This is a genomic window from Flavobacterium panici (genome assembly GCF_903819335.1).
GTDB classification, from domain to species: Bacteria; Bacteroidota; Bacteroidia; order Flavobacteriales; family Flavobacteriaceae; genus Flavobacterium; species Flavobacterium panici.
In genome coordinates this window covers 114,280-171,950 of the sequence record NZ_CAIJDE010000063.1, presented here as the reverse complement: position 1 = coordinate 171,950, position 57,671 = coordinate 114,280, and the positions used below count along the sequence as shown (strand labels likewise).

Annotated in this window: 53 protein-coding genes (2 of these 53 only partly in view); 35 read left to right on the top strand and 18 right to left on the bottom strand. The window is 32.6% G+C overall.

Annotation, left to right across the window (positions count from 1 at the left end):
- The 7 genes from FLAPXU55_RS22190 to FLAPXU55_RS22160 all read left to right on the top strand — a co-directional run.
- A protein-coding gene (locus FLAPXU55_RS22190; RefSeq protein WP_235992139.1) for a peptidase domain-containing ABC transporter crosses the window boundary here: on the top strand, positions 1-1,324 show its 3' portion. 953 nt of this gene lie to the left of the window's left edge; the window shows 1,324 of its 2,277 coding nt (coding positions 954-2,277); its start codon lies beyond the left edge, outside the window; its stop codon occupies positions 1,322-1,324.
- Complete coding sequence (locus tag FLAPXU55_RS22185) at positions 1,317-2,642, top strand: HlyD family efflux transporter periplasmic adaptor subunit (protein WP_180861436.1); 1,326 nt, start codon at positions 1,317-1,319, stop codon at positions 2,640-2,642. The genes FLAPXU55_RS22190 and FLAPXU55_RS22185 overlap by 8 nt, the downstream gene beginning before the upstream one ends.
- A 135-nt stretch (positions 2,643-2,777) precedes the next feature.
- On the top strand, positions 2,778-3,194 hold the full coding sequence (locus FLAPXU55_RS22180) for a hypothetical protein (RefSeq protein WP_180861434.1): 417 nt from the start codon (positions 2,778-2,780) through the stop codon (positions 3,192-3,194).
- 216 nt (positions 3,195-3,410) lie between these two features.
- Positions 3,411-5,024, top strand: coding sequence for a CTP synthase (locus tag FLAPXU55_RS22175; RefSeq protein WP_053473753.1), 1,614 nt, complete (start codon positions 3,411-3,413; stop codon positions 5,022-5,024).
- A gap of 82 nt (positions 5,025-5,106) precedes the next feature.
- Complete coding sequence (gene yidC / locus FLAPXU55_RS22170; protein ID WP_180861432.1) at positions 5,107-7,014, top strand: membrane protein insertase YidC; 1,908 nt, start codon at positions 5,107-5,109, stop codon at positions 7,012-7,014.
- Between the two features lie 144 nt (positions 7,015-7,158).
- Positions 7,159-7,875, top strand: a complete 717-nt coding sequence (locus FLAPXU55_RS22165; protein ID WP_180861430.1) for a toxin-antitoxin system YwqK family antitoxin — start codon at positions 7,159-7,161, stop codon at positions 7,873-7,875.
- A 207-nt stretch (positions 7,876-8,082) separates the two neighbouring features.
- Positions 8,083-8,640, top strand: coding sequence for a DUF4956 domain-containing protein (locus FLAPXU55_RS22160; protein ID WP_180861428.1), 558 nt, complete (start codon positions 8,083-8,085; stop codon positions 8,638-8,640).
- A 250-nt stretch (positions 8,641-8,890) separates the two neighbouring features.
- Here the strand turns inward: FLAPXU55_RS22160 and FLAPXU55_RS22155 are convergent, their stop codons facing one another.
- Positions 8,891-10,768, bottom strand: coding sequence for a PEP/pyruvate-binding domain-containing protein (locus FLAPXU55_RS22155; protein WP_180861426.1), 1,878 nt, complete (start codon positions 10,766-10,768; stop codon positions 8,891-8,893).
- 140 nt (positions 10,769-10,908) lie between these two features.
- On the opposite strand from FLAPXU55_RS22155, the gene mnmA reads away from it, so the two are divergent.
- The 4 genes from mnmA to FLAPXU55_RS22135 are packed head-to-tail and all read left to right on the top strand — an operon-like array spanning position 10,909 to position 15,125.
- Complete coding sequence (gene mnmA / locus FLAPXU55_RS22150) at positions 10,909-12,096, top strand: tRNA 2-thiouridine(34) synthase MnmA (RefSeq protein WP_180861424.1); 1,188 nt, start codon at positions 10,909-10,911, stop codon at positions 12,094-12,096.
- Positions 12,097-12,139: 43 nt separating this feature from the next.
- Complete coding sequence (locus FLAPXU55_RS22145; protein WP_180861422.1) at positions 12,140-13,741, top strand: S8 family serine peptidase; 1,602 nt, start codon at positions 12,140-12,142, stop codon at positions 13,739-13,741.
- A gap of 8 nt (positions 13,742-13,749) precedes the next feature.
- The gene (locus tag FLAPXU55_RS22140) at positions 13,750-14,694 is read left to right on the top strand and encodes an NAD(P)H-dependent flavin oxidoreductase (RefSeq protein WP_180861420.1); all 945 of its coding nucleotides are present in this window, start codon (positions 13,750-13,752) and stop codon (positions 14,692-14,694) included.
- 20 nt (positions 14,695-14,714) lie between these two features.
- A complete protein-coding gene (locus FLAPXU55_RS22135) occupies positions 14,715-15,125 on the top strand; it encodes a hypothetical protein (RefSeq protein WP_053473745.1) in 411 nt (136 codons plus the stop codon).
- 102 nt (positions 15,126-15,227) lie between these two features.
- On the opposite strand, the gene FLAPXU55_RS22130 is transcribed toward FLAPXU55_RS22135, so the two are convergent.
- Entirely contained in the window at positions 15,228-15,665 is a 438-nt protein-coding gene (locus FLAPXU55_RS22130) for a DUF4268 domain-containing protein (protein WP_180861411.1), read from the bottom strand.
- Positions 15,666-15,756: 91 nt separating this feature from the next.
- Between FLAPXU55_RS22130 and FLAPXU55_RS22125 the strand changes: the two genes are divergently transcribed.
- Positions 15,757-16,410, top strand: a complete 654-nt coding sequence (locus tag FLAPXU55_RS22125; protein WP_180861409.1) for an NUDIX hydrolase — start codon at positions 15,757-15,759, stop codon at positions 16,408-16,410.
- 123 nt (positions 16,411-16,533) lie between these two features.
- Positions 16,534-17,343, top strand: a complete 810-nt coding sequence (locus FLAPXU55_RS22120; RefSeq protein WP_180861407.1) for a lysophospholipid acyltransferase family protein — start codon at positions 16,534-16,536, stop codon at positions 17,341-17,343.
- A gap of 110 nt (positions 17,344-17,453) precedes the next feature.
- On the opposite strand, the gene FLAPXU55_RS22115 is transcribed toward FLAPXU55_RS22120, so the two are convergent.
- From FLAPXU55_RS22115 to FLAPXU55_RS22105, 3 genes are all read right to left on the bottom strand, one after another.
- A complete protein-coding gene (locus tag FLAPXU55_RS22115) occupies positions 17,454-18,086 on the bottom strand; it encodes a hypothetical protein (RefSeq protein WP_053473741.1) in 633 nt (210 codons plus the stop codon).
- Between the two features lie 8 nt (positions 18,087-18,094).
- Positions 18,095-18,589, bottom strand: coding sequence for an RNA polymerase sigma factor (locus FLAPXU55_RS22110; RefSeq protein ID WP_007810116.1), 495 nt, complete (start codon positions 18,587-18,589; stop codon positions 18,095-18,097).
- Between the two features lie 147 nt (positions 18,590-18,736).
- The gene (locus FLAPXU55_RS22105) at positions 18,737-19,798 is read right to left on the bottom strand and encodes a DUF3810 domain-containing protein (protein WP_180861405.1); all 1,062 of its coding nucleotides are present in this window, start codon (positions 19,796-19,798) and stop codon (positions 18,737-18,739) included.
- A gap of 83 nt (positions 19,799-19,881) precedes the next feature.
- Between FLAPXU55_RS22105 and FLAPXU55_RS22100 the strand changes: the two genes are divergently transcribed.
- The 3 genes from FLAPXU55_RS22100 (at position 19,882) to FLAPXU55_RS22090 (ending at position 22,009) form a co-directional block, all read left to right on the top strand.
- Positions 19,882-20,094 (top strand): hypothetical protein, encoded by a 213-nt coding sequence (locus tag FLAPXU55_RS22100; protein ID WP_180861403.1) that lies wholly within the window; start codon positions 19,882-19,884, stop codon positions 20,092-20,094.
- The gene (locus FLAPXU55_RS22095; protein WP_180861401.1) at positions 20,091-20,384 is read left to right on the top strand and encodes a type II toxin-antitoxin system RelE/ParE family toxin; all 294 of its coding nucleotides are present in this window, start codon (positions 20,091-20,093) and stop codon (positions 20,382-20,384) included. Before FLAPXU55_RS22100 ends, FLAPXU55_RS22095 begins: the two co-directional genes overlap by 4 nt.
- 164 nt (positions 20,385-20,548) lie before the next feature.
- The gene (locus tag FLAPXU55_RS22090) at positions 20,549-22,009 is read left to right on the top strand and encodes an aminoacyl-histidine dipeptidase (RefSeq protein ID WP_180861399.1); all 1,461 of its coding nucleotides are present in this window, start codon (positions 20,549-20,551) and stop codon (positions 22,007-22,009) included.
- A 310-nt stretch (positions 22,010-22,319) separates the two neighbouring features.
- On the opposite strand, the gene FLAPXU55_RS22085 is transcribed toward FLAPXU55_RS22090, so the two are convergent.
- The 3 genes from FLAPXU55_RS22085 to FLAPXU55_RS22075 form a co-directional block, all read right to left on the bottom strand.
- A complete protein-coding gene (locus tag FLAPXU55_RS22085) occupies positions 22,320-23,093 on the bottom strand; it encodes a carboxypeptidase-like regulatory domain-containing protein (RefSeq protein WP_073482686.1) in 774 nt (257 codons plus the stop codon).
- 445 nt (positions 23,094-23,538) lie between these two features.
- Positions 23,539-25,458 carry a DEAD/DEAH box helicase gene (locus FLAPXU55_RS22080; RefSeq protein ID WP_053473735.1) on the bottom strand — a complete coding sequence of 640 codons (1,920 nt, stop codon included), beginning with the start codon at positions 25,456-25,458 and terminating at the stop codon, positions 23,539-23,541.
- A 193-nt stretch (positions 25,459-25,651) separates the two neighbouring features.
- Positions 25,652-26,230 carry a non-canonical purine NTP diphosphatase gene (locus tag FLAPXU55_RS22075; RefSeq protein ID WP_180861397.1) on the bottom strand — a complete coding sequence of 193 codons (579 nt, stop codon included), beginning with the start codon at positions 26,228-26,230 and terminating at the stop codon, positions 25,652-25,654.
- Positions 26,231-26,312: 82 nt separating this feature from the next.
- On the opposite strand from FLAPXU55_RS22075, the gene FLAPXU55_RS22070 reads away from it, so the two are divergent.
- The gene (locus FLAPXU55_RS22070) at positions 26,313-28,091 is read left to right on the top strand and encodes an ABC transporter ATP-binding protein (RefSeq protein WP_180861395.1); all 1,779 of its coding nucleotides are present in this window, start codon (positions 26,313-26,315) and stop codon (positions 28,089-28,091) included.
- Here FLAPXU55_RS22070 and FLAPXU55_RS22065 read toward each other — a convergent pair.
- A complete protein-coding gene (locus FLAPXU55_RS22065; RefSeq protein WP_180861393.1) occupies positions 28,072-28,455 on the bottom strand; it encodes a ribosomal maturation YjgA family protein in 384 nt (127 codons plus the stop codon). The genes FLAPXU55_RS22070 and FLAPXU55_RS22065 overlap by 20 nt on opposite strands.
- 535 nt (positions 28,456-28,990) lie before the next feature.
- Here FLAPXU55_RS22065 and FLAPXU55_RS22060 point away from each other — a divergent pair.
- The 6 genes from FLAPXU55_RS22060 (at position 28,991) to FLAPXU55_RS22040 (ending at position 32,832) form a co-directional block, all read left to right on the top strand.
- Positions 28,991-30,169, top strand: a complete 1,179-nt coding sequence (locus FLAPXU55_RS22060; RefSeq protein WP_180861390.1) for a glycoside hydrolase family 88 protein — start codon at positions 28,991-28,993, stop codon at positions 30,167-30,169.
- A gap of 11 nt (positions 30,170-30,180) precedes the next feature.
- Positions 30,181-30,384 (top strand): hypothetical protein, encoded by a 204-nt coding sequence (locus tag FLAPXU55_RS24155; protein WP_235992138.1) that lies wholly within the window; start codon positions 30,181-30,183, stop codon positions 30,382-30,384.
- A gap of 59 nt (positions 30,385-30,443) precedes the next feature.
- Positions 30,444-30,581, top strand: a complete 138-nt coding sequence (locus FLAPXU55_RS24150; RefSeq protein ID WP_235992137.1) for a hypothetical protein — start codon at positions 30,444-30,446, stop codon at positions 30,579-30,581.
- Positions 30,582-30,788: 207 nt separating this feature from the next.
- Positions 30,789-31,220: a hypothetical protein gene (locus FLAPXU55_RS22050; protein ID WP_053473729.1), complete on the top strand. Its 432-nt coding sequence runs from the start codon at positions 30,789-30,791 to the stop codon at positions 31,218-31,220.
- 143 nt (positions 31,221-31,363) lie between these two features.
- A complete protein-coding gene (locus tag FLAPXU55_RS22045; protein ID WP_180861388.1) occupies positions 31,364-32,140 on the top strand; it encodes a hypothetical protein in 777 nt (258 codons plus the stop codon).
- Between the two features lie 2 nt (positions 32,141-32,142).
- On the top strand, positions 32,143-32,832 hold the full coding sequence (locus FLAPXU55_RS22040) for a hypothetical protein (protein WP_180861386.1): 690 nt from the start codon (positions 32,143-32,145) through the stop codon (positions 32,830-32,832).
- Positions 32,833-32,883: 51 nt separating this feature from the next.
- Here the strand turns inward: FLAPXU55_RS22040 and FLAPXU55_RS22035 are convergent, their stop codons facing one another.
- Positions 32,884-34,398 carry an FMN-binding glutamate synthase family protein gene (locus FLAPXU55_RS22035; RefSeq protein ID WP_053473727.1) on the bottom strand — a complete coding sequence of 505 codons (1,515 nt, stop codon included), beginning with the start codon at positions 34,396-34,398 and terminating at the stop codon, positions 32,884-32,886.
- A gap of 35 nt (positions 34,399-34,433) precedes the next feature.
- Complete coding sequence (locus tag FLAPXU55_RS22030) at positions 34,434-35,213, bottom strand: NYN domain-containing protein (RefSeq protein ID WP_053473726.1); 780 nt, start codon at positions 35,211-35,213, stop codon at positions 34,434-34,436.
- A gap of 201 nt (positions 35,214-35,414) precedes the next feature.
- Here FLAPXU55_RS22030 and FLAPXU55_RS22025 point away from each other — a divergent pair, with 201 nt between their 5' ends.
- The 4 genes from FLAPXU55_RS22025 (at position 35,415) to FLAPXU55_RS22010 (ending at position 38,701) form a co-directional block, all read left to right on the top strand.
- Positions 35,415-35,864 carry an RrF2 family transcriptional regulator gene (locus FLAPXU55_RS22025; RefSeq protein WP_180861384.1) on the top strand — a complete coding sequence of 150 codons (450 nt, stop codon included), beginning with the start codon at positions 35,415-35,417 and terminating at the stop codon, positions 35,862-35,864.
- Positions 35,865-35,886: 22 nt separating this feature from the next.
- Positions 35,887-36,411 carry an azurin gene (azu, locus tag FLAPXU55_RS22020; RefSeq protein WP_180861382.1) on the top strand — a complete coding sequence of 175 codons (525 nt, stop codon included), beginning with the start codon at positions 35,887-35,889 and terminating at the stop codon, positions 36,409-36,411.
- Positions 36,412-36,521: 110 nt separating this feature from the next.
- The gene (ric, locus tag FLAPXU55_RS22015) at positions 36,522-37,244 is read left to right on the top strand and encodes an iron-sulfur cluster repair di-iron protein (protein ID WP_180861380.1); all 723 of its coding nucleotides are present in this window, start codon (positions 36,522-36,524) and stop codon (positions 37,242-37,244) included.
- A gap of 314 nt (positions 37,245-37,558) precedes the next feature.
- Positions 37,559-38,701, top strand: a complete 1,143-nt coding sequence (locus FLAPXU55_RS22010) for a hypothetical protein (RefSeq protein ID WP_317169661.1) — start codon at positions 37,559-37,561, stop codon at positions 38,699-38,701.
- A gap of 41 nt (positions 38,702-38,742) precedes the next feature.
- On the opposite strand, the gene FLAPXU55_RS22005 is transcribed toward FLAPXU55_RS22010, so the two are convergent.
- The 3 genes from FLAPXU55_RS22005 to nirK are packed head-to-tail and all read right to left on the bottom strand — an operon-like array spanning position 38,743 to position 41,588.
- Positions 38,743-39,336, bottom strand: coding sequence for an SCO family protein (locus tag FLAPXU55_RS22005; RefSeq protein WP_180861376.1), 594 nt, complete (start codon positions 39,334-39,336; stop codon positions 38,743-38,745).
- 10 nt (positions 39,337-39,346) lie between these two features.
- Positions 39,347-40,129 carry a formylglycine-generating enzyme family protein gene (locus FLAPXU55_RS22000; RefSeq protein WP_180861374.1) on the bottom strand — a complete coding sequence of 261 codons (783 nt, stop codon included), beginning with the start codon at positions 40,127-40,129 and terminating at the stop codon, positions 39,347-39,349.
- A 16-nt stretch (positions 40,130-40,145) separates the two neighbouring features.
- Complete coding sequence (gene nirK / locus FLAPXU55_RS21995; protein WP_180861372.1) at positions 40,146-41,588, bottom strand: copper-containing nitrite reductase; 1,443 nt, start codon at positions 41,586-41,588, stop codon at positions 40,146-40,148.
- Positions 41,589-41,881: 293 nt separating this feature from the next.
- Between nirK and FLAPXU55_RS21990 the strand changes: the two genes are divergently transcribed.
- Both FLAPXU55_RS21990 and FLAPXU55_RS21985 read left to right on the top strand, forming a co-directional pair.
- On the top strand, positions 41,882-43,141 hold the full coding sequence (locus FLAPXU55_RS21990; protein WP_053473718.1) for an aminotransferase class I/II-fold pyridoxal phosphate-dependent enzyme: 1,260 nt from the start codon (positions 41,882-41,884) through the stop codon (positions 43,139-43,141).
- A 124-nt stretch (positions 43,142-43,265) separates the two neighbouring features.
- The gene (locus tag FLAPXU55_RS21985; protein WP_180861370.1) at positions 43,266-43,751 is read left to right on the top strand and encodes a hypothetical protein; all 486 of its coding nucleotides are present in this window, start codon (positions 43,266-43,268) and stop codon (positions 43,749-43,751) included.
- A gap of 74 nt (positions 43,752-43,825) precedes the next feature.
- Here FLAPXU55_RS21985 and FLAPXU55_RS21980 read toward each other — a convergent pair whose 3' ends face one another.
- The 3 genes from FLAPXU55_RS21980 to FLAPXU55_RS21970 are packed head-to-tail and all read right to left on the bottom strand — an operon-like array spanning position 43,826 to position 46,532.
- Positions 43,826-44,368, bottom strand: a complete 543-nt coding sequence (locus FLAPXU55_RS21980; RefSeq protein ID WP_180861368.1) for a hypothetical protein — start codon at positions 44,366-44,368, stop codon at positions 43,826-43,828.
- 30 nt (positions 44,369-44,398) lie between these two features.
- Positions 44,399-45,517 (bottom strand): GTP cyclohydrolase, encoded by a 1,119-nt coding sequence (locus FLAPXU55_RS21975; RefSeq protein WP_180861366.1) that lies wholly within the window; start codon positions 45,515-45,517, stop codon positions 44,399-44,401.
- Positions 45,518-45,560: 43 nt separating this feature from the next.
- The gene (locus FLAPXU55_RS21970; RefSeq protein WP_180861364.1) at positions 45,561-46,532 is read right to left on the bottom strand and encodes a transporter; all 972 of its coding nucleotides are present in this window, start codon (positions 46,530-46,532) and stop codon (positions 45,561-45,563) included.
- 124 nt (positions 46,533-46,656) lie between these two features.
- Between FLAPXU55_RS21970 and FLAPXU55_RS21965 the strand changes: the two genes are divergently transcribed.
- From FLAPXU55_RS21965 to FLAPXU55_RS21945, 5 genes are all read left to right on the top strand, one after another.
- Positions 46,657-46,944: a DUF4834 family protein gene (locus FLAPXU55_RS21965; protein ID WP_044048302.1), complete on the top strand. Its 288-nt coding sequence runs from the start codon at positions 46,657-46,659 to the stop codon at positions 46,942-46,944.
- A gap of 51 nt (positions 46,945-46,995) precedes the next feature.
- Entirely contained in the window at positions 46,996-49,458 is a 2,463-nt protein-coding gene (locus tag FLAPXU55_RS21960; protein ID WP_180861362.1) for a YfhO family protein, read from the top strand.
- A gap of 297 nt (positions 49,459-49,755) precedes the next feature.
- Positions 49,756-51,039, top strand: a complete 1,284-nt coding sequence (locus FLAPXU55_RS21955) for a glycosyltransferase family 4 protein (RefSeq protein WP_180861360.1) — start codon at positions 49,756-49,758, stop codon at positions 51,037-51,039.
- Positions 51,040-51,114: 75 nt separating this feature from the next.
- Positions 51,115-52,584, top strand: coding sequence for an oligosaccharide flippase family protein (locus FLAPXU55_RS21950; RefSeq protein ID WP_053473711.1), 1,470 nt, complete (start codon positions 51,115-51,117; stop codon positions 52,582-52,584).
- A gap of 329 nt (positions 52,585-52,913) precedes the next feature.
- Positions 52,914-53,213 (top strand): hypothetical protein, encoded by a 300-nt coding sequence (locus FLAPXU55_RS21945; protein ID WP_053473773.1) that lies wholly within the window; start codon positions 52,914-52,916, stop codon positions 53,211-53,213.
- Positions 53,214-53,297: 84 nt separating this feature from the next.
- On the opposite strand, the gene uvrA is transcribed toward FLAPXU55_RS21945, so the two are convergent.
- Complete coding sequence (gene uvrA, locus FLAPXU55_RS21940) at positions 53,298-56,093, bottom strand: excinuclease ABC subunit UvrA (protein WP_180861358.1); 2,796 nt, start codon at positions 56,091-56,093, stop codon at positions 53,298-53,300.
- Between the two features lie 805 nt (positions 56,094-56,898).
- Here uvrA and FLAPXU55_RS21935 point away from each other — a divergent pair.
- Positions 56,899-57,671 carry the 5' end (the start) of a triple tyrosine motif-containing protein gene (locus tag FLAPXU55_RS21935; protein WP_180861355.1) on the top strand. The gene runs 2,029 nt beyond the window's last position, so the window shows 773 of its 2,802 coding nt (coding positions 1-773); it begins with the start codon at positions 56,899-56,901; its stop codon lies off the right edge, out of view.

Here is a 57,671-nt window from a genome sequence, read left to right as displayed (position 1 = left end):
CTCTATTCTTACCTTTTTCATATTCGGAATTATCCTCTTTATTTATAGTCCAATTTTATGTTTGATTTATGTAATAGGAAGTATATTATTTATTGGCTGGGTTTTATTTTTCCTACAGTTTAGAAAAAAATTAGATTGGGAATATTTTGATATACATACTAAAAATCAAAGCTATTGGGTCGAAACTATAGGAAGTATTCAGGATATCAAAATCAATAATTATGAAAAGCAAAAAAGGTGGAAATGGGAAGCTTTACAAGTTCAGTTGTTTAAAGTTGATCAAAAAATATTGCGTATTACAAATACACTAAATCTAGGTGCTCACTTTATTAATCAGCTAACTAATTTAATTATTACTTTTTATTGTGCAAAAGCAGTTATAAAAGGAGATATAACATTTGGAGTTATGATCTCTACTCAATTTATAATTGGAATGTTAAATGGTCCAATTATGCAGTTTATTTCTTTCATACAATCAGGTCAATATGCTAAAATCAGTTTTTTAAGACTAAATGAAATACACGAACTTGAAAATGAAGAAGAAAATGATGCTAACAATAGTATTAAACTTCCCGAAGATAGAAGCTTGTTTTTGCGAAATGTTAGTTTTCAATACAGTCGTAATGGGGATTATATTTTAAGTAATATTTCATTAATGATTCCCAAAGGTAAAGTTACAGCAATCGTTGGTGATAGCGGAAGTGGAAAGACTACTTTATTAAAACTTATTTTAAGATTATATACACCTACTCATGGGGAATTAGCTATGGGGAATTTAAATATTCAGAATATTAATTTAAAGCAATGGCGTGAAAGCTGTGGTGCAGTTATGCAGGATGGTAAAATTTTTAGCGATACAATTCAAAATAACATTGTCTTAGATGATGAAAATATTGATTATGAAAGATTAAAAAAAGCGGTAACTGCTGCTAATATTGCCTCTGAAATAGAAGCTATGCCAAAAGGGTATCAAACTATGATGGGAGAAAACGGAAGAGGTTTGAGTGGTGGACAAAAACAGCGTGTTTTAATTGCCAGAGCATTATATAAAGATCCGGATTATTTGTTTTTTGATGAAGCAACCAATTCTTTAGATGTTATAAATGAACAAAAAATTGTAATGGCGCTTGAAGAAATTTTTAAAGATAAAACGGTAATTGTAGTAGCACACAGATTAAGTACAATTCGTAAAGCAGACCAAATTATAGTTTTAAAAAATGGCTTTATTACAGAAATTGGAAATCATGATATGCTGATGACAAGAGAAAACGGACATTATTATCAATTAGTAAAAACACAAATAGGAGATACTGTAAATGGCTAATAAGGGATTTCATAAAACGCTTAATGAAAATAGAACTGAAGAAGTTGCTTCGATAATTGAAAAAATGCCAACCAAATTTGGTACTATAATTACTGCAGTAGCTATTGGGTTAGTTTTGTTGCTGCTTTTATTCGGCTGGCTCATAAAATACCCTTCAATATTATCAGGTCAGATCGTTATAAATACAAAACAAGCACCAGTTAAATTAATAGCTTCAACAGCCGGAAATATTATTTTATTACAAGATAAATCTAATGCCGTTGTAAAAACGGGCGAATATATTGCGTATATAAAAAATGAAGCAAATTTAAAAGACGTTCAATTATTGAACATTATTCTTCATAAAATAAATATACATAAGGTCAATTATAAAGAAAACCGTAATTTATTTCCAGAAAATTTATCACTAGGAGAAATAAATAATAAGTATTTTAACTTCTTAAATTCTTTGTACCAGTATCTTGACTACACAGTTCAACAACCGTATGAATTTCAAAAACAAATAAATGAGAAGTTATTAGAATTACAGACAAGTAAAATTATTCAATTAAAAAGCGATTTTCAAAATCAAAAAATTAAGTATCAAACTTCTCAAAGCCTTTTTAAAAAGGATTCCACATTATATTCTAAAAACGTAACTTCTAAAGCAGATATTGAGCATTCAATAATTGCAAAAGCAAATAGCGAACTTGATTATAATGCTATTGATAAAGAAATTAATAATACAAATTATCAAATAAAGGAAGCTCAGAATAAATCGGAAGTCATTGCTATTGAAAAGGCTATAAAGGAAAGAGAATTAATAATCAATATGTTTAATAACTATTATGATTTACTTGATAATATAAAAAAGTGGGAACGGATGTATGTTTTTGTTACTCCAATAGATGGTAAAATTGATTTCTTAAACTTCATTAAAAATAACGATTACATACAATCAGGACAAGAATTATTTAAAAAAATACCGGATAATAACCAAATTATTGGTCAGGTAAACTTACCTGAGAATGGCTCAGGAAAAGTTAAAGTTGATCAAAACGTTATCATAAAACTCAATAATTATCCTTATAATGAATATGGATCAATAAAAGGAAAGGTAAAAAGAATATCACTTGCAACAAATCAACAGACATTATCTGATAATCAAAATAAAATTAATTCCTATCTCGTAGATATTGATTTGCCGTTTGGCTTAAAAACAAATTATGGTGTAGAATTGAATTTCCATGCCGAAGCAAAAGGAACGGCAGAAATTATTACTGAAGATAGAAGATTAATTGAACGTTTCTTTGATAATTTAAGATATAAATTAAAATAATTTCAAACAGATTAATTGATTATCCAAAAGCAATAGTCAAAAAAAGACTATTTTAATTGTTAGTAACTTTGTCTCAGTATATTAACTTCTTTTTAGTGTTTTTATATTTTTACAGTAAATATTAAAAACCTAGTAATGGAAAACAATTCCCAACAATCAAAACCGGGAGAAAGCCAGGGCAGATATGCGATAATACTGGCTGTATTGGCACTTATTTTTGTTTTTGTACCACATTTAGCTTTTAAAATAGCTTATATAGTATTGGCTGTTCTCGCAATAATTTTTGGAGTGATTGGTTTATCACGAGCAAAAAGAGCAAATGTTTCAGCCAAACTTGCAAAAATAGCATTAGTGTTAGGAACAGGATTGATTTTTATTCCTTTAATACTCTTTTTTTCTATCTTTTTTGCTGTTAAATCTGATTATGTGAAAGATAAAGTATCTAAAAGTCAGGTAGAAGCTATTAGAGCAGATATAAAACGCCATCGTGATTCTGTAATCAAGTCTGAAAAAATAATTAAGGATAGTGCTCAGGTGAAAGACTTAAAATAATTGATTTTTGACATTATTGAGTAACAGTGTCAAAGCCATTTTAAAGATATTTCTTAAAAATACTGCTAATAAAAGCTTAAAATTATCGATTACAAAACCAAGTAATCAATCTGTTTAAAAATTTGCAAATTATCTCATTCTGGAATTGATAAATTATCTAATTAAATTTGTACTTTTGCCAAGTTTTTTACACAACTACTTACAAACAAAAACAGAATGAATCAAACAAAATATATTTTTGTTACAGGCGGTGTGACTTCTTCGTTAGGAAAAGGGATCATTGCAGCATCTTTAGCAAAATTGTTACAAGGAAGAGGATACCGTACAACTATTCAAAAATTTGATCCGTATATTAATGTGGATCCGGGAACATTAAACCCGTATGAGCACGGAGAATGTTATGTAACAGATGATGGTGCCGAAACAGATTTAGATTTAGGTCATTATGAGCGTTTTTTGAACGTTCCTACTTCTCAGGCAAATAACGTTACAACAGGAAGAGTTTATCTTTCGGTTATTGAAAAAGAAAGAAGAGGGGAATTTTTAGGAAAAACAGTTCAGGTTGTTCCTCATATTACAAACGAAATTAAAGACAGAATGCAATTGCTGGGTAAATCTGGCGATTATGATATTGTAATTACTGAAATTGGAGGAACTGTAGGTGATATTGAATCATTACCTTATATTGAGTCTGTTCGTCAGTTGGTTTGGGAATTAGGAGAAAATAACGGAATTGTTATTCATTTAACTTTAGTTCCTTATTTGGCTGCTGCGGGTGAGTTGAAAACAAAACCAACACAGCACTCTGTAAAAACGTTGATGGAAAGCGGAATCAAAGCTGATATTTTAGTTTGTAGAACGGAGCACGAATTATCTCAGGAATTACGTCAAAAACTAGCTTTGTTTTGTAACGTTAAAAAAGAAGCGGTTATTCAGTCAATTGACGCTTCAACAATATACGAAGTTCCAAATTTAATGCTTGAAGAAGGATTAGATGTTGTGGCTTTGAAAAAATTAGATTTACCTAAAAAAGCATCTCCGGATTTAAAAACATGGAATACTTTTTTACGCAGATTAAAAAATCCAAAGCAAACTGTTAATATTGGTTTGATTGGAAAATATGTAGAAATGCAAGATTGTTACAAATCTATTTTAGAGGCATTTATTCACGCAGGTGCTGCAAATGAAACTAAAGTAAATGTAATTTCTATTCACTCAGAGCACATTAATATTGATAATGTTGCGGAGAAATTAAGTGTTCTTGACGGAGTTTTAGTTGCTCCGGGATTTGGTGAAAGAGGTATTGAAGGAAAAATTGAAGCAGTTCGCTATGCACGTGAAAATAACATCCCGTTTTTTGGAATTTGTTTAGGAATGCAAATGTCTGTTATCGAATATTCAAGAAATATTCTAGGTTACACTGAAGCCAATTCTACTGAGATGAACGAGAAAACGCCTCATCCGGTTGTGAGTTTAATGGAAGAGCAAAAAAATGTTACAGACAAAGGTGGAACAATGCGTTTGGGAGCTTGGAAATGTAATATTAAACCAAATACGCTGGCACACAGAATTTATGGTGAAACAACGATTTCAGAGCGTCACCGCCACCGTTATGAGTACAATAATAAATACGCAGACGAATTGCAAAAAGCGGGTTTAAAAGCTTCTGGAGTTAATCCTGATACTGGATTAGTAGAGATTGTAGAACTTGAAAACCACCCGTTCTTTATTGGTGTACAATACCACCCTGAATACAAAAGTACAGTAGCAAATCCACATCCAATTTTTGTGAATTTTGTAGCTGCTGCGGTAAATGCGCATAAAAAATAATAATTAATATTCTAAGAGGTTGTAACTTTTAAGCTATAATCATAACTAATAACTTCTGACGGATAACTTTTTTAAATAAATAATGGAAGAAAAAAAATTTGACCTTAATTCAATCATTGGTTTTGTATTGATATTCGGAATCCTGATTTGGATTATGTACCAAAATCAGCCTTCTGATAAAGAAATTGCTGCTGAAAAAGCCAAGAAAGAATTAGTAGCTAAACAAGAAGCTCAGGCAAAAGCTGATAAAGCTAAAACTATTGCTGCACCAGTTGTGGCGGCTACACCAGGCGATACAGTTCAGTTGGCACAATTGCAAAAAACTTTAGGCGGATTTGCATATTCTGCTACGCTTCCTTCTGCAAAAGACTCTTTTACAACTATTGAAAACGAGAAGATTAAACTTAAAATCGCTAATAAAGGTGGTTATATAGTTGAAGCAACGCTAAAAGAATTCGAAAAATTTAAAAAAGGTTCAGGACAATTAGTTGAATTAATTAAGGATAACAATTCTAACTTAAATATTCAATTACAAACTACAGATAACAGAACTTTAAATTCTAAAGATTTGTTTTTTGAACCAACATTGACAAAAAATGGTGCAGACCAAATTTTAACAATGCGTTTAAAAGCTGGAGCTAATGAATTTTTAGAGTATAAATATGTATTAAAACCAAACGATTATTTAATTGGTTTTGATGTTCGTTCTCAAGGATTGAACAGAGTTTTAAATTCTTCTAAACCATTAAATTTGGCTTGGGATTTAAAAACATACAGAAATGAAAAAAGTGTTTCTTACGAGAATCGTTATGCTGAAATTTACTATAACTATGCAGATGGAAAAGAAAGTTATGTAGGTCAGGGAGATCACAAAGAAGAAACGCCTGAAAAAGTAGATTATATTGCATTTAAACAACACTTTTTTGCTACAATTCTTCAAACGAATACTGCTTTTGAGAAAGCTGATTTAGTTTCTGAGAATTTAGTTAAGGACGAAAAAGTGGATACTCTTTTTACAAAACAGTTTAAAGCAACAGTTCCATTGGCTTTCTCTAACGGAGAAATCGATTATAAGATGAACTTATACTTTGGTCCGGCTGATTATAAAGTATTGAAATCTTATGGTAAAGAATTCCAAAAAATTATTCCGTTAGGATGGGGAATTTTTGGATGGATCAATAAATGGATTTTCGTACCATTATTTGGATTCTTAAGCTCTTATATTGCTTACGGAATTGCAATTATCATATTTACTATTATTATCAAATTGGCTATGTCGCCAATTACATATAAGTCGTTTTTATCACAGGCTAAAATGAAAGTTTTACGTCCGGATATTACTGAGTTGGGAGAAAAATACAAAAAAGACCCAATGAAGAAACAACAGGAAACAATGAAACTGTACAACAAAGCAGGAGTAAACCCAATGGCAGGATGTATTCCGGCATTGATTCAGCTTCCGTTTATGTATGCATCGTTTCAATTCTTCCCATCAGCTTTTGAATTAAGACAAAAAAGTTTCCTTTGGGCAGACGATTTATCATCTTTTGACTCGGTTGTAAAATTACCTTTCCATATTCCATTGTACGGAGATCATATCAGTTTGTTCCCAATTTTGGCTGCAATTGCAATTTTCTTCTACATGAAAATGACTTCTGGAGATCAGCAAATGGCTGCGCCTCAGCAAGAAGGTATGCCGGATATGGCAAAAATGATGAAAATCATGATTTATGTTTCGCCACTAATGATGTTAATTTTCTTTAATAGTTATGGTGCAGGTTTAAGTTTGTACAACTTTATCTCGAACTTAATTACTATCGGAATTATGTTTGTTATTAAAAATTACATCGTAGACAGCGAGAAAATTCACGCTCAAATTCAGGAAAATAAATTAAAAGAGCCTAAAAAGCCAAGTAAGTTTCAACAGCGTCTTCAAGATGTAATGGAACAGCAAGAGGCAGCAAAAAAGACTCAGAATAAAAAGAAATAAATTTTAAAAATCCCGATCTAATCGGGATTTTTTATTTTAAAGAGTGTGTTTCCTTTTCAAATAAAAATGAAAATTTTAACTTTGAGAATAAGTAAACATACTTTATGAAACTAATTTTCGTTTAAGTTAAAAATTGAATACAAGATGATTTCTAAAAAAATAATAATTGGGCTGCTATTGCTAAATGTTTTCTTTGTAAATGCCCAGACTGAGTTTAATAAATTAGATGCTAACGGAAAGAAAGATGGTGTTTGGAAAGGTGTTTACGAATCAAAACGTCCGCGATATGAAGGAACTTTCAGCCACGGAAAAGAAACAGGAATTTTTAAGTTTTTTGATGATACGAAAAAAGGCGATGTAATTGCAACGCGGGATTTTACGGCTAACGATGGAAGCTCGTATACTATTTTTTATGATCAGAATAAAAATATAGTAAGCGAAGGAAAAGAAATTGGTAAGGATAGAGAAGGCGAGTGGAAATATTATCACAAAGCTTCTAAAATTTTGATGACTTCTGAAACTTATAAAAAAGGTAAATTACACGGTTTAAGAACGGTTTATTATCCGAATAACCAAGTTGCTGAGGAAATGACTTATGTGAACGGTTTAAAAGAAGGAAATTATAAAAAAATAGGGCAAAACGGAACGATTCAGGAACAGTCTGTATTTAAAAATAATGAATATGAAGGCGATGCTGTTTTTTATGATTCAGATGGAGTTGTAGCTTCTAAAGGAAAATTTGTAAAAGGGAAAAAAGCCGGAATGTGGCAGTTTTACACGAAAGGTAAATTGACCAAAGAAGTTAATATGAGCGATCCAAAAAGTGCTTACAAAGCCAATTCAAAACCTAAAAACGAATAATAAATACTTGCCCGCTTGCGGGCATTTTTTTTTGCCACGAATTACACGAATTTTCACGAATTAATTTTTTGCTTTCTTAGTTAAATTAAAATTCGTGGAAATTTGTGTAATTCGTGGCAAACCTTTTTTATTCAAAATAAATTCGTGAATTCGTGGCTGATTTTTTGTTCAATTGTTTAAATTTGGTTGAGCTAATATTTTGATTCAATGGATTTAAACGAACTTGCTGGAAGATTCTTTTTATTGTTTTTTTCGATTTTGGTTTTGTATTTTTTCTCCAATAGAAAAGATAACGAAACTATAAATCCGTTGATGGTTATTGTGGGTTTGTGTACTTTTTCGCTTTGTTATTTATTCACAAAAATTGAAATAGGAGTTGGGATTGGATTTGGTTTGTTTGCTATTTTTTCCATTTTAAGATTTAGGACACAATCATTTACTGTAAACGCAATCATCTTTCTTTTTGCTACGATTACGCTTTCTATTTTGGACATTATGTATCCTTTTGAGAAAATAGAAATACTCTTGTTTTTTCAAATTATCATTATTGGTTTTTATGTTGTGGCGTCTATTATCGTAAATAGAAAAGCTTCAAAATATCTGAATACTGTTGATGTTAAAATTGCATTTGCTGGTGATTTTTCTTTAGAAAATGGAACTATCCGCAAAGTAGTTCAGGAAAAAATTAATATTCAGGATTTTGATTTTAAAATCATTTTGGTCAATACCGTTACAAACGAAATAGATCTTTTGGTTTTTTATTAGTCACGCAAACTCAGAAATAAGTCGGCTATAAAAAACAATGCAACAAGTTTTTTTCTCGCAGATTCTGCAGATTTAGCAGATTTTTGATAAAGTTACTCAAAGAATAATCTGTTAAATCTGCAGAATCTGCGAGAGTTTTGTCAACACATTTTATAAATCATTTTAATCTATTAACCTGTGGCAGAATAAAACCAATTTTCTCCTGATAGCTCAATGTAATTAAGTTAATAGGCTTTTGATTGAATTGTGTCTAGTTATTAAATGGCCGAACCTGTTTAATATATAAATCCCGATTTTCGCCAACGATTTTAAATTCGATATCTACAGGATGAAAAAGGTTTTTTCGCCAATAGCGGTACATTTTTTCTTCTATTTTGGTGCTCACAAGAAAAAGTCGGCTCATTTCTTTTCGGCTTAATAAAGGCTCATTATTATTGAGATTTGAGTTTGAAGTATAATCGACATCAAAATCATCATCGTCGTTTCCGGAGTTTAAATGATACGCTACAAACTGCTCACAGATTTCTCCTTTTTCTGGTTTTACAACTGAGTTTTCTCCTTTTTGAACATTTACAGTAATTCCGGGGAAATCTCCTCTGAAAATGTTTTTCGTGATCACAACGCCATTTGCTAATTCATCAGGAAATGAGCGATGAACCAAAATTCCCATTGCAATATTCTGCTGGTCGATTCCAAAAAGTTCTCTTTCATTATAAGAAGCTTCATTCCATACACTTGCCCAAACCTGTTTAATCGCTTTTTCGAAAGTTTTAATGCTGTCTCCAAGAATTCCGGTTTTAGAATCATATAATCCGGCGCCGTTAAAATCGTCTAAATCTTCGGCATTTGTTGAGGAACGGAATCTGAAGTTTTTAAATTTAGCATCCTTAAATGTTACATTTAATTTCGAAATTAACTCAGGGTCAATAGGTTCTTTTTTAATGGCATCACGAATTTTTTTCAACTGCTGATTTACCCAAACCGTTGAATCTTTCTTCGTAGAATTCAAAAGTTCTTGTATTAAGGAAGAAATCGATTCTTTCTGAATATGTTTTGTATAAAAATAAAACGGAATGGCATGAGCATTTTCCGGAACTTTAAATGGAATTTCTTTTGAAATTGCAATTAAATACGACATGTTTTGTGCTTTTGAACCAATGTAATTAACTCCTTTTTTTGAGATCTTAGACAAATCAACTAAATCAGTAACGCTATTGTCAATGATTAGTTTTTTCTTTTTAGAATTCGTTTTGATGACAATTTTTTTATCAGTCTCTTTTATAAAAAAAGTATCAACCTGAATTTTTAATTCTACTTTTTTAGAAAGTAATCTTTTAATGTTTTCATCTTTTAAAGCCAATGTGTAGGCCATAATTGGAATCTTTCTGTTTTTACCCAAAAGGACCAAGTGGCTCAATGGTGTTTGCAGTTCGTTGACAATAATTCCTCTTACATTTGGTAAAATATCAGGTGTTCCGTCTAAAACTATAATTTCGTCAGGATTTGGTTTTACTTTATCCAGCTCTTTGATTTTGTATTGTTTTAAAATGCCAATGTTATTTCCTGAAACGACTTCCTGATATTTTATTTCATTAAAAATATAATCTGATTTTACACACGGAATTTTAAATTTTTCTAAACGAAACCATTCCATTTGTTCGGGATTATTCAAATAGAATTTCAGATTTTCTCCAATAAAAGTTGACTTTTTAACCAAATAGAAAAAACGTTCGATTTGTTCAATTGGCATATGATCTGAAGCAGCGAGTTCAAAAATCCATTTATCAGTTCCTTTGATATGATTGAGATTTCCCAATAAAAAATCCCTGTCTTTTAAAGTGTTGCTGTAATTTTCATTGTTGAAAATTTGGAGATCATAATTGTAATGCAGATGATTCGTTACAAAATCATAATGCAGCGGAATCAATGTACTGTTGAAATAATACATTTTTTGTTTTCGTAAATCATAAACCACTTTTACCGATTCGATATTGGAGAATTTATCCGATAAAGGTTTTCCTTTAAATGCTTTATACGCTTCATAATCAGCTAATGATGAAGAATATCTTTGTGCACTTAAAGACATGAAAATGAATAAGAAAAACAGGCTGTAAATGTATTTTTTCATGACAATTGTATTGAATATTAAAAGTAAGTATTTAAACCATAAGTTTTATCTACCACGAGATTATATAAACTAATTGAAAGGAGTCAGATTATATAAAATATGGCGTATCTTTGCACCCTTGTAAAATTAAAGATTTTAAAATGAAACGTGTAGTTGTTGGTCTTTCTGGTGGAGTAGATTCTAGTGTTGCCGCTTATTTATTGCAGCAGCAAGGATACGAAGTTATTGGGCTTTTTATGAAAAATTGGCATGATGACTCGGTTACTATTTCTAACGAATGTCCTTGGTTAGAAGATAGTAACGATGCTTTATTAGTGGCTGAAAAACTCGGAATACCGTTTCAAACTGTTGATTTAAGCGAGGAATACAAAGAAAAAATCGTTGATTATATGTTCAACGAATACGAAAAAGGACGAACTCCAAATCCTGACGTGCTTTGTAACCGTGAAATCAAATTTGATGTTTTTATGAAAATCGCACTAAGTCTTGGTGCCGATTATGTTGCAACCGGACATTACTGCCAAAAAAGCGAAATTGAGGTTGACGGAAAAACGGTTTATCAATTGATTGCCGGAAATGATGTGAACAAAGATCAATCTTATTTTTTATGTCAGTTGTCACAAGATCAATTGTCTAAAGCATTGTTCCCAATTGGTGCGCTGACAAAACCTGAAGTTCGCGAAATTGCGGCTGAAATGGAATTGGTAACTGCAGAAAAGAAAGATTCGCAAGGACTTTGTTTTATTGGAAAAGTTCGTTTACCAGAGTTTTTACAACAAAAATTACAGCCAAAAGAAGGTACAATTGTTCAGATTGATAAAAATGATCCAATCTATAACTTTGAAAAACCGGCTGAATTATCTTTAGAAGAAAATCTAAAAATTGAAGCTCAAAAACTGGATTATCTTCCAACAATGGGAAAAATTATGGGTAAACACCAAGGTGCACATTATTTTACTGTTGGTCAAAGAAAAGGGTTAAACGTTGGCGGAACTACAGATCCGTTATTTGTAATTGCTACTGATGTTGAAACCAACACGATTTATACAGGTTTAACAAGCAATCACCCTGGATTGTTTAAAAAAGCTTTGTTTGTTGGAGAATCTGAAGTACACTGGGTTCGTGAAGATATGAAGTTAAAAACAGGTGAAAAAATGGAAGTTATGGCGAGAATTCGTTATCGTCAGCCATTGCAAAAAGCGACACTTCATCAATTTGAAGACGGAATGTATGTTTCTTTTGAAGAACCACAATCTGCCATAACAGAAGGTCAGTTTGTTGCCTGGTATTTAGAGAATGAATTAGTTGGTTCGGGAGTAATTTCTTAGCTTTATACTTTTTTACGAAGGATTTCCTTTTAAAAGAGTATATATGAAACAGAACTTTACTTTTCTTTTACTATTGTTTTCGACTTTAATGTTTTCTCAGGAAGAAGATGCTTGGGTATATTTTAACGGAAAACCAAATTCACAGGATTTTTTCAATAATCCATCGCTGACTCTTTCGCAGAGATCATTAGATCGTCGTACAGCACAAAATATTGCCTTAAATATCTCAGACGCGCCTCTGGAAATTACATATATAAATCAGGTAAAAGCGAGTACAGGAATAACAGTTTTGGCACAGTCAAAATGGTTAAATGCACTTCATGTTAGAGGAACTCAAACTAATATTACGGCTTTAAAGCAGCTTTCGTATGTTGATAAAGTAGTTTTTGCCAATAAGACATTAAATGTAACTTCAAAAAAAGTTTCTCAAAATAATATTGCTGCAGTAAAAAATAAACTGGAAACAACAATTGATTATGCATACGGAAATTCTGCAAATCAAATCCAAATGCTTAACGGCCAGGTTTTGCATCAGCAGAATTATACAGGTTCCGGAAAAATAATTGCTGTTTTGGATGCCGGATATCCTGGTGTAAACACAGCTGAACCTTTTAAACGATTACGAGATAATAATTTGATTTTAGGAGGTTATGATTATGTTAACAGAAGCACGAATTTTTATACCGGAGACGATCACGGAACTTTAGTTTTATCTACAATGGGCGGTTACAAAGAAAATTCGTTGGTAGGAACAGCTCCAGATGCCTCTTATTATTTATTTATAACAGAAAATGATGCTTCTGAAAATCCGGTTGAAGAATCGTATTGGGTTGAAGCAGCAGAACAAGCGGATGCTTACGGAGTTGATATTATTACCACTTCATTAGGTTATTTTGGTTTTGATAATGCCAATTACAGCCACACTTACAGCGATATGAATGGCACGACAAACTTTATAACAAAAGGCGCCGAAATAGCTTTTAGTAAAGGAATTATCGTTTTGGCATCTGCCGGAAATGAAGGAAACCAAGTTGAAAACCACGTTGGATCGCCTGGAGACGGTATTTCTGTTCTTACAATTGGTTCTGTAAATGCTGTAAAAGTTAAAGCTCCTTCTAGTTCTATCGGGCCAAGTTTTGACAATCGTATAAAACCAGATGTAATGGCGCAGGGCGTTGCGGCTGTTGTTGCAAACACTACAGGAGGTATTGGTACGGCAAATGGAACTTCTTTTTCATGTCCTATTATGGCAGGAATGGTTGCTTGTCTTTGGCAGGCATTTCCATCAAAAACAAATCAGGAAATTAGACAGATGATTATTGAATCTGCAGATCGCTATACAACTCCGGATAATAATTATGGTTATGGAATCCCTAATTTTGGATCGACTTTAAGTGTAGATGTTTTTCAGTCTTCATCTAATTTTTCAGTTTATCCAAATCCAACAGAATCTAATATTTCTTTTTTGTTTGCTGATGAAACAGCTTCTGTGTCTATTTATTCCATTTTGGGACAAAAGCTGATCGAAAAACAAATAACAAATCAAAATCCGGTTCTTTCTGTAGAAAGCTTAACCAGCGGACTGTATTTTTATACTTTTAAATCTGGGAATTTACAGAAAACAGGAAAAATAATAAAACAATAAGAGTTTTAATGAACAGAATTACACAGCTTTTCAATATAAAATATCCAATTATTCAAGGAGGAATGATTTGGAACAGTGGTTATAAATTAGCATCGGCAGTAAGTAATGCCGGAGGTTTAGGTTTAATTGGAGCAGGTTCAATGTATCCTGAGGTTTTAAGAGAACATATTCAGAAATGCAAAAAAGCAACTGATAAACCGTTTGGAGTTAATATTCCGATGTTATATCCCAATATTGAAGAGATCATGAATATCGTGGTTGAAGAAGGCGTGAAAATCGTTTTTACATCGGCAGGAAACCCTAAAACCTGGACTTCATTTTTAAAAGAAAAAGGAATAACGGTTGTACATGTTGTTAGTAGCAGTGTTTTTGCATTAAAAGCACAAGAAGCTGGTGTTGATGCCATTGTTGCCGAAGGCTTTGAAGCTGGCGGACATAATGGTCGTGACGAAACGACTACTTTAACTTTGATACCAATGGTTAAAGAAAAAATACAAATTCCTCTTATTGCCGCGGGCGGAATTGCAACCGGAAGAGGAATGCTTGCGACAATGATTTTAGGTGCTGATGGTGTACAGGTTGGAAGTCGTTTTGCGGCATCGATAGAATCTTCTGCCCACAATAATTTTAAAGAAACGATAGTTAGTATAAAAGAAGGAGATACTCAATTGACTTTAAAAGAATTAGCTCCGGTTCGATTGGTAAAGAATAAATTTTATAATGATGTTCAGGCTTTGTATGAAAAATGCCCTTCTAAAGAAGAATTAGTAGAACTTTTAGGAAGAGCAAGAGCCAAAAAAGGAATGTTTGAAGGAGATCTTGAAGAAGGTGAACTTGAAATAGGACAAATTGCCGGACTGATTCATGAAATTTTGCCTGTAGAACAAATTGTTCAACAAATGATGGCCGATTTTAAAGCTGCTCGCGAAGAAAAAGCTACATTTGAGTTTTAATTACCTGCAAGAAATATTTTATGAATTCTATTCGCACTTATATAATAGCATTGTTTCTGGCTTTTGGATTACAACAAGTTCAGAGTCAATCGTATCATTTTAAAACGTCGGGATTTAGTGTTTTAGAAAAAAATGAAAAAGGAAAGTGGGGACAGTGGTCAGATCTTGATTTGGTTAATCTCTCTGTAGTTTTGGATACTGATAAACACAGGATTGTAGTTTATTCTCAGGAAATACAGCTTTTTAGTATTCTGGATTACATCGAACGAGAAGAAAACGATACTGATATTGTGTATTCTTTTATGTGTAAAGATAATGACGGACGTGAATGCAAGCTTTCTATTATTACACGTAAAAAACAAGATAATCGTAAACAGCTTTATATCAACTACGACGATCATATTATAGTTTATAATATTTTTACGGTATAAATTTTTAAGTAATGTACTATATAGCAAACCCGGCAGATTTTAAAATCTGCCGGGTTTGCTATATAAAAAAACTTAGTATCTCAGAACCTTAGCAACTTTCACCTAAACTTCAATTTCCTTAATAAACTCATCATATTCCAGATAAAACATTTCCAGAGCATGCATGTTTTCGTTGAAAAAATCAAAAATAACATCCCAGTTATTGCGATTGCTAAAACCTACTCCAGGTTTTTCAACCCAAATTCTGCTAATCGTTTTACCACTTTCTAAAGTGTAGTTTTTTTCGAAAACCAAGTCTTTAATAAATTCCTCTTCCAGAATATTTTTTAAAGCTTCTATTTTTTCATAATACGCATTTCGTTTTTCGTCGCTGCGATGTTCAATGTCAATTAAAACCTGCGCTTTTTTATTATCTACATAAAATTTAAAAGAGAAATCTTTGATTTTGGTATCATAAAGAACCCATTTTCTTGGGTACTTTTCTGCAAAAGCAACCCAAAATTCCCTTTTTATTCTTTGTGATTCTTCTCTGCTGTACATTTTTATGGCTTTGTTTTAGAAAACTTGTAGAACCGCATTTTCTAGAGTATATTTATATTTTAATTTGAAAGTACAAAAATAAACTTTGAATATGGATTTTCAAGATTTTTTGCAATATGTTCCTAATTTAATTCCAGTTGAACTTCCGGCAGAATCATCACACGCAAAAATGGCACCTCTAGAACGCATTCAGGCGTTGAAAAATTTAGATATTGACGCAAAAAATCCAAGAATTGCCGCAGTTATGATGTTGTTTTATCCTAAAAATCAAAAAACACATTTAATTCTAATTGTTCGAAATGCATACAATGGCGTTCATTCATCGCAGATTGCATTTCCAGGCGGAAAATACGAACTCACAGATCGTGATTATAAGGAAACTGCTTTACGCGAAACCAGCGAAGAAATTGGTGTTAATCCTGAAAAAATTGAAATAATAAAGCATTTTACACCTATGTATATTCCGCCAAGTAACTTTTTAGTACATCCATATTTGGGAATTGCCAAAGAAGAACTTGAATTTTATCCTGATGCCCGAGAAGTAGCTGATGTTCTCGAACTGCCGTTATCTGTTTTTTTAGATGATGAAATTATAATCGAAAGCAAATTATCAACTTCTTACGGAAATGATATTTTGGTTCCGGCATTTAATATTCAAAATCATATTGTTTGGGGTGCAACCGCAATGATTTTAAGCGAATTGAGAGATGTTCTAAAATTTACTTTCTCAGAAAAATCACAATAACGTTAATTTAACATTTTGATAATCATTGAGATACAGATTTATTTCGTAAATTGTATATTAGTATTGCTAAAAGAATAATTTTTGTATGTTTGCGACTTAACCTAAAAAACACAAAAAGACGTTATGGGATTGTTTAAACGAAATCCTTTTGGGCATATATTATTCATCAAGAAATGGTTAATCCGTATTTTGGGAGCCATGACTCATAGAAGATATAGAGGTTTTAATGAATTACAGATTGAAGGATCTGAAATTATTAAAACACTTCCAGACAGAAACGTTTTGTTTATATCCAATCACCAAACTTATTTTGCCGATGTTGTAGCAATGTTTCATGTGTTTAACGCAAGTTTAAGCGGACGTCAAGATACTATTAAGAACATAGGTTATTTGTGGCAGCCAAAAATGAATATTTACTACGTGGCTGCAAAAGAAACGATGCAGGCCGGATTACTGCCAAGAATTTTAGCTTATGTTGGCGCAATTACCGTAGAAAGAACTTGGCGTGCAAAAGGCGTTGACGTAACCGAAAAACGTGACGTAAATCCAAACGATACCGAAAATATCCGTATTGCCCTTGAAGACGGCTGGGTTATTACCTTTCCGCAGGGAACAACAAAATCTTTTAAGCCTGTTCGTAAAGGAACAGCACACATTATCAAACAGCATAAACCTATCGTAATTCCTATTGTTATTGATGGTTTCCGTCGTTCTTTTGATAAAAAAGGACTTCGTATGAAAAAGAAAAATATCCTTCAGTCTTTCATTATCAAAGAACCTCTTGAAATTGATTATGAAAACGATACAATCGAAGAAATCGTAGAGAAAGTAGAATACGCTATCGAACAGCATCCATCTTTCTTAAAAGTAATTCCAGCTGAAGAAATCAAAGCACAGGAAGAACTAAATAGATTGAGACAGTGGGAATATTAGGAATTTTAGATTTCTGATTTTAGAGTTTAGATTGTTTTTTTTGTTTCAAGTTTCAGGTTTCAAGTTAAAGGAGAGACCTTAGAATCTTAGCAACTTAGAACCTCAGTATCTTAGAAATCAATTTTCTTCAGCTCCTTATAATTCACATACAATCTGCGTAGTAAAGTTCCGTATAGCAATCTGTAGAAGCACCAGAATAATCCAAAGAAACCTAATATTACTAAAGTTAAGATTCCAATTGTAGCAAACATTGCTTTTCCGTCTATGGCAAGTTTTTCTCTTAAAAAAGCCATATCAGGATTGTAAACAAAAGCGATAAAGAAGCTTAAAATGGATGTAATTACAATCATCCCTAAGTTATACCAAACATAATACTGAACCGTTTTTCTGGTTCTTAAAATGGCACTCATTAAAGATTTTGTGGCAACAGTTGTAGAAATTGTAGTGTAGTTTTTATAGAAAATAAATACGAAAACCAATCCAACTAAATAATTCAAATAAGTTAAGTATTCAAGCGTAACCACAATTTCGGGATGATTTATTTTTCGTAAAACATCATCGGTATTGATAAATAAGTTTGAAAAAGTCCAAAACGAAATCTCCAAAATACTGATAATCAAAATCCATTTCACAATTGAAGATGACTTTTTGTGAATCATTTTATAGATTTCTTTTTCAGAAATTTGTTCAAAAGAATCAGAGTTCTTCTGCCAGTCTTTTTTTAGTAAATCCAGTTCTTTCATAATAATTTTTAAGGATTTAGTATTTTTTTAAGTTTCCCTTTAATTCTGTTCATTTTCACGCGCGCATTCACTTCGCTGATTCCTAAGGTTTCGGCTATTTCCTGATAATCTTTGTCTTCTAAATACATAAAAACTAATGCTTTTTCGATGTCGTTAAGCTGATAAACCGCTTTGTACATCAATTTAATCTGTTCTTCCTCTTCGTAGTTGTAATCTACATCTTTTACAAAATGCTGATGACTCTCATAATCTACGGTAGATATGGTTCTTTTGGTTTTGCGATATAAGGTAATGGCTGTATTTAAAGCGACACGATATGTCCAGGTCGAAAATTTACTGTCGCCTCTAAATTTTGGATACGCTTTCCAGAGCTGAATAGTGATTTCCTGAAACAAATCTTTATGAGCATCTTCGCCGGCAGTATACAATCTACAAATTTTGTGGATTATATTCTGATTTGCCTGCAATTGCGCAACAAATGACTGTTCTAGATTTTCGCTCATAAAAGTATTAGTAGTGTTGAAATCTATTTTGTTACAATGATTTTTATTTTTTTGCCACAGATTAAAGGATTAAAAAGGATTTATAATCCTATTTTATTTTTAATCTAAAATAAAAATCGTTTAAATCTGTGTAATCTGTGGCAAAACTTAAAATTCTTTCTCTTTATAATAATTAATCATCAAATCAATAAACTTGCTATAGCTTTCCATTCCATCTTTTTGATTGTTTGATTTTAAGAAACTATCATATATAAAATGAAAACCTTCATCAATAAAAGTATCGTATTGTTTCCAAAAATCCTGACTTTCCTGATAGTTTTTTAAAATCCCCGGATTTACTTGTTTCTTTAAAACCTCAAAGATTTTCTCGTTTTTAAACTTCCAGATTCCAAGGCAGTATCGCAAAGCAAAACTATATCCCGAATATTGATAATATAAATTGTCATTTTTTACAGTTGCCAAAACGCCTATAAAATTACATTCGTTTTCACTTGCAAAACCTATTTGATGCGCCATTTCGTGAGAAGCCGTAAGCGGAAAGGAATACATTGGCAACAAATCATTTACCTGCGCCTCATTTGTAAACGGATTCAAATAACCGCCAAATCCCATATAAGTTAAGGGTACACTAAACAGCGATTTTTTTACGCTTAAAGTTTTATATTTAAAATAAGGATGTTCTTCGGCTAAATTATCATATCCATTAAGATTCATCTTAAAAACCTCTTCCTGAGAATAGGGAAAATTGATTTTTTCATCTTTATTTTTTGTGATTTTAAACTGAACTTCATTCGTTTTAACAATTAGTCTTTTTGTAAAGGCCAATAAATCAGCATCGCTATATTCTCTTTTGATTTCCATTTTTTCGAAAAGAGGTTTACGATAATAATTGAAAGCCCAAAGCAGATGAAAGAAAAAGTAAAAAACAGAAATTTTACCAACGATTTTTAAAAGATGATCTTTCCAATCTGTTCGCCATGTTTTTCGTATTCTCCAAAACCAGCTTATCATAGATAAAATTAAAACTGCGTAAATACAATCACCGACAGAAAATGAAATTTTGCCTAAAAGTACTCGTGAGAAATGCGAAATTCTGATGTATAAATTATTGCTGTAAAGACCTTCCACAAAATCAGGGAAAAAGGGCAGAATTTTTAAAAAGATAATCTGAACTAAAAGAAATAGAGGAAGGATATATTTTCGTGTCACGGTTTTACTTTTGGGTTAAAAATAATAATTAAAATACTAGTTCGTTTTCTTTTTTGTAAATTTGTTACTCAATAACAAGGAAAATGACACGAATCACTTTAAATATTCCTGATAATGAATTGTCATTCTTTATGCAGTTGATAGAAAAATTCAATTATGAAACCGTAATTAATGAATTTTCTGTAACTGAAGAAATGAAAAATTTGTTAGATGAAAGAAGATCAACTTCAAAAGCAGATGATTTTCTTCCTTGGAACGAAGCCAAAAAACAATTACGTTTGAAATCAAAGAAATGATTTTTAATATTGTTATTGAGCCAAGAGCACTTGTAGATATACAAGAAGCTATTGATTATTATGAGTCTAAACAAAGTGGTTTAGGCGAATATTTTTATCAAGTGATTGATGAACATTTAGATACATTATCTAAAAATCCTTTTTTTGAAATCAGATACAAAGATTATCGAGGTCTTCCCACTAAGAAATTCCCATTTATTATCTTTTATTTTATAGATGAGAATGTGAAAACAGTATATGTTATGTCTGTTTTTAATACCTCGTTAAATCCATCAAAATATCCTCTTTAAAAAGTTTGCTTTACTTTTAAATTTCTTTATCTTAAATTGAGTATTCTTATCCTTTAATTTTAGAGCCATTATAATTTGTGCTAATTCGTGGAATTCGTGGCGGAAAAAGCATTTAAACTTTGTAACTTTGAAGCTCTTAATTGTTAAACTTCAAACAAAATATAATGAGTCAGGAAATAAGAAATCTGGAACCAAAAGCACTTTGGAACAAATTTGCAGATTTAAACGCCGTTCCGCGTCCGTCAAAGAAAGAAGAGCGTGTAATCGAGTTTATGAAAAACTTTGGAAACAGCTTAGGTTTAGAAACTTTTGAAGACGAAATCAGAAATGTAATCATCAGAAAACCGGCAACTCCGGGAATGGAAAATCGCAAAGCCATTGTAATGCAAGGTCATTTAGATATGGTTCACCAAAAAAATGCCGATACCGTTTTTGATTTTGATACACAAGGAATCGATATGTATGTTGATGGTGACTGGGTTCGCGCCCGCGGTACAACACTTGGTGCAGACAATGGGTTAGGAGTGGCTACAATTATGGCGATTTTAGAAAGCAAAGATATTCCTCATCCTGCAATCGAAGCTCTGTTTACAATTGACGAAGAAACTGGAATGACTGGAGCGTTAAACTTAAAAGGAGGAATTCTTCAAGGTCAGATTTTATTAAATCTGGATACAGAAGAAGATGATGAAATTGATATTGGATGCGCTGGTGGAATCGATGTAACGGCTACAAGAGGCTATAATGAAGAAGAGGTTCCGGAAAGCTCTGTTGGATATACTATTACCGTAAAAGGCTTAAACGGAGGTCACTCAGGAATGGATATTCATAAAGGTTTAGGAAACGCCAATAAAATAATGAACCGTTTATTATTTGATGGTTTTGAAAACTTTGGGTTACAGGTTTCTGAAATTAATGGAGGAAGTCTTAGAAATGCAATTCCGAGAGAAAGTGTTGCTAAAGTAATTATTTCTCAAATGTTTGATGAAGCTTATGTATATGATATGCAGGAAATTATTGCTGACATCAAAGCAGAATACAAAACGACTGAACCAAACCTATCTATAGAAATTGTAAAAGGTGATTTACCTGAAAAAATAATGGATTTAGGTGTTCAGGAAGGAATTATCAGAGCGATTTATGCAGCACAAAACGGAGTTTATAGAATGAGCGCAGATATGGCTGATTTAGTTGAAACTTCAAATAATATTGCGCGTGTTGTTGTAAAAGACGGAGAGATTTTGGTGGGATGTTTAACGCGTTCTTCTGTAGAATCTTCAAAATTTGATTTGGCTAATTCTTTACGTTCTGCTTTTGAATTAGTTGGATGCGAAGTTGAGCTTTCAGGATCTTATCCAGGATGGACTCCAAACGTAAACTCTGAAATATTAGAAGTTTTAAAAGATATTTACGAAAAACAAAATGGTGAACAGCCAAAAGTTGTGGCTTGCCACGCTGGTTTAGAATGCGGAATTTTAGGAACAAATTATCCTGAAATGGATATGATTTCTTTTGGACCAACAATTCACGGAGCACACTCTCCAGATGAAAGAGCTAGTATTTCATCTGCTCAAAAATATTGGAAATTTGTATTAGAAATTCTTTCGAATATACCAGTTAAATAAAGTTCTCAGTTTTCAGTCACAGTTTTTAGTTTCTTTAGAGACTGAAAACTGTGACTGCGACTGAAAACTAATTAATCTCTTTTAGGAGAATTTTTCTTCTCTCTTTTTTCTTCTTTCTTTTCTTTAGCCGTTTTTAACGGTTCTTTTTTTGCTGTTTTTTTAGCATCTTGACCTTTTGCCATAATGTATTGATTTTATTTGTTTTACTGTTTTGTTATAGTAAATATAGCTTTTTAAAAAATCATAAGACATAAAAAAATCCCCAATTTTAAAAATTGAGGATTCATATGTTTTTTATAAAAGTAAAATTTTAATTCCTTTTTAATACTTTATATTGTTCATAGCAGCCGCTTATAGCATCTAAAATCTGTAAGTCGTTTGCGGACTGAATAAAAGCATCAGAATAGTTACAGCGATGCATGATTTCAGGAATTTCATCTTTGCTGATTCCTAATAAAACGGCAATAGTTTCACGATCGTATTTAGTTTCTAAAAGATTTCTAATCGTATCGTCTTTTTTCATGTCCTTGAGTTTTTTAAGCTCCCTACTGTTTTTTCCGAAGAAATTATAAAGCATATCGGCAGGATTAAAAATAGAACCCAATACTTTTCCAAAAGCATTTGGAGAATATTCACCCGCTTCATAACCTTGTGTAAGACCCGAAATACTGTAACGGTAGTTTTCTTTGGTTGGAATTAACTTCGAATCAATTTCAAGATAACCAGTTAAATTAAAAGGGGCAATGATAACTTCTTCAAGAGCAATTGCTTTTTCGGTAAGCTGAATTCGAGTCACTTTATTTTTTATCCAGTCATTTGTTACTCTGATTCTAAGAGATTGAAATCCTAAAAGAGAGAAATGAATTGTATCATTTGGCTGCACATCAATTTCAAAATACCCTTTTGCATCAGATTTTGCGCCGCGTACTTTGTTGGTGTTAATGATATTTACATTTGGAAGAGGTTGTTTACTATCATCGTTTATAATATAACCCGAAACTCTTTGCGGAGTTGTAGATTCAGCATCTTGTGCAAAACTTATGGCAGAGAATAGTAAAAAAAAGAAAACTGCGAAATATTTCATATCCTGATTTAAAGCACTAAAAGTAGTAAATAGAGATTAAATATTTCGTAGTCTTCGAATATAATTATCAGAAAATTAACAAAGTCAGCAATGTTGCATTTTGTGTTTAAATAAAAAGGGATTAGGAAGGTTGAGTTGTATTGTTTTAGATTACAAAACTCATTTCTAGAGATTAAAATTTACCCATTGGGTGTAAAAAAACATTTAACACATAGAAACATAGGTTTTATATGTGTAAAAGGATATGAAAAGAAACTTGTTTATAACACATAGCTCTCTATGTTTATTTTAAATAAGTGAAACGCCTTTTTTGAGAGTGCTAAATCTATGTTTCTATCTGTTAAAATTAATTATACTCAACGGGTTAAGATTCTTTAATGAAAAAAAATCCCAAATTCCATTTATGTCAGGAATTTGGGATTTCGTATTTTAAGATATTAAAGTATTAATCTCTTCTTGGTCTTCTTGGTCTTGGTGAATCACCAAAGCTTTCAGAACGTCTTGGAGCTCTGTCAGAACCACCTTCGTTTCTTGGAGCAGAACTTCTAAAACCACCTTCTCTTTTTGGAGCAGATGAATTTCTGTCGCTTCTGAAACCACCTTCTCTTGGAGCAGAGTTTCTGTCGCTTCTAAATCCGCCGCCGCCAGAACCTTCACGTCTTGGGCCGAAACCTCCAGAACCTTCTCTTCTTGGTCCGCCAGAACTACGTCCGCCGCCACGGTTGTTGTGGTCACGTCTTCCTCCGCCGTCATTTTTAGAAATTTCAACATTAATACGACGTCCTTCTAACTGAACGTTGTTTAAAATATCCATTACTTTATCAGTATGCTCAGGATCAGTATTAAAGAAAGAGAAACCTTCTTTTACATCCACTTTGAAAACGTCATCACGACCTAAGTCTAATGTTTCTTTCAAGTAATCTTTAAGAGACATCCAGTCGAAATTATCTCTAGAACCGATATTTACAAAATAACGAACTGCTCCGTTGTTATTGAATTCTCTTGGCTCAGAATCGTTTCTTTCACGTCTTTCTCCAGAAGATTGAGTAGAGATATCTCTATTCTTTTTGTAGTAAGCAATGAAACGATTAAATTCTACCGAAACCATTTTCTTAATCAATTCTTCTTTAGATAAACCTTCAAGAACATTGTTAATAGCTGGTAAATAGTTGTCAATTTCGTGATCAACCTCAGTATCTTTAATTTTATTAGCTAAGTGTAATAATTGAATTTCGCAGATTTCGATTCCAGATGGAATAGTTTTTTCTTCGAATTTTTGTTTGATGATTCTCTCGATAGAAGAAATTTTACGTAACTCACTTTTTGTAACAATTACAATAGAAGTTCCTAATTTTCCAGCTCTACCAGTACGTCCAGAACGGTGGTTGTACGTTTCGATCTCATCAGGTAATTGGTAGTTTACAACGTGCGTTACGTTATCAACGTCAATACCACGTGCAGCAACGTCAGTAGCAACAAGCATCTGAATTTGTCTTCCACGGAAAGATTTCATTACACCATCACGTTGTGCCTGAGATAAATCTCCGTGCAACGCAGCAGCGCTATATCCATCTTCAATTAATTTTTCAGCTACAGCTTGTGTATCTCTTTTAGTACGACAGAAAACCACAGAGAAAATATCTGGATTTGCATCGGCTAAACGTTTTAAAGCTTCGTAACGGTCACGTGCATTTACTAAGTAAAATTCGTGAGAAACTGTTGCAGAACCAGAGTTCTTAGTACCAACAGTAATTTCAACCGGTTCGCTCATGAATTGTTTTGCAATTCTGGCAACCTCTTGCGGCATAGTTGCAGAGAACAACCATGTACTTTTTTGATCTGGAGTATCTGATAAAATAGATACGATGTCTTCATAGAATCCCATGTTTAACATCTCATCAGCTTCATCAAGAATACAGTAATCTATATTTTTAATGTTTACTAAACCTCTGTTAATCATGTCTTGCATTCTCCCCGGAGTAGCCACAATAATTTGTGCGCCTCTTTTAATCTCTCTGGCTTGCTCTGTAATACTAGCCCCGCCGTAAACTGCTACCACATTAATACCTTTTTCGTATTTTGAGTAGTTTTTAAGTTCGTTGGTAATCTGTAAACAAAGTTCTCGTGTTGGCGATAAAACTAATGCTTGTGTGTTTCTATTGTCAGCATCAATTTTTTGAATTAGCGGAAAACCGAAAGCTGCCGTTTTCCCTGTCCCTGTCTGAGCCAACGCAACCATATCTGTGTCTTTTTCCAATAATAGGGGAATCGCCTTTTCCTGTACCTCTGACGGATTTTCAAATCCTAGATCTAAAATCGCCTTCAGTAACGATTCATTCAATCCTAATTGTTCAAATTTATTCATATGTGTTTTTAAAATAGGGTGCAAAATTACTGTTAATTATTCAGATAAACTAATGCTATTTTAAGATTTATAGATTTGTTATGATTTGATTATCAAAAAGTTATGTTTAGGGTAAAATCATTTTTCAAAGAAATCAAAAAAAATACGTCGTGAAATATCAATTTTGCCCAATAAAATGTTGTATTTCAAACAATTATTTTCTTGTGTTCAGGAAATCAATAAGTTGCTCAGTTGCCTTTGCACGATGACTGATTTTATTTTTTATTTCTGAAGATAATTCGGCAAAAGTCTCCTTATAATTTTCCGGCTGAAAAATTGGATCATACCCAAAACCATGATTTCCGGCTTTAGCCAAAGTAATATTCCCTTTTGCTAAACCCGTAAAAAGATGCTGTTTTCCTTCTAAATTTAAAGCAATAACGGTCTTGAACTGCGCACTACGGTTTTCTTCATCTTTTATAGCCTCCAAAAGTTTGTTCATATTATCATCGGCATTTTTTTGTTCTCCCGCGTATCTTGCAGAATAAACGCCCGGTTCACCGTTTAAAGCTTTTACTTCTAAACCTGTATCATCAGCAAAACAATCATAACCATAATTTTCGGTTACATAATTGGCTTTTAAAATCGCATTGCCTTCAATAGTATCAGCAGTTTCAGGAATTTCTTCGTGACAGCCAATATCTTCTAAACTTAATAATTGGATAGATCCGTTTAGAATGCTTTGAATTTCCTTGATTTTATTTAAATTATTGGAAGCGAAAACCAGTTTCATATTTTGTATATTTAAAAGTAAGACTATTTTAAACACAAATTTAGAATTCTTATATTTGATAGTTACCTAAAAATAAAAATAAATGCAATTATCTGTACTGTATAAAAAAATAATGCCCTTTGTAAAACCGTACAAAAAAATGGTAATTGCCACTTTACTGCTTACATTTTTAGGTTCTTTTGCAGCACAGGTAAACGCCGTAATATTAAAATATACCGTCGATGCTATCAATAATTTAATGGTGGCGCACGAACCTTTATCAAAAGGATTTCATTTATTAGAGATAATAAGTATTGTGCTGCTTACTAAAGAATTAGTAAACTCAATTGTACAATTCGGACAAAAATTTTATGGAGAAAAACTCCGAATTTTCATAACCCGAGATATTTCGCAGACAATTGTAGAAAAAATTCTAAGTTATAGAATGGAATTTTATACTTCTGATGAAAATGAAAGCGGAAAACTCCAAACCAGAATCGATCTCGGTATTAGCAGTTTAACACGATTAGTTCAAAACTTTTTTATCGATATTCTGCCTTTATTTGCCAATGCTTTTGTGGCTTTGGTCATTATGTTTTATGCCAATGTTTATGTAGGATTGGTAAGTTTATGTATTATTCCAATTTACTTTTATATCAGCCAGTTGCAAGCCACAAAATTGAGCGGATTTAGAAGAAGAATGCGTAATTATCGTGAAACCAAAAACAACGGAATCATTAGTTTAATTGAATCGATAACCGTTATTAAATCTTTTGTTCGCGAATCGACCGAAGCTGATCGTCATGAAAAAATTCAATATGAAATGACAGAAAATCAGTTGGCAACCAGAAAAACCAGCTTTATTTTTGAAAGTATTAAAAGCTTCGTTGAACAAATAGGAGTCGTGATTATCATCATTTTAACCGCTTATTTTGTTTTAAATAATCAAATGACAATTGGTGCGATCATGTTTCATATTATGTTATTTAATAATGTTTCGTCGCCAATTCGTCAATTACACCGAATTTATGATGAAGTAAACGATGCCTTAATTTATTCTGAAGGATTTTTTGACATTTTAGAATCAGAGCAGGAAATAGAAACCAGCGGAACTTATATGCCGGAAAAAATTACCGGATTAATTGAAGTAAAAAATGTAGATTTTGTGTACCCAAACGGAACTCAGGCACTTTACGATATTAATTTTACGGTTAAACCGAATGAAACAACAGCTCTAGTTGGATTAAGCGGAGCCGGAAAAAGCACCATTATTAATTTATTAGATAAATTTTATCTGCCTTCATCCGGACAAATATTTTTGGATGGAATTGATTTAGTGGATTATGACACTGATTTTCTGCGTAAAAATATTGGTTTGGTTCTTCAGAAAAACCACATTTTTAAGGGCACAATTGGAGAGAATATTTTATACGGAAATCCCGAAGCTTCAGAATCTGAAATTATTGAAGCGGCAAAACAAGCTTACATTCACGAACAAATTATACAATTGCCAAAAGGTTACGATTCTGATGCGCATTTACTTTCCGGCGGGCAGCAGCAGCGAATTGCGATTGCAAGACTTTTTCTGAAAAATCCGCCAATAATTTTCTTAGATGAGCCAACAGCAAGTCTTGACGCAATTGCAACAGAACAAATTAAAAAATCTTTAGACGCGATTAAAAAAGATAGAACTGTGATTATAATATCGCACAGTATTTCTCAAATTATCGACGCCTCAAATATTATTGTTTTAGAAAAAGGAAGATGTGTGGAAAAAGGAACACACGACGAATTGTACGATAATAAAGGAGCATATTACCAAATATTTATGGCAATGGCAAACAGTTTAAATATTGAAAAAATCACGCAGACTTTTGATTAATACGATTCAGAGTTATTTTTTCGATAAGAAAAACAAAAGCGATTCCAAAAGTATAAGCTAAAATATCTGACCACAGAAAACCTTGTCCTAATACATATCTTCCAAAAAGTGTTTTTCGAAGCTCAATAATCCATTCTGCCTGATAAAGCTGTAAAAACTCAATGCAGTAACATAGTAAAAGAGAAAATAAAGCAACTATAAAAGCTTTTTTCATTGGAAGAAATATTCTAACCAAAAAATAAACCATAACCGCATAAAGAGCATCGCCAATCCATAAAGGAATAAAGGAGATTTTTCTTGAAAGGATTCCGAGAATAATAATGCAGAGAAATAAAATGAAATATTGTATTCTGGATTTTTTCAAAGTTTAGGCAGGTTTTGGTTAGGAGCAAATATAGGTCAAATCTTTAAAAAGCTGGACGTAATTGCACGCAGATGACGCAGGTTTAAACGGATTTATTCTTGTTATTGACTGATATGTGATGCATAAATGTATAGTAACCATGAAGTTTGTCATTCCGAGGAACGAGGAATCGCACTAAAGAATCGACAAAGATTGGAGGCTTGCTGTTGCGGAGTTACTTGTGCGATTCCTCGTTCCTCGGAATGACAAAATAATCCGTTTAGATCAGCGTCATCTGCGTGCCATCACATCCAGCTTCGCAGCTCATGTTAATGCGGTTGCTTCGTTCCTCGCAATGACAATCATATAGCAAAAATAAATCTGTTTAAATCTGCGTCATCTGCGTGCCATCACATCCAGTTTAGGGCGATTGCTTCCTTCCTCGCAATGACAAAAAAGTACATTTTTAGGGAACGAAAAATACAAAGACTAAAATAAGTTTACTTTATTTCATAAATTTATCAGTTCTAAAAACTATCTATTTAAAAATAACCACATGAATGCAAAATTTTTCGCTCTGATTACCGCTTTATTACTTGTTGGAAATCAGGGTTATTCTCAAAAAGACAATTCGTTTAACGTTAAAAAACAATTGGAGTATTGCGCAGAGCAGGCTTCAAAAACTTTAAAAATGATTCCGGATGACGGGACTTCACCAAGAACGGTTCCTAATGGGAGCAAAGACTGGAAATTTGTAAATTACAAAGACTGGACAAGCGGATTCTGGCCTGGAGAATTGTGGTTTTTATACGAAGCAACAAAAGATAAAAAATGGGAAAAAGAAGCCGATAAATTTAGTCGTTTTTTAACGCCTTTGTCGGTTAGTAAAGCTGCCGATCACGATTTAGGTTTTCAGGTTTTTAATAGTTTCGGAAACGGATACAGATTAACTAAAAACGCAGCATACAAAGAAATTATTCTAAAAACAGCCGATACATTGGCAACACTTTTTAATCCAAAAGTGGGAACAATTCAGTCTTGGCCTCACAATAAAATGGGCGGACACAATACCATTATCGATAATATGATGAATTTAGAATTGTTGTTTTGGGCTTCTAAAAACGGCGGAAATAAAAAGCTGTACGACATTGCAGTAAAACATGCCGAAACAACAATGGCAAATCATTTCAGACCAGATAATACTTCTTATCACGTTATTATTTATGATTATGAAACCGGCAAGAAGATAAAAGGAAGAACGGCTCAGGGATATAGTGACGACAGTATGTGGGCACGCGGTCAGGCGTGGGCGATTTACGGTTTTACAATGACTTACAGAGAAACAAAAGATCCTAAATTCCTTGATTTTGCACATAAATTAGCTCGTGCTTATCTGGATAAATTGACGACAGAAGATTTAATTCCGTATTGGGATTTTAATGCACCGGATATTCCAAATGCTCCAAGAGACGCTTCGGCGGCAGCAATTGTTTCTTCGGCACTTTTAGAATTGAGTTCTTATACGAAAGATAAAACGCTGAAAAACGAATATCTGACAAAATCTAAAAAAATGATTGTGTCGCTTTCAGATAATTACCAGAGCCACGATGTTAATTCAGCATTTTTATTGCACTCAACAGGTCATAAACCTGCCGGAAGCGAAATTGACTGCTCTATAAATTACGCAGATTATTACTATCTTGAAGCACTTTTAAGACTTCAAAAATTGAAATAAAAATTTAAATTATGATTAGGAAAGTAAGCCAGATTTTGTGTGTAGTTATGATTTTGACGCTTGTAAGCTGTAAAAACGCAAAACAAAAACTTCAGGAATATGTAACGACTTATAACAGTACAGCTGCAAATTTTAAGGCTGAAGATGTTACACTTACAACTGCGAGAGGATATATTAATGATGATAAATCGAATTGCGGTTTGAAACTAATTTAGAGCAAAATGCAGCTAATAAAGCAAAAGCAGAATCATCGTTTCCAAAGCTACTGAAAGAAATGATTAACAAAAATCAAATTCCTAAAGAACTGGTTGAAGAAGGTATTCAGTTTGATGCTTATTTTTTAGCCGATGATAATACGGTTTTTGTAAAACAAATAATCAACAAAGAATCTTTGGGTGAATTGCTAAAATAATACTCAGATTAAATATTTATGAAATCCTCTTTAAACAATTTTAAAGAGGATTTTTTTTAGTTATTAAGTTAATTCTTTTCATTCTTTCGTCACGATAACCTATTTGTAGTTAAATAGTTACATTTTAAAGTTTTGCGACTTCGTTTTGTTTTTGTGTTATAATTTCATTATGTTTGAGTTAAAAATAAACCAAAAACCTAAAAAATTATGAAAAAAATTACCCAAATCGCATTTGCTTTTGCAATTGCATTATTGCTGGTAAGTTGTAAAAATACCAAGCAAAAAATTCAGGAGCATGTAAGTACCTACAACAACTCATCTTCCATAAAAGGTAACGGGATTACCAGTACTTCTGCGAAAGCGTTTTTAAATGATAATAAAATTGAAATTAGAATTGAAACCAACTTAGAAGGTGATGAAGCCAATAAGCAGGCTGCAGCCGATTCATTTCCGGATTTGCTAAAAGAAATGATTAAGAATGATCAAATTTCTACAGAGTTAATAGGCGAAGGTGTAAAGTTTGATGTTTACTTTTTGGCCTACAACAATATTATTTTAGCTAAAAGAACAGTTGATAAAGAAGAATTAGCAGTTTTAGAAGGAACTGCAGAAGGAAATAAAGAAACAGCCAAACTTTAAGTTAAAATTAAAGTATTGAAAATAGCCTCTTTGTAAATCAGAGAGGCTATTTTCTTTTCGTTAAGAATAATAATTCTTGTTGGATTAATTCTAACATTAAATTATGTTTGTGTAAAAGTCTACCTAATAAAACCTATAAAACTATGATCAAAAAAATTACCCAAATCTCATGCACGATTGCTATTGCTTTGTTTTTAGTAAGCTGTAAAAATACCAAGCAAAAAATTCAGGAATACGTTAATACGTTTAATAATTCAAGTGCACTTTTTCATAATGATATTATCAGCAGCGCAAGTGCAAAAGCTTTTTTAAATGAAAATAAAGTTGAAATAAGAATTGATACTAATTTAGAACAAAACGAATCCAGTAAATCTATTTACAATCAAATGTTCCCGGCTTTACTTGGTGAAATGCTGAAAAGTGATAGAGCTTCAATGGAACTAATTAGAGAAGGAGTAACGTTTGAAATGTTCTTTCTGGCCAATAACAGTACCATACTTGCTGAATTAAAAGTAGATGAAAAGGAGTTAAATAAAATTTTAAGCAAAAATAACACCCCTGCTGTAGACAGAAAAGAACTTTCAAGTTCTGGCATGAATCCAGAGATGCAGCAAATGCTGGCCATAATGAACCAAAATATGCCAATTGTAAATGAAGACGGAACAAAAATCATAAAAATTGAAATTAGCGATAAAAATGAACTGGTTTATAAAATTGAAGTACCAAAAAAATATTCTGAATTGCTTAAAGGAGAAGGAGCAAAGGTTTTAATGAAAGAAAGTATTTTAAGAAGCAGTGATTTAAAAACTATTTTGGGTTCTATACAACGTTATAACATTACGACAATAAAATATCTATATCAGGATGCTAAAGGAAATCTGGTAAATGATATTATTTTGACTGAAAAAGACCTGAAATAATCATGGATGACAGATCAACCTGGCGAACCGTATTAAGTATATTATCGGTTATAATTTTGGGCGGAAGATTGTTGTATACTTGTTCCAACATGAATAAACCCCGTTATGAAAATGATCCTGTAATGGAAAGTTTTCGAAATTCTCAGGAAGCCATGAAAGAGAATTTTAGACAGCATCAGGAAATGCAAAGAAAAATGTCTAATGCAATATTGTATTCTAATTATGAAAGTTTAGACAGTTTGTCTGCTTTGCAAAAAGATAATTACGGTATTCAAAAACTAGCAAAAGATTCCTTAATATACATTGCATTAGATACACAGATTAAAATACCAAAGGATTTTTATCTTCAAAACAAACACGATGATTCGTTGCGAATGGCGTTTAAATCGCCGGATAATCTAAATGTTTTTATTCACGATTTTGAATCTAAAGCAGAAATAGAACCAAGTTTTAAAACCTTAAAAAACAGCGCTAATTTGCAAAAGTTTAAAGTAGAGAATACTATTGGAGACGTTAAGGCAATATCATACAAAATAACCAAAGAAAGTAAAAGATATAATGGTTATGCTTTATGCTTTAAAAACGATGGATATCTTAATTTCTATGAATTCGAAAGCAGTAAACTTCCTCTTGATAAATTAAAAGGACGCGCTATTGAATTCTTTTCTCAAAATATGAAAGAAAAGAAATAGGCTTCTTAAAATTAAAAAAGCCTCTTTGAATTTACAAAGAGGCTTTTTGTTTTAATTACGTTTGGTAACGTTTGTCAAATTATCAGGGAAATACAATTCTGATAAATTGGTAAATTCATCACCACGCATAAAGATATTAATATCTACATCTGCAAAAGATGTTTTTCCGGCTGCAGCCAAAAGTTCGTTTGCAGAATGAAGTGTGTTTTTATGAAAATGATAAACACGATCTGATTTATCGGTTACAACCAAACCTTTCATCAGCATTTTGTTTTGAGTCGCAACTCCAGTAGGGCATTCGTTATTATGGCAGCGTAACGCTTGAATACAGCCTAAAGAAAACATAAAACCACGCGCGCTGTTACACATATCTGCGCCTAAAGCAACGGCGTGCAGGATTGAATATCCTGAAATAATTTTTCCACTTCCTATAATGCGTATTTTGTCGCGAATATTTAAACCAATTAATGTTTTGTTTACGAAAATAAGAGCCGGTTCAAAAGGCATTCCAACACCATCTGCAAATTCTAACGGAGCAGCTCCGGTTCCACCTTCGGCACCATCAACAGTAATGAAATCTGGGTAAATATCTTCGGCGATCATTTCGTGGCATATTGCTTCAAATTCAGCCGTATTTCCTATACATAATTTAAAACCAATAGGTTTTCCATTTGATAAATCACGTAATTGTTTCACAAAATGCAAAAGCCCTTTAGAATCAGAAAAAGCATGGTGTCCGGGAGGAGAAAGAATCATAGTATGTGGTTCAACACCTCTAATCTTAGCAATTTGCTCTGTATTTTTTGCCGCCGGAAGCACACCGCCATGTCCTGGTTTTGCGCCTTGCGAAAGTTTAATTTCAATCATTTTAACGTTTGGAAGATTGGCTTTTTCCGAGAATTTTTCAGGGCTGAAATTTCCTTCGGCATCACGGCATCCAAAATATCCCGTTCCAATCTGCCACGTAATATCTCCGCCTCCCGCAAGATGAAATTCAGTTAAACCACCTTCACCTGTATTTTGATAAAAGTTTCCTTTTTTAGCACCAATATTTATGGCACGAACGGCATTTTCGCTTAATGAACCAAAACTCATTGCCGAAACATTAAATAAAGAAGCTAAATAAGGTTGTTTACAATCTTTTCCACCCACTAAAACACGCGGTAATTCTTCATTAACTTTTGCCGGAAAAATAGAATGCTTTATACCTTCATAAGTTTCCGTATTTAAGTTTTGCTGTGTTCCAAAAGGCGTACTCGAATCAATATTTTTTGCTCTTTGATAAACAAGTGAGCGCTGGTTTCGTGAAAAAGGTTTTCCATCTGTAGATCTTTCGATGAAATACTGCTGAATTTCCGGAGCAATCATTTCAAATAAATACCTGAAATAACCCAAAACCGGAAAGTTCCTTAAAATAGCATGCTTTTTTTGAGAAGCATTATAAGCTCCAATAATCAATAAAATTGGGATAATAAAAACAAGTAGATAACCTCGACCTGTGTAATGATAAATTGCAAGAACAATTAGAAACAATAAGAATCCGTAAATAAAGAATTTTTTTCTCATGTTTAAATAATAATAGTAATAAGGTAATAATTTAATTAGTTGTACCGTAATCTGACATAGACGTGTTTAATGCCTTTTTTATCTGATTCTCTTTCGTCGATTTCCAAAATATCCGTTAATGATTTCAGCATTGGCGTAAGCTTAGAATAACCATAATTCCTTGGGTCAAATTCTGGTTTTTTCTTTACAATCAAATTGCCCACATCGCCAAGAAATGCCCAGCCGTCATCATCTTCAATATCTTCAATTGTAGCTTCAATAAGTTCAATGGTTTGTTTGTCAACTTTGTGAAGTGCTTTCTCAGCAGGTTTTTCTACAGGTTTTTTGGTGTCTGCTGCGGTTGCTTTTGGCTTTTTCTTTTGAATGGCGCCGTCCAGAACTTCAATATAAATAAACCTGTCGCAGGCAACGATAAAAGAACTTGGGGTTTTCTTTTCACCAATGCCAATTACTTTCATGCCAGATTCCCGAAGCCGAATCGCAAGACGGGTAAAATCGCTGTCGCTGGAAACAATGCAAAAACCATCTAATTTTCCCGAATAAAGCAAATCCATTGCATCGATAATCAATGCCGAATCTGAAGAATTTTTTCCAACCGTATAACTATATTGCTGTATAGGAGTTATAGCATGCTCCAGCAAAACTGCTTTCCATCCGTTTGCATTTGGTTTGGTCCAGTCCGCATAAATACGTTTCGTTGTAGGAGTTCCAAACTTTGCAATTTCTTCCATCATCCCTTTTACATTACTGTAGGGCACATTATCGGCGTCAATAAGAACAGCTAATTTTAATTCTTTTGAGTTGCTTACAGGCATTTTTTAGATATTAGAAATTAAGTACAATCAAAGTTAAAATTAAAATTCGTTTTTAGGTGAATTTGTTGATGAATAAGTGTTTTTGACCGTGTTAATTATTTTGGTTATAAATAAGGTTTCTGTTATAAAAAATTAATTAAAGATAAAATTGTCTTTTATGGAAGATTTGAATATATTTGTAAGAAATTAATCAACCAGTATATGTTTTCAAAAGCGTGTGAGTATGGAATCAGGGCTTCTATTTTTATTGCAACAAAATCTTCAGAAGGAATTAGGGTTGGAATAAAAGATGTTGCCAAAGAAATTGATTCGCCGGAACCTTTTACTGCGAAGATTATGCAGATTTTAACCAAAGCCGGAATCATCTATTCGGCAAAAGGAGTAGGAGGAGGTTTTGAGGTTTCGAAAGAAGCATTAAAATCGATAAAATTAATTCAGATTGTGGATGCGATTGACGGAAATACTATTTATAAAGGCTGCGGAATTGGCCTGAAAGAATGTTCAGAAATTCATCCTTGCCCTGTACACAATCAATTTAAAAAAATACGCGAGCTGCTTTTGGCAATGCTTACTAATACTACTTTAGAAGAGCTGGCGCTTGGTGTAAATGCTGGAGATTATTATTTAAAAATCTTTAATAAAACGGAATAAATCTTAATTTAAATATATAGTAATGAATAAAAAAGTCACAATTTCGATGGTAATGCTAATGGGATTTTTAGCAGTAACTTCTTGCGGAAAGAAAGAAGCAGCTCTTGCTGATGAATCGACAGAAATAAATGAAACAACATCAGATGAAGGTGTAAAGCCTGAAGCAGGCGTTGAAAATGTTTTGGTTATTGAAGGAAATGACCAAATGCAGTTTAATAAAACCGAACTAAAAGCAGTTGCCGGAAAACCTATAAAACTTACTTTAAAACACGTTGGTAAAATTCCAAAAGAAGCAATGGGACATAACTTGGTAATCCTTCAGCAAGGAACAGATGAAGGTGCTTTTGCAGCAAAAGCGATCGAAGCAAAGGCTACAGATTATATTCCGGCTTCTGAAAAAGCTTCAATCGTTGCCCATACAAAATTATTGGGCGGAGGTGAAGAAGATACTATCGAATTTACAATTGATAAAAAAGGAACATATAACTTTTTATGTACTTTTCCTGGTCACGTGGCTATGATGAAAGGTGTATTAATTGTAGAATAAATCATAAAACTCCAAGCCTGATTTGGTTTGGAGTTTTTTTAAAAACTAATAAAAGATAATTTTATCTTTTATTAAAAATAGAAATATATTAATATTAATTTTTACGAAAAATGGAAAATTTAAAAAACAAAACAATCGGATCATTTGTGGCTCAGGATTATAGAACTGCGGCCGTATTTTCTAAATATAAAATAGATTTTTGCTGTAAAGGAAACAGAACCGTTTCTGAAGTTTGTGAAAAGGAAGAAATTAATTCTGATGCGCTGCTTCAAAGTATTTATGATGTTTTGCAGTCAGAAAATAAAAGCGGAATCGATTTTAATTCCTGGCCTTTAGATTTATTAGTTGATTATATAGAAAAAACGCATCACCGTTATGTGGAAGATAAAACACAGGTTTTGCTGAGTTTTCTAGATAAATTATGCAGTGTTCATGGTTCAAATCATCCTGAATTATTTAAAATAAATGAATTGTTTATTGGATGTGCAGGAGAATTGGCGCAGCATATGAAAAAAGAAGAGCTGGTTTTATTTCCTTTTGTAAAAAGAATGGTAAAAACGAAAGAGGCTAACGGAGTTTTATCGCAGCCTTCTTTTGGAACGGTTTCAAACCCAATTGCCATGATGATGCACGAACATGAAAATGAAGGCGACCGTTTTAGAGAAATTGCTGAGCTGACTAATAATTATACACCTCCGGCTGATGGATGCACGACTTATAAAGTGACGTATGCAATGCTTAATGAATTTGAAGAAGATTTACATAAACACATTCATTTAGAGAATAATATTTTGTTTCCAAAAGCGGTTGCGCTGGAAGAGGAATTTGCTTAACTATAATTTTAACTAGAGAAAAACACCGATAAATTCCAGATTATGGAGCATTGTTGGTGTTTTTTATTAGAGCTCAAAAAATATTAAACACATAGAAACATAGATTATTGTAAACTTAAAAAAGGCGTTTCACTTGCATTAACAAACATAGCTATGTGTAAAAATCTAGATTTTTTAAAACCTCGTTTTTTTTAAAATCTATGTTTCTATGTGTTTTAAAAAAAAAGCATATTATGAATTTTCAAAAAACCTGGATAATCTGTTGTTTCTTTAATTTTTTAATAGCCTGCGCATTTGGGTTATTAATGCGGTTTATGTTTCTTTTTCCTTTAGATTTTATAAACTACAGTTTTATACTTCATGCGCATTCTCATGCTGCTATGCTGGGCTGGGTTTACATGATTATTTATGTCTTGGTAATTCATTTTTTTATTCCGAAAGAAAAAAGCCGGAAACCTGTATATAATAGATTGTTTTGGTTAACAGAACTTTCTGTAACAGGAATGATGCTTGCTTTTCCTTTTCAGGGTTATGGACTGTTTTCTATTGCATTTTCGACTATGCACATTTTGCTGAGTTATCTTTTCTGCCGATTAATTTGGAAAGATCTTCCAAAACAAAAAACGTCTTCACAAAGACTTTTAATTGCTTCTATTTTATTTATGGTTTTTTCTACTTTAGGAGTTTGGTGTTTGGGTCCGGCAGTAAGTACATTAGGAAAACAAAGCGCCTTTTATCAAATTGCGATTCAATTTTTTCTGCATTTTCAGTTTAACGGTTGGTTTTTATTGGCGGTTTTAGCTTTGTTTTTAAAGCAGTTTCAGCACAAAATTGAAGAAGCTAAGTTTAGAAAATTTTACATCATTTTCATTATTTCAACAATTTTAACCGTTTCATTTCCAATACGCTGGTTTATTGAAGCCAATATTTTAAGCTGGATAAATGCCTTTGGAGTTGTATTGCAACTAACGGCTTTTATTTATTTATATAAAATGATCCAGCCTCAAATAAACGATTTTAAAGCTAATTTAAGCAAAGAGGCTAAAATGGTTTACGTTTTAGCATTATGTTCTTTGTTTTTAAAAATAGGAATTCAATTACTGACCGTTTTCCCCAATATTGCAGCAATTTCACATCAAGTCAGGAATTTTGTAATTGGGTTTATTCATTTAACTAGTTTAGGGATTATTACAGGCTTTTTGTTTGGAATATTGCTTCAAAATAAAATGCTTTTCAGTAATTCTTTAGTTTTAAAAATTGGAGTGAAATGTTTTGTATTAGGATTTGTTGGGACAGAAGTTTTATTGTTTTTGCAGGGAGGATTTTTCTTTTTTAATAAAGGAACAATTTTAGGATATTATCAAAGTATTTTCGGTTTTAGTGTATTGCTGGTTTTAGGATTAATCTTGATTACAGTCTCTATTATAAACAAAAAACAAGAGTCGATCCATTCCTGAAATCTCCTCTTGTTTTTTCACTAATCAACCTATTCAAAATTTTAAATCTTTTCTGCTTCTTTATTTATAGTTTCAATTGTTTTTTCATTGTTTACACCTAAACCTTCCTGCTGAAAAACTAATTCTCCTTCGGGATTAAAAACGCTTATAATATTAGAATGCGAAAAATCTACAGGAGATATTTGTTTATAATTGACAGCTAAAACTGCTGCAAATTCGCGTGTGTTTTCTTCAGATGAACGAAGAAAAAGCCACGGTTCCTGATTCATTTTATTAGCAATTGCAAAAGTTTTTAATCTTTCGGGCGTATCTGTTTTAGGATCAATACTTACTAAAATAAGTTTTACATTCTTTTTGGTGTTTTTATTGAGTTTTGCTTCAATATCACGCATATCTGCAACTAATCTGGGGCAGGCGGCTTTACAACTTGTGTAAATCATTACCATAACCAGTACATTTCCTCTTAGGCTTTTTAACTCAATATCATTTCCGTTTTGAGTTGTCCATTTTGAAGGAAGATTATAGATGGATAAATCAGTTATTTCCTTTTTTGTTACTGCAGTATCCTTTTTATTTTCTTTACAGCTCTGCAAAGAAAACAGAAGAATGAAAACCGCAATTATTGTTTTTTTCATTGAAATTAATTTAAAGATTAACTTTTGGTTTTGTTGAACTGGCGCATCTAAAACCAAGATTTCGGGTTGAGTATTGCGCTTTAAGACTTCCTCTGAAAGCGTAGCGCATAAATGCCGCATAATCCATTAAATCGGATGCGTTTACAGAGGCGCTTCCGCAGAATAAATTTTTGTCGCTGCTTTTGTCTTTTCTAGATTCTCCCGATAAAAAAATGCTGTTGAAATCAGTTGTCCATTCCCAAACTAAACCGTGCATATCGTAAACTCCCCAATAATTTTTAAATGTTTTTCCCACTTCATTTTCATACGTTTTTGACTTTTCATACCAGGATAAAATGTAATTATTGAATTCTTTTTTGGTTCTGGCATCCACTGTTTTTGCATCGGCCATCGCTGCATATTCCCATTCATCCATTGTGGGTAAACGTTTTCCCTGACACTCGCAGTATTTTTTTGCAGCAAACCAAGAAACGGCTGTAACTGGCGAATTTGGTTTTGAACTGCCAAAATCAAAATCATTTTTCCAGTAAGACAGATATGTTTTATCGGCAAAAATTCCTTTAATTTTCGATTTACTATATGTTGGATTTTTTTTAATGAAGCTCAAAAACTCGGCATTGGTAACAGGATAAATGTCTAAATAAAAAGAGTTTACAAACACGGGTTTTTTAGATGAGGCTCCGTAAAGAGGAACAAAACGTCCCTCTTTTATCAGAGCCATTCCAATTTCCTGCGCTATTGTTACGCCTGTAAACATCAGGAAAAAGGTAAGAATGAAAATAAATTTTTTCATGCTTTATTTTTGATTGTTATCGCAGTGCTTTTACCATTTCCGGAGTAACTTCTGTTTTATTATTTCCCCAGCTGTTATAGATATACGTAAGCACATTAGCTATTTCATCATCAGATAAATTTTGAGCCGGCATTACATTATTGTATTTTTTTCCGTTCACGCTTACTTCTCCGGTTAAGCCGTGTAAAATTGTTTTAATAGCACGTTTAGAATCAGCATTTAAATAATCTGATTTTGCAAGAGGGGGAAAGGTATTTGGAATTCCCTGCCCTTCAGATTGATGACAAGCAAAACAAGTAGTGCCAAAAATTTGTTTTCCAATTTTTATTCTTTCTTCGGCAGTTCGTTTAGGTGTTGCAGTTTTTGCAGTTGCATTTTCAGGCATTTTTTGGATAGTTCCGCCTTCTGGCAGATAAATTCCTTCCTGAATCGTTCCAGAATAAATGTTTTTATTCTCTTTTCCTTCTACTTTCAACATTCCTAAAGCTCCTTTATTAAAGGCTCTAAAAATAGAATGGTCAACCAGAATAAAAGTTCCCGGAGTTTCTACTTTAAAATCAACAATTGCAGCGCCACCGGCCGGAATTAAAGTGGTTTGAACGTTTTTATTAATTACAGTCCCGCCTTCGACATGAACGTGATCAAATATTTCTCCAATAACATGAAAAGACGATACTAAGTTTGGACCGCCGTTCCCCACAAATAAGCGTACCGTTTCTCCCACTTTTGCTGTTAACTCATTTCCGTTTGTAAGCGAACCCACTTTTCCATTAAATACAACATAATCTGGAGTTTCTTTTACAGCTTTATTCATATCGAATGGTTGCAGGCCTTTTGCGCCATATTCGCCCTGCGTATAAAAATCACCCTGCATTACATAATATTCCTTGTCAACAGGAGGAAGTCCGCCTTCTGGTTCAACCAAAATCAAACCATACATACCATTTGCAATGTGCATTCCAACAGGCGCTGTTGCACAATGATATATATACAGTCCTGGATTGATCACCTTGAAGCTGAAAACTTTTTCATGTCCGGGAGCAACAAGCGAAGAAGTCGCCCCGCCGCCAGGTCCGGTTACGGCATGTAAATCAATATTGTGCGGCAGTTTATTATCCGGATGGTTTTTTAAATGAAATTCTACTTCATCTCCCACACGCGTTCTAATGAAACTTCCCGGAACAGAGCCTCCAAATGTCCAATACGTATATTTTACACCATCAGTCATTGTGCCTTCCTGCTCTTTGATTTCCATGTTTAATTTGAGTTTCATGGCAGTTCTGTTTCCAACAGGTTTTGGAACCATTGGAGGGGCTGTAAGTTCAGCATTCATTTCTCCTTCGGTCATTATATCAGTATAGTTTACTGATTCTTCTTTTTTACAACTTCCTAATAAAATCGTAAAAAGTAAGCATAACAACATGTTCATTTTAATCGAAATGTCATTTTTCTTTTTCATAAGGTTTTGGTTTTATTTAGTTTTAAATCAGGAGTAAAAATAAAAGACTATTTTGTCTTTTATCATGATAAAAGTCATGAAATACTTACTAATAAAACCTTTATATTAAATTATTGTGTACACTTTTATTATAGTTAACTGTTTTAAATTCAATTCTTTAAGTATGTGTAAATTTTTTGTAAATTAATATTTTGATATTTTTTTAATAAAAACAAATGCTCAACTCCATTTTAGAATAATAATCATTATTTTTGCGACCTGTACAAAACGAATTATTACTTTAAAATATATTTATGGTAAAAGATTTATTCGAAAGAATTCAGGACAATAAAGGACCTTTAGGAAAATGGGCTTCTCAGGCAGAAGGTTATTACGTTTTCCCAAAGTTAGAAGGAGAGTTGGGTCCTAGAATGACGTTTCATGGAAAAAATATTTTAAACTGGAGTTTAAATGATTATTTAGGATTAGCTAATCATCCAGAAGTTCGTAAAGCAGATACGGATGCTGCGGCTCAATATGGCGCTGCATACCCTATGGGAGCTCGTATGATGTCTGGACATACAACTTATCATGAGCAATTAGAAAATGAACTGGCTTCTTTCGTTATGAAAGAATCTGCTTATTTATTGAATTTTGGTTATCAGGGAATGGTATCTATTATTGATGCCTTGGTTACAAAAAATGATATCATTGTTTATGATGTAGATTCACATGCTTGTATTATTGATGGTGTTCGTTTGCACATGGGTAAACGTTTTACTTACAAACACAATGATCTTGAAAGTATGGAGAAAAACCTGCAGCGTGCTACTAAAATGGCCGAAGAAACAGGCGGAGGTATTTTATTTATTACCGAAGGTGTTTTTGGAATGCGCGGACAGCAGGGTAAACTGAAAGAAATTGTTGCTATGAAGCAAAAATACAATTTCCGTTTATTAGTTGATGATGCACACGGTTTTGGTACACTTGGTAAAACAGGTGCCGGAGCAGGTGAGGAGCAGGGAGTTCAGGACGATATTGATGTTTACTTCTCGACTTTTGCAAAATCAATGGCAAATATTGGAGCTTTTGTAGCTGCAGATAAAACAGTTATTGATTACTTAAAATACAACTTACGTTCGCAAATGTTTGCTAAAGCGTTACCAATGATCCAGACAATTGGTTCTTTGAAACGTTTAGAATTATTGCGTAATTCATCTTCTATTAAAGATAAACTTTGGGAAAATGTAAATGCATTACAAAGCGGTCTTAAAGAAAAAGGATTCAATATTGGAGATACTAATACTTGTATTACTCCGGTTTACTTAGAAGGAAGTATTCCTGAAGCAATGGTAATGGTAAACGATTTAAGAGAAAACTACGGTATTTTCCTTTCTATTGTTGTTTATCCGGTTATTCCAAAAGGAATTATTTTATTAAGAATGATCCCGACAGCTTCTCATACTTTATCAGATATTGAAGAAACTTTAACGGCTTTTGAAGCAATTCGCGAGAAATTAGTTAACGGAACTTATAAAGAAATTGCAGAACGCACAACAGTTGACGTTTCGTAATTAATTTAAAAATAGATTTCCTTAAGTGGAAATTATGTAAAAAAATCCATTTGTTATACGAATGGTTTTTTTTTTATTTAAAGTAACTTTAATTCATAAATCACAAAATAAAAAACTCAGCATTATGAAAAAAGTATTAGCAATAGCAACCCTTATTTTGACAGTTCTAATTTCCTGTAAAAAAGAAACGACTACTACAGAGCCAGTACAAATTACACCAAGCCCGCCAAAAGAGGCTGAAATTGTAGAACCAGCAGGAGATCAATGTTATGCATGGAGAGCAAATGGAAGCGTAATTGAACTTAGTTTTAATGTAAATTCTCATCAGGAAGTAAATGGAAAATTAAGCTATAACCTGGCAGGAAAAGATAAAAATGAAGGAACACTGATTGGAAATATGAAAGGCGACACTATAGTTGCCGATTATACTTTTAATTCTGAAGGAACTTCATCTGTAAGAGAAGTTGTTTTTTTACAAAAAGACGGAACTCTTATTGAAGGGTACGGAGATGTTGTACAAGCTAATGACAAAGTATCATTTAAAGATAAAACAAAACTAAAATTTGATCAGAAAAATACGCTGACCAAAATAGATTGCAAAGTGGATTAATGAATTGTTATTAAAGTAAAAAATCCATTCGTTTTGGGGGCGAATGGATTTTTTTTATGTTTTATTTTAAAAAGTTAATTACTCTTTGGACTTACATAAATCAACGTACCTCCAAAACAACTATTTTCACCAGTTAATATTCCCAGGTTAAATAAAGCATGTGCATACATTTTTAATTCTTTGTGATCAAGATATGAAGACCATTTTTGATTCTTCTTAATTTTTTGAGTTAGCAAATTAAAATTAATTCTTGATTGCAATTTCTTTAAATCATTTTCAGAATAATCTTCAATTCCAAGGTTTGCTATTGCGCTGTCATTCTTGAATTCAAAATACCTATTCTTGTTTTTTATAGCGGTTTGATAGGCTTTAATTATTCCTCTTTCATCATAGTCAATATTATATTCTCTATGTATTGCTCCTTGCAGAAAATTGGCTTTAGTGCAGATTTCTCTAACTTTATTAGTATTCAGGTTTTTTATCTTAACTACCAAGAAAAATTGAAAAGTACCGCCGTTATTTATTGCTCTAACATAATTTTGATATAAAATATCGCTGTCATCTTTTGTAAATGAAAGTGAAATTAACAACGCCAATATTATACTGAGTTTTTTCATTTATGAAAACTGAAAACTGCGACTGAAAACTTATAAATACTTCAAATAAGTCTTTCTCTGACAGTGAATTTTCGGATCAAAGTTTTTCCAAAGCAAATGAATCGCTGTGTTTTCAGCTAATTCAGGAGTTCTGATGCAATTTTGAATTCCTTTTTCAGAAAAAGTTTTAAAATATTCATCAAAAATAATCGCTGTAACGCCTTTATTTTGATAATCGGGATGAACTCCGATAAGATAAAAAACAACATCTTTACTTTTCTTTCTTGCCTTTAAAAGATGGAGAAAACCAAATGGGAAAAGTTTTCCTTTGGCTTTTTGCAATGCTTCTGAAAAACTTGGCATTACAATACTAAAAGCAATTAAATTATCCTCTTTATCTACTACAAACTTTATGTACTCCGGATTGATAAAGCTAATGTATTTCTTTTTAAAATATTCTTTTTGAAAATCTGAAATAGCCACGAAAGAAGCCAGTTTAGCATAAGATTCATTAAACAAATCAAACATTTTATCCACGTGCGGCATTATGTCTTTTGTTTTAGTGAAAGTTAATGCTCTAAGCCCGTAACGCTTTTTGATTAATTCCTGAGCTTTCAGGAAAAATTCAGGCTTTACATTTGAAAAAGGGAAAATACTTTCGATATATTCTTTCTCAATTTGAAAACCTAATTGTTCAAAATGAGTAACATAATAAGGATTATTGTACCAGGTAATCATAGTCCCTATTTGGTCATAACCTTCTGTAAGAACGCCAACTTTATCTAAGTTAGAAAAACCCATAGGGCCTTCGGCATGTTCTAAGTTATGTTTTCTGCCTAATTCATAAACTTTTTCAAGAAGGGCTTTAGTAACCTCGATATCATCAATAACATCAAACCATCCAAAACGAACCTTTCTTTTATGCTGATTATTTACTTCTGCCCAGTTTATAATAGCCGTAATTCGTCCAACAATTTGATTGTCTTTGTAAGCCAGATAAAAATAAGCTTCTGCATTATCAAACGCAGGATTTTTAGTTTTATCAAAAGACTCTAATTCATCAGCAATAATAGGAGGAATCCAATACGGATTATCTTTATAAAGTGAGAACGGAAATTTTATATATTCGGTTAGTTCTTTTTTAGTTTTGGCTTCTTTGATTGTAATCATTAAGATCGTATTAACTCCTTTTTTAAAGGTTTGATTATTAAATTTATTCGTATTTAGCTTTACGTTTTCTTTCTTTTTCCTGATAATCTACTTTTTCTTCTTTATTATCAGAGTTTTTCTTTGCTTTCTCTTTGTTCTTATTCGCAATTTGTTTTTCCTTGTACCATCCGTCATATCTCCAGGAGAAACCAACTCCTCCATATAAAATAGAAGGCGTGTTTTTGAAATTAGTACTTATAGAAGCATCAACCTGCATATTTGAAGATAAAAGGTATGCAGCACCGCCGCGTACTATGGCATCGCTGTAAAAGTCGCTTTTATACCCTTGATTTTCAACAAACCCAGACCATTTATCATTAAATCCGTGTGTTAAGGTTAAAACATAACCATAACTTGGATAATCTGTTCCAATATAATCTGCAATAATATTGGTTACAAAAACCCATCTTCCGCCGCCAAATAAGTTTTGAGTTACTAAAGCAACTTTTGGAGAAATATCTCCATTTGGAGAAAAATAATACGGATTATCTGCACCAACAAAATTCGCTCCGGCAAAAATAGAAACAGCCGGAATTAATTCGCGCCATTGAAAACTGTGATTCGCTTTATAACTATAAATATTAGCTTCTTTTTTATAGTTTTTATAAGGATCGTAAATTAGGTATTTAGCTCCTAAAACGGTCTGTCTGAAGTTGTTTTTTTTGTAGCTGGTATATGGAGTATCAAAGTTTTCCATTTGATATTGAACATCTAAAATAAATTCAAGCTGTTCTAAAAAAGCGCCATATCTAACGGTTAAATCGGTACCAAAACCGGTAGCGTCATAATCTAATAAGTCGTGTTTTTCTTTAATACCATAAACGCCAATCTCGCCCTGAATAACTGATTTTCCAACCGCATAAGCCGACATAGTTTCGCCCGGACGATTCGAATTAATCACATCAGTATATTGTGCGAAAAAAAATTGTGGTACTAAAAAAAGAAACGCAAAGAGTAAGTTTTTAATTTTCAACATAAATGTATTTTTTGATTAAAAGCTATAACGCATTTCAAATGTACTATATTTTATTATTTATTTAAGATTGATATTTTAATTTTAAACAACGGATTTACTAATTTTGGAAAAAAATTATATGATCATGCAAGAAGCATCTTTTACAAATTTGTTTAAAACGATAATGTGGATTATTGCGTTTTATTATATTTTTAAATTTTTGGCCCGAATCTTTTTGCCGGTATTGGTTAAAAAAGCGGTAGAGAAAGCAGGAGAAAATTTTCAAAGACAACAACAATACAGTCAGGATAATTCCTGGCAGCAAACTCGTAATAACAATAATGACGAAATAATCATTAATACAGCTAATGCTAAAAAGCCTCGCGAAACCAAAAAGGTAGGCGATTATGTTGATTACGAAGAAATAGATTAAGTTTGTATCCTTGTAGTATTAGGATTCATCATTTAACCAAACCAGCCAAAATTGAAAATAGTAAATAAATTCTATCCGCATGCCCTTGTAATCCTGGGCTTTATTCTTGTTTCCTTAATTTACTTTTATCCTGTTTTGCAGGGAAAACAAATTTTCCAGTCAGATATTGCTCAATACACCGGAATGGCCAAAGAGCAAAACGACTTTAGAGCAGCAGAACATACAGAGCCTTACTGGACAAACTCTGCTTTTGGCGGAATGCCGACTTATCAGTTAGGAGCAAATTATCCTAATGATTTCGTTGGAAAAATAGATGATGTTTTACGTTTTTTACCACGTCCGGCTGATTATTTATTTCTATACTTTTTAGGGTTTTATGGTTTGTTATTAGTTTTAAAAACAGACCCTTTAAAAGCTTTTATTGGCGCGATTGCGTTTGGTTTTTCTACTTATTTAATTATTATTCTAGGCGTTGGACATAATGCAAAAGCGCATGCAATTGCTTACATGCCACTGGTTATTGCCGGATTTATACTCGTTTTTCAGAAAAAATATATTTGGGGAGGTTTGCTCACCATGTTTGCGGTGGCGTTAGAAGTTAATGCCAACCACTTTCAAATGACCTATTATTTATTGATTTTCTTATTGATACTTTCAGGTTATTTTGCCTTTACTTTTATAAAAGACAAAGAATACAAACCGCTTTTAATTGCCATTGGAACTTTGGCTGTAGCCGGAATTTTTGCAATTGGCGCTAATGCAGGGAATTTATTGGCAACAAGTGAATATGCTAAGTTTAGTACACGAAGCAACAGCGAATTAACTTTTAATCCTGACGGAACTAAAAAGGAAAATGAAAACGCTTTAAGCCGCGAATATATTACGGAATACAGTTACGGAATTGCTGAAAGTTTCAATTTAATTGCTCCAAGACTTTTTGGAGGGTCAAATCATGAAAATATAGGTAAAGACAGCAGTATGTATACCTTTATGACTGATCATAATGTAGAACCTTCTAAGGCAGAAGGTTTTGTATCAGCAATGCCAACTTATTGGGGAGATCAGCCAATTGTTGCAGCTCCGGCGTATATTGGAATTGTAGTATTCTTTTTAGCGGTTTTAGCTTTATTTATTGATGATAGAAAGATAAAATATGTTTTTCTTTCAGGAGCATTATTTTCACTTGTACTTTCGTGGGGGAAAAATTTCTCTCTTTTGACAGATTTCTTTATTGATTATGTGCCAATGTATGATAAGTTTAGAGCTGTATCATCTATTCAGGTAATCTTAGAGTTATGTATGCCAGTTTTAGCAGTGATGGGAATTCAGTCGTTTTTTAAAGCAAAAGACGAACCTAAATTGCAGCAAAAAGCGCTTGTTCAAACTGGAGTTTTTGGATTGGGAGTTATATTAATTTTAGTAATTGCTAAAGGTTTCTTTCATTTTTCAGGAAGCAGTGATAACTATTTCCTTCAAATGTACGGACAAGAATTTGTTGATGTTTTAATAGAAGATAGAAAGTCTTTATATTCTGCAGATTTGCTGCGTTCAGGATTCTTTATCGTAGTAACATTTGGAGTTTTATGGTTATTTATAAAAAATAAATTTTCGCAGACAACAACTTTAGTCATCGTTGCTCTTTTAATGATTTTTGATTTGTTTTTTGTAGATAAAAAATACGTTTCAGCAAAGGATTTTGTTAGCCCGGTTCAAATTGCAGCTCCTTTTCAGGAAACTCCAGCCGATGCTCAAATTTTAAAAGATACAACGCATTACAGAGTTTTTGATATTGACGGAAATATGTCTAGCGCAACAGCTTCTTATTTTCACCATTCTATTGGAGGATATCACGCTGCAAAACCAAGAAGAATGCAGCAATTGTTTGATTACCAAATTGGTAATAAATCAAAAAATATGAATCTTGAAGTGCTTAATATGTTGAATGTTAAGTATGTAATTCAGACTGATTCTACAGGTGCGCCTATACCAGCAGTTAATCCTGATGCAAATGGAAATGCTTGGTTTGTAGAAACTGTTAAGCTTGTAAATAAACCAGATGATGTAATGAAAGCATTAGATCATATCGATACTAAAAAAGTGGCGGTTTTTAACGTTCATGAACATGAAAGTAAATTCCAAAATGCCCGAATGAAAAAACAATGGGATACAACCGGAACAATAAAAGTAATTCAATACAAGCCAAACTATATTAAATATCAATCAGATAATGGAAAAGATGGTTTAGCTGTTTTCTCTGAAATCTATTATAAAAATGGCTGGAATGCTTACATAGACGGAAAATTGACAGATCATTTCCCAGTTGATTATGTTTTAAGAGCAATGGAAATCCCAGGCGGAAAACATACTATCGAATTTAAATTTGAACCACAGGTTATTAAAACGGGTGGTACAATTAATCTTGTAAGTTCAATTGGAATGTTTGTGCTTTTGATTGGCGGAATCTATTTCGAGCGAAAAAAACATAGTACAAATAAGAGTGAATTTAAAGTCTAGCTTTTAGATGCTAATTTCAAAAGTTCTAAAAATAGTTGTCTTTGCCGTTTTTGATTTATTCGTATTTGTTTTTTGCGGGATTTACATGATGGGATATGATGACTTTTATAATGAAAGTCAAGGAGAATATTTTAGTTTTTCAAGCATGAAAACTGAATATAAAATTGTCTGGTGTTTTTATAATTTTTGGATTTTCTTAAACTGCTTATTTTTAATTTATATTATATATAAAGTATACAAGAAATTAGCTTTGAAATAAACTTTATCTTTGCACTTTAAAATAATAAACGATTTTCCTTGGAACAAAAAAAGCTCTTAATTATAACCTATTACTTTCCTCCAGCGGGTGGGCCGGGAGTACAGCGCTGGCTGAAATTTGTAAAATATCTGCCAGACTTTGGTGTTCAGCCCATTGTTTATGTTCCGGAAAATCCAACTTACCCAATTGTTGACGAAGGCTTGGTAAGCGAAATATCCGATAAAGTAATTGTTCTTAAAAATAAAATTTGGGAACCTTATCAGTTAGCTTCTGTTTTCTCAAAGAACAAAACCAAGAAAATCAGTTCAGGAATTTTTCCACATAAAAAAAAGCAGACTTTTTTAGATAAAGCTTTTCTTTGGGTACGTGGCAATCTATTTATTCCGGATGCGAGAGTTTTTTGGGTAAAACCTTCTGTTTCTTATCTTGAAAAATACATCAAAGAAAATAATATTGATACAATCGTAACGTCGGGTCCGCCGCACAGCTTACATTTAATTGGCTTAGAATTAAAAGAAAAATTAAATGTAAAATGGTTTGCAGATTTTCGTGATCCGTGGACAACTATTGGTTACCATAAAGCTTTGCGTTTATCCGATTATGCTGCAAAAAAACATAAAAGTTTAGAACATAAAGTTCTTAACTCTGCTGATACTATAATTGTAACAAGTAAAACTACAAAAGCCGAATTTCAGGCGATTACCAATAAACCAATTTCAGTAATTACAAACGGTTACGACATTGAGAACGTAGAAAAACAAACATTAGATACTAAGTTTACTCTTGCTCATATTGGATCATTTTTATCAGACAGAAATCCAAAATTTTTATGGGAATGTCTGGTAGAATTACTTCAGGAAATTCCGGATTTTAAAACGCATTTAGAAATTAAATTAATTGGTGCCGTAAGTCAGGAAGTTTTAGATTCGATTGAAGAATTTAAACTAAACGATTATTTGAACTTATTAGGATATGTTTCGCATAATGAAGCTATTGCCCATCAAAAAAAGTCTCAGGTTTTGCTTTTAATCGAAATAAATTCTGAAGATACTAAAAGTATTATTCCGGGGAAATTGTTTGAATATATGGTCTCAAATCGTCCAATTATTGCTATTGGACCACAAGGTTCTGATTTTGCCGATATTATAAAAGAAACCAATACAGGCGTATTTTTTGATTATTCAGAAAAAGCGAAGTTAAAAAGTGTAATTTTGGACTTTTATAATCAATTTTTAGAAGGAAAATTACAAGCTAATGGTGTTGGTTTACAGCAATATTCACGAAAAAACCTTACTAAGCAATTAGTACAATTGATCAATTAATAACAATTTCAAAAACAAAAGGAGAGCAGAAAATCAAAAATCTAAACTCTACAATCTAAACTCTGCAATCAAAAAATGGGTATTGTCTTAAACCAGTCTTTTAAAAACACTATAATAACATACATTGGCTTTGGAATTGGAGCCATTAATACACTTTATTTATATCCTGTTTTTCTGGGCGCAACTTTTTATGGTTTAACTAATTATGTGACGTCTTGTGCCAATGTGATTATGCCTTTATTTGCGATTGGGATGCAAAATACCTTGGTTAAATTCTATTCACAATATCAAACCGACGAGGAAAAATCCCGTTTTTTATCTTTTACGGTTTTATTTCCTCTGCTATTAATAATTCCACTTTTACTGATTGGACTTGTTTTTTATGATGAGATTTTATTTTTTGTTTCAAAAAAGAATGCGATTGTAAAAAGTTATATCTGGCTAATACCATTTATAGGATTGTGTATGGCCTATTTTGAAATTTTTTATGCCTGGCTGCGAGTAAATATGCATTCTGTTTTTGGAAACTTTGTTAAGGAAGTGGGCTTGCGATTATTTTCATTATTTCTACTAATAGGTGTTTATTACAATTGGCTTAGTGTAGAAGGTTTTGTGTACGCAACAGCAATTTTATATTTTCTGGCGTTCCTGATCACCATGTTATACGCATTTAGTATTCAAAAACCAACGTTTCAGTTTACAATACCAACAAATACAAAAGATATCTTAGTATATACTTTTTATATTATTTTATCAGGAAGCGTGGCCAATTTGCTTTTGGATGGTGATAAAATGATATTAAATCAATACATGCAGATTGAAAATATTGCCTTCTATTCTGTTGCTACTTATATTGCTTTGGTAATTTCAGTTCCGAGTCGTGCGATGCATCAAATTGTATATCCCATTACGGCAAAATTAATGCATGAAAATAAGCATGACGAATTGAATGATCTTTATAAAAAGACTTCTATTAATCTGCAGATTGTGGGTGGTTTTGTAATGCTCTGCATATTTGTAAATATTAATCAATTGTACGAATTAGTTCCAAAAGAATACAGCGGCGGAATTGCAGTTGTATTTATGATTGGTTTGTCTAAATATTTCGATTTGATTTTAGGAAACAACAATGCAATTATTTTTAATACTAAATATTACCGAATGGTATTGTATTTAGGATTAATGCTGGTTGTGTTGACTGTAGTTTTAAATATGATCTTTATTCCAATTTTTGGAATCTTCGGATCAGCTTTTGCCACTTTATTGTCCATCACATTATACAGTTTGGCTAAGCTGCTTTTTGTTGTCAAGAAACTTCATTTATATCCTTTTACAAAAGAAACGCTTTCTTCAATGCTGCTTACATTTGTATTGTTTTTAGTTTTCTATTTTTGGGAATTTCCATTTTACCAGCTTATCAGCATTGCCTTAAAATCAATTTTGGTAACAATTCTGTATGTTTATCTAAATTATAAATTTAATATCTCTCCGGATATTAATAAGGTTATTGATAATATTTTCAGAAAAATTGGGATAAAGATTTAAGAACTTTCATTATTTCTATATAGATATAGCTAAATTCCTAACTTCATTATTTAAGGGTGTTATTTTTTAATTATCGAAAATAAAAGATACTTTTTTATATAACATCTTGAAATTGTGAAGGAAATCTTAAAAAATCACCCAATTTATTTTGTTTTTCAATTTATTACAATTAATTTTATGTAGATTTTTATTACATCTCTTTCATTGACAGTATGAGAAATATTTACATAAGGCCAGTAAAAGTGGTGTCTTAATGTTTTTTTAAATTAAATAGCTATCCAAAATTATTAAATTTAAGTATCACATGCAGACAAACCCAACAAATGATTATGAAAAGCAATAAGCTAAGTCAGGAACAAAGTGTACAGGTGTTTTCCAATATGATATCGAACAAAGTTCATAATGGATTTACACTAGAAGAGAGAAATGATGAATTACTTTTTGCGGTTCTTTCTAAAGGAGGAAAAGTAGTTAACCACAGTTTAAATTTCATGATTTTTTGTTTAACCCTCGGATTATGGTCATTTGCTTGGCTATATTTAACATTAGAGGCTTCCAAACAAAAAAAGGTATTAGTTGCCATTGACGAAGATGGTTTTCCTTTTGAAGAAAAATGCTTAGTAGCATAAAATATTTCAGTCTAAAATAGTTTAGCCCTAAATTACATTTATTAAGATTGTAATTTAGGGCTAACTTTTTTATAATATTCTCGTTTATAATTTATCTTTTAAATAAATTCCTGTAACTGATTCTTTTATTTTAACAACATCTTCGGGTGTTCCTGTGGCTAATAAATGTCCTCCATTTTCACCGCCTTCAGGACCTAAATCAATAATCCAGTCGGCGCATTTTATTAAATCTAAATTGTGCTCAATTACAATTATCGAATGTCCTTTTTCGATTAACGCATCAAATGAAGCTAATAATTTTTTAATATCATGAAAATGAAGTCCCGTTGTAGGTTCATCAAAAACAAATAGCGCTTTATCTTTTGTTGCACCTTTTACTAAAAATGAAGCTAACTTAATACGCTGTGCTTCACCACCAGAAAGAGTAGAAGAAGATTGCCCTAACTGAACATATCCTAAACCAACATCTTGTAGCGGCTGTAGTTTTTGCGTGATTTTAGTCTGCTTGTTTTTTTCGAAAAAAGCAATGGCATCATCAATCGTCATGGTCAGCACATCGTTGATGTTTTGATTGTCAAAAGCAACTTCAAGAATCTCTTTTTTAAATCGTTTTCCACCGCAGGTTTCACAAGGCAACGAAACATCGGCCATAAAGACCATTTCAACGTTTATAGAGCCTTCTCCTTTACAAGTTTCACATCGGCCTCCATCAACATTAAAAGAAAAATGTTTGGCCTGATAACCTCTTATTTTTGATAATTTTTCTTTTGCATACAAATCACGAATATCATCATATGCTTTTATATACGTTACCGGATTTGATCTTGAACTTCTTCCAATAGGGTTTTGGTCCACATATTCAATATGTTTGATCTGAGAAAAAGAACCTGAAATTTCACTGAATTGTCCCGCTTTTTCAGCAGCATTTTCCAGCTTTTTCTGCATGGCAGGAAATAAAATTTTCTTAATCAGGGTACTTTTTCCACTTCCGGAAACTCCTGTTACGACCGTTAAGACATCCAAAGGAAAAGTAACATTAATGTTTTTAAGGTTATTTTCTCTGGCACCAATAATATCAATATGATTTTTGAATTTTCGTCTTTTCTTTGGAACAGAAATTTCTAAATCGCCATTCAGGTATTTCGAAGTAAGAGAATCTGATTTTAAAATCTCTGCATAAGTTCCCTGCGCAACTAGTTTTCCTCCAAAAGTTCCGGCTTCCGGCCCAATATCAATAATCATGTCTGCAGCTTTCATGATATCTTCGTCGTGTTCTACTACAATAACAGTATTTCCTAAATCACGAAGAGAAATCAAAACTTTAATCAATCGTTCAGAATCTTTTGGGTGCAGGCCAATACTTGGCTCATCCAAAATATACATCGAACCAACCAAACTGCTTCCTAATGAAGTAGCAAGATTTATACGCTGCGATTCTCCTCCGGAAAGTGTAGCCGAATTTCGGTTTAATGTTAGATAATCTAAACCAACTTCTGTTAAAAATGACAAACGATTATTGATTTCAATCATCAAACGTTTGGCAATTTGCTGTTCGTAAACATTCAGTTCAATATTTTTAAAGAAAGTAACTAAATGCTTAATTGGAAGATCGACTAAATCTGAAACCGTTTTTCCGTTGATTTTTACATATGAAGCTTCTTCACGTAAACGTTTTCCACGACAGGCGTGGCATTTTGTTTTTCCGCGGTAACGCGAAAGCATTACACGGTTTTGTATTTTATAATTTTTTTCTTCAAGTTCTTTAAAGAAATCATTCAGACCCTGAAAATATTGATTTCCTTTCCAGATTAAATCTTTTTGATCTTCTGAAAGTTCAAAATAAGGTTTGTGAATTGGGAAATCAAATTTATAAGCGTGTTTTACCAATTCATCTTTATACCAACTCATGCTTTCGCCGCGCCAAGGATAAATGGCACTTTGAAAAACAGACAAAGAAGTATTCGGTACAACCAGATCAGCGTCGATTCCAATAATATTTCCGTAACCTTCGCAAACCGGACAAGCTCCGTACGGATTATTAAAACTGAATAAATGTACGTTTGGTTCTAAAAATGTAATTCCGTCTAATTCGAAATTGTTAGAATAAGAAAACCTTTTTTCTGAACCAACTTCCTGAAGGTAACAGATTCCTTTTCCTTCAAAAAAAGCAGTTTGTACGGCATCAGAAAGACGATTATAAAATTCTTCCTCTTCCTTAACTACAATACGGTCAATAATTAATAAAATGTCTTTATTATCCAGTTTATGCAGTTCTGTTGGTGTAAATTCATCTAAACGAACCATTTCGTTATCGACTAAAATACGGGCAAAACCTTGTTGTAAAAGCACTTTAAGTTTGTCTTCAAGCAAACGGCCTTCTTCTAAATGAATAGGAGCAAGCAAGAGCCAGCGGCTGTCGATTTCAAGTGTTTTTACATCAGAAACAACATCTGTAACGGTATTTTTTTTGACTTCCTGCCCAGAAACCGGAGAATAGGTTCTTCCAATTCGGGCGAATAAAAGTTTAATATAATCGTAGATTTCTGTAGAAGTTCCAACAGTCGAACGAGCATTTGTTGTATTTACTTTCTGCTCAATGGCAATTGCAGGTGCAATCCCTTTTATATATTCTACTTTTGGTTTGTCTAAACGTCCCAAAAACTGACGTGCGTATGATGATAAACTCTCAACATAACGGCGCTGTCCTTCGGCATATAAAGTATCAAAAGCTAAACTTGATTTCCCTGATCCTGAAAGTCCTGTAATTACAACAAGTTTATTTCTCGGAATGGCAACATCTACATTTTTTAAATTATGTACTTGTGCGCCTTTTATTATAATATTTTGCTTCGGGTCGAGTGTAGAAAGATCAATTTGCATAAAAAAAGTCAATTTTTACAAAAGTAATCAATTTTGAATAGAGTTTTGTTAAGGATATTGTTCCAAATCTTAACAGAATTACCATGTTTGGTTTGAGGAATTTGTGTAATAGAGAAGTGGGGAAATTTTGTATTTGTTACAATACGTTTCCCGTGGTTGAAACCACGGGCTATATTTGATTATTTTTGAGAAATTGTTTGGAAACATTGCCAGCGGTTTCAACCGCTGGGACGCAAGCTATATCGCACAATCCGTTTCCCGTGGTTGAAACCACGGGCTATATTTGAATAGGTTTGAGAAATTGTTTGGAAATATTGCCAGCGGTTTCAACCGCTGGAACGCAAGCTATATCGCACAATCCGTTTCCCGTGGTTGAAACCACAGGCTATGTTTGAATAGGTTTGAGAAATTGTTTGGAAACATTGCCAGCGGTTTCAACCGCTGGAACGCAAGCTATATCGCACAATCCGTTTCCCGTGGTTGAAACCACGGGCTATATTTGAATATGTTTGAGAAATTGTTGAAACATAGCCAGCGGTTTCAACCGCTGGAACGCAAGCTATATCGCACAATCCGTTTCCCGTGGTTGAAACCACGGGCTATGTTTGAATAGGTTTGAGAATTATTTGGAAACATTGCCAGCGGTTTCAACCGCTGGGACGCAAAGTATATCATCACAATCTGTTTCAGATGGTTGAAACCTGTGTTATGCTATAAAATCTTTTATTTTATTAAAAATTATTGTTTCACTCTAAAATATGCTATTTTAGAACTGTTTTAGTATTATTTAATATCCTGACCAAATTTGAAAACTAAACTAACTACCTTATTATTTTTATTGAATTTCTTGCTTTTTGCGCAGGAACTTCCGCCAATTGTTAAATATTCTTCATCTGTTTACGGAGCTGGAAATCAGAGCTGGATGATTTCGCAGGACGATGAAAATTATTTGTATTTTGCTAATAACGATGGACTTTTAGAATATAACGGAACGAGCTGGCAATTGTATCCGGGGCCAAATGAAACTATTATCCGATCTGTAAAAGTGATTGGAAATAAAATCTATACAGGCAGTTATATGAATTTTGGTTATTGGACCAGAAAAGAAAATGGCAAACTAAATTATACATCACTCAGCGATAAAATTAAAAGTAAAATTTTAGATGATGAGCAGTTTTGGAATATCTTAAAATACGATCAATGGATTCTGTTTCAATCCTTAAACCGAATTTATATTTACGATACTAAAACCAGAAAGTTTAATATCATCGCACCAAAAAATGGTGTTATAAAGTCATTTTCGGCAAAAAATGCTATTTATTTTCAAACGATCAAAGAAGGACTTTTTGAAATTGAAAGCGGGAGAGCAAAATTAGTTTCAGATAATCCGACTTTAAAGAAATTTACAATTGCGAATGTTTTTACGACAGATGATGGTTTGCTGATTCAAACGCAGCTTGACGGAATTTATAAACTGACAGGGAATTCCCTAACCAGAGTTGCAACAGATGTCGATGCAGAATTAAAATCAAGTTTCGTTTACAGCAGCCAGCGTCTTCAGGACGGGAGTTTTGCTTT

Bases quoted from the DNA above. Each gene is read 5' to 3' on its own strand.
- FLAPXU55_RS22185 (WP_180861436.1), top strand. From the start codon at position 1,317: ATGGCTAATAAGGGATTTCATAAAACGCTTAATGAAAATAGAACTGAA.
- FLAPXU55_RS22180 (WP_180861434.1), top strand. From the start codon at position 2,778: ATGGAAAACAATTCCCAACAATCAAAACCGGGAGAAAGCCAGGGCAGA.
- FLAPXU55_RS22175 (WP_053473753.1), top strand. From the start codon at position 3,411: ATGAATCAAACAAAATATATTTTTGTTACAGGCGGTGTGACTTCTTCG.
- yidC (WP_180861432.1), top strand. From the start codon at position 5,107: ATGGAAGAAAAAAAATTTGACCTTAATTCAATCATTGGTTTTGTATTG.
- FLAPXU55_RS22165 (WP_180861430.1), top strand. From the start codon at position 7,159: ATGATTTCTAAAAAAATAATAATTGGGCTGCTATTGCTAAATGTTTTC.
- FLAPXU55_RS22160 (WP_180861428.1), top strand. From the start codon at position 8,083: ATGGATTTAAACGAACTTGCTGGAAGATTCTTTTTATTGTTTTTTTCG.
- FLAPXU55_RS22155 (WP_180861426.1), bottom strand. From the start codon at position 10,768: ATGAAAAAATACATTTACAGCCTGTTTTTCTTATTCATTTTCATGTCT.
- mnmA (WP_180861424.1), top strand. From the start codon at position 10,909: ATGAAACGTGTAGTTGTTGGTCTTTCTGGTGGAGTAGATTCTAGTGTT.
- FLAPXU55_RS22145 (WP_180861422.1), top strand. From the start codon at position 12,140: ATGAAACAGAACTTTACTTTTCTTTTACTATTGTTTTCGACTTTAATG.
- FLAPXU55_RS22140 (WP_180861420.1), top strand. From the start codon at position 13,750: ATGAACAGAATTACACAGCTTTTCAATATAAAATATCCAATTATTCAA.
- FLAPXU55_RS22135 (WP_053473745.1), top strand. From the start codon at position 14,715: ATGAATTCTATTCGCACTTATATAATAGCATTGTTTCTGGCTTTTGGA.
- FLAPXU55_RS22130 (WP_180861411.1), bottom strand. From the start codon at position 15,665: ATGTACAGCAGAGAAGAATCACAAAGAATAAAAAGGGAATTTTGGGTT.
- FLAPXU55_RS22125 (WP_180861409.1), top strand. From the start codon at position 15,757: ATGGATTTTCAAGATTTTTTGCAATATGTTCCTAATTTAATTCCAGTT.
- FLAPXU55_RS22120 (WP_180861407.1), top strand. From the start codon at position 16,534: ATGGGATTGTTTAAACGAAATCCTTTTGGGCATATATTATTCATCAAG.
- FLAPXU55_RS22115 (WP_053473741.1), bottom strand. From the start codon at position 18,086: ATGAAAGAACTGGATTTACTAAAAAAAGACTGGCAGAAGAACTCTGAT.
- FLAPXU55_RS22110 (WP_007810116.1), bottom strand. From the start codon at position 18,589: ATGAGCGAAAATCTAGAACAGTCATTTGTTGCGCAATTGCAGGCAAAT.
- FLAPXU55_RS22100 (WP_180861403.1), top strand. From the start codon at position 19,882: ATGACACGAATCACTTTAAATATTCCTGATAATGAATTGTCATTCTTT.
- FLAPXU55_RS22095 (WP_180861401.1), top strand. From the start codon at position 20,091: ATGATTTTTAATATTGTTATTGAGCCAAGAGCACTTGTAGATATACAA.
- FLAPXU55_RS22090 (WP_180861399.1), top strand. From the start codon at position 20,549: ATGAGTCAGGAAATAAGAAATCTGGAACCAAAAGCACTTTGGAACAAA.
- FLAPXU55_RS22085 (WP_073482686.1), bottom strand. From the start codon at position 23,093: ATGAAATATTTCGCAGTTTTCTTTTTTTTACTATTCTCTGCCATAAGT.
- FLAPXU55_RS22080 (WP_053473735.1), bottom strand. From the start codon at position 25,458: ATGAATAAATTTGAACAATTAGGATTGAATGAATCGTTACTGAAGGCG.
- FLAPXU55_RS22075 (WP_180861397.1), bottom strand. From the start codon at position 26,230: ATGAAACTGGTTTTCGCTTCCAATAATTTAAATAAAATCAAGGAAATT.
- FLAPXU55_RS22070 (WP_180861395.1), top strand. From the start codon at position 26,313: ATGCAATTATCTGTACTGTATAAAAAAATAATGCCCTTTGTAAAACCG.
- FLAPXU55_RS22060 (WP_180861390.1), top strand. From the start codon at position 28,991: ATGAATGCAAAATTTTTCGCTCTGATTACCGCTTTATTACTTGTTGGA.
- FLAPXU55_RS24155 (WP_235992138.1), top strand. From the start codon at position 30,181: ATGATTAGGAAAGTAAGCCAGATTTTGTGTGTAGTTATGATTTTGACG.
- FLAPXU55_RS24150 (WP_235992137.1), top strand. From the start codon at position 30,444: ATGATTAACAAAAATCAAATTCCTAAAGAACTGGTTGAAGAAGGTATT.
- FLAPXU55_RS22050 (WP_053473729.1), top strand. From the start codon at position 30,789: ATGAAAAAAATTACCCAAATCGCATTTGCTTTTGCAATTGCATTATTG.
- FLAPXU55_RS22045 (WP_180861388.1), top strand. From the start codon at position 31,364: ATGATCAAAAAAATTACCCAAATCTCATGCACGATTGCTATTGCTTTG.
- FLAPXU55_RS22040 (WP_180861386.1), top strand. From the start codon at position 32,143: ATGGATGACAGATCAACCTGGCGAACCGTATTAAGTATATTATCGGTT.
- FLAPXU55_RS22035 (WP_053473727.1), bottom strand. From the start codon at position 34,398: ATGAGAAAAAAATTCTTTATTTACGGATTCTTATTGTTTCTAATTGTT.
- FLAPXU55_RS22030 (WP_053473726.1), bottom strand. From the start codon at position 35,213: ATGCCTGTAAGCAACTCAAAAGAATTAAAATTAGCTGTTCTTATTGAC.
- FLAPXU55_RS22025 (WP_180861384.1), top strand. From the start codon at position 35,415: ATGTTTTCAAAAGCGTGTGAGTATGGAATCAGGGCTTCTATTTTTATT.
- azu (WP_180861382.1), top strand. From the start codon at position 35,887: ATGAATAAAAAAGTCACAATTTCGATGGTAATGCTAATGGGATTTTTA.
- ric (WP_180861380.1), top strand. From the start codon at position 36,522: ATGGAAAATTTAAAAAACAAAACAATCGGATCATTTGTGGCTCAGGAT.
- FLAPXU55_RS22010 (WP_317169661.1), top strand. From the start codon at position 37,559: ATGTTTCTTTTTCCTTTAGATTTTATAAACTACAGTTTTATACTTCAT.
- FLAPXU55_RS22005 (WP_180861376.1), bottom strand. From the start codon at position 39,336: ATGAAAAAAACAATAATTGCGGTTTTCATTCTTCTGTTTTCTTTGCAG.
- FLAPXU55_RS22000 (WP_180861374.1), bottom strand. From the start codon at position 40,129: ATGAAAAAATTTATTTTCATTCTTACCTTTTTCCTGATGTTTACAGGC.
- nirK (WP_180861372.1), bottom strand. From the start codon at position 41,588: ATGAAAAAGAAAAATGACATTTCGATTAAAATGAACATGTTGTTATGC.
- FLAPXU55_RS21990 (WP_053473718.1), top strand. From the start codon at position 41,882: ATGGTAAAAGATTTATTCGAAAGAATTCAGGACAATAAAGGACCTTTA.
- FLAPXU55_RS21985 (WP_180861370.1), top strand. From the start codon at position 43,266: ATGAAAAAAGTATTAGCAATAGCAACCCTTATTTTGACAGTTCTAATT.
- FLAPXU55_RS21980 (WP_180861368.1), bottom strand. From the start codon at position 44,368: ATGAAAAAACTCAGTATAATATTGGCGTTGTTAATTTCACTTTCATTT.
- FLAPXU55_RS21975 (WP_180861366.1), bottom strand. From the start codon at position 45,517: ATGATTACAATCAAAGAAGCCAAAACTAAAAAAGAACTAACCGAATAT.
- FLAPXU55_RS21970 (WP_180861364.1), bottom strand. From the start codon at position 46,532: ATGTTGAAAATTAAAAACTTACTCTTTGCGTTTCTTTTTTTAGTACCA.
- FLAPXU55_RS21965 (WP_044048302.1), top strand. From the start codon at position 46,657: ATGCAAGAAGCATCTTTTACAAATTTGTTTAAAACGATAATGTGGATT.
- FLAPXU55_RS21950 (WP_053473711.1), top strand. From the start codon at position 51,115: ATGGGTATTGTCTTAAACCAGTCTTTTAAAAACACTATAATAACATAC.
- FLAPXU55_RS21945 (WP_053473773.1), top strand. From the start codon at position 52,914: ATGAAAAGCAATAAGCTAAGTCAGGAACAAAGTGTACAGGTGTTTTCC.
- uvrA (WP_180861358.1), bottom strand. From the start codon at position 56,093: ATGCAAATTGATCTTTCTACACTCGACCCGAAGCAAAATATTATAATA.